Genomic DNA, 57,671 nt, shown 5'->3' with positions numbered 1-57,671 from the left:
TTAATCGGTGCCGTAGAATTTGTGAAGGCGGCATATTGTGTCATTCGTTTTCCTTCTTTTCGAGTGAATCCGCCAAATACTCTTCATTTTTAACAAAACAATGTTTAAAATAAACAGGAGGAAATTTTATATGATCGTTAGAGAAGGTTCATTAATTATTCAGAATGTAATTTGTGTAAATGAGGTTATTCCGCACGAAGATTGGTTTAAACCAATCTTGGGATTACGACATAATTTGGTGAATGATGATATCTATTATACGAGCCCGGTAATTTTTAAAATGAAAGATCAAGAGGACGATCCAAATTACGGTACATATACGTATTATATTGGGCTAAATTCGGAAGTCGATGTACCAAAAGATGCTTTTTTTGAACAATTAGAAGTATTAGAGATAGGACCGGCTATTTATGTTCGTTGTTCAGAAACAGAGGAATTGGAAGAAGCATACGCTTTATTAGAAAACTATGCAAAAGAAAAGGATTGGAAACTGGATCCTTCTTATTATCATGTGACATTTGATTTGTTTGATGATGTTATTATTGATATTTATGCGAAAGTGGAAGCAGGTGACAATACACCATGGTAATAGAGGGTGAACGCATTATGTATCGGAATGTTGTTTGGCATTCGTATGAAATTCATTATACGGATTTCGAACGGGCATTAGATGACTTCAACGATAAACTTGTTCATGCAGGACTGTCGATTAATGGACCGTTATTTTATGCATTGCATAATGCTCCTTTAGAAGAGATAATGAATATAGACTTCTATATTCCAGTTGAGCAGACCTATGTTCCTAGAGATACTCGTTTATTATTCCAGTCCTATTTTTATATTGATGGAATGTTGATGACGAGAGTAAAAGGGGATTTTCAGAAAAACACAGAATTTGGATACGAGAAAATTTTGACGTATGCCATCGAAAACGAGTTGCAAATATGTTCACCGATGTATCATATCCTTCGTGGAGATGAAGATATACAGTGGGTAGAGTTGAAACTGAAAGTGTTTGCTGAAGATGAAGAGGAATTAACGGATCAAGAAGTAAGTTTATTAGAAAAATATACACATAGATTAACTGATTAAGATAGCAAAGGATGGGGAAAATGGCGACAGAATCTAATGGAGATTTAACTCTCCAAGTGTTAAATATTGATAAACAAGCGGGAATCACGGTGGATAACAATGAGTTTTATCAAGCTGTTTCAGAAGTGATTAAAGCGAATCCACAGATGGGTGCGCCAAATGACTTTAGTTTATATCCGTATAGTATTTTGGAGAACAATGAAGGTGAACCAGCTGTTTTATGTTTTGTAATTAACCGACTCGAAAAGCCGATTCAACAGATTATTTTTGACTTGACTTTAGGAACAAAAGATGGGGAATACATATTTAATGATGTTGCAGTTGATTTGCCGAAAGAGTATATAGGTATTTTAGAGAGAGATAGTGTCGTACCTATTTTATTAAATATTGAGGAAAAAGATGTTGATCTCTTTTATGAATTGGACGATGAAAACGTACTTCTTAAAATGGAGAACTTCACCATCGATTTTGTTGAAAAATAAATTTTGTTAAGAAAGAGGTTGGGACATAAGTTAGAAAGAGTTATTGAAACACGAATGATTAAAATTATAATAGTCGCTACAGAAATATACTTCGCTTTCACCCCTGGTATAAGAGCGACATCTATTCAAGCCGCACTATCGTTTGCTTTCATAGTGTCTCCTTAACCGCTGCTCGCTGATAAGCCTCCTGCCCCGGCAAGGGGTATACAGACGTTGCCCGCAAAGGGCGGTTTTAGTCTGTAATCTTTCGATATTTATCGCCTTTCAGTGTCTTATCGAGGCTTTTCTTCTGGCAGGAGTCTCCGTATATTTCTTTCGCTAACTTGGAGTAAGGTTCGTGTTTTATATCTACTATTTTGTTTTGTCTCAATCTCGTTATCGTTCCTTTTAGCTTTTTAGCACTTATTTTACAACTATCACTCCATATATTTTTCCACAAGTTCATAGCATCTGTCTTCAGTTAGATCATTTTCTACTTTTACGTATTCTAATTGTTCCATCGTTCCGTCTTTATATTTAAGAGAAGCTTCTTTAGCTGATTCATTCCGATAGTCGATCCACTCACGTTGTTCGTTTCTTAGTTGCTCCATTTCTCCTTCAGGGAGTTGTTTTTTTAAAACGTTATACACTTCATTTAACAGACCATCCCATTTTTCAAATACATTACCTTCGATTTCTTTTAAAGCAAATGTTGACTCATCAATAGGATTGCTTCGCATTTGTTCTACTTCTGTCTTTGTTTTGTTTAACAGGTAAAGGTAGTCTTTCTTTAACCCCGTTGTTTTGGTTGAAGTATCCTCTTCTGTTGATTGCTTAGTATTTATTTTTTCATTGTTTTCTGATTCTAACTGACCTGAGCTTTTATCGTCCATGGTTGAATCATTCTCGTGGGTGCTTGAATCTTCTTTTTGGTGTTGAGTTAATTCTTCATTTTGTCCTTGCTTATCTGATGTGACCTTTGACTCGTTTGGTGAATTCCCGCAGGCCGAAAGCACAACTAAGAAAAAAATGAAAATACCATGTATAAATGTTTGATTATTTTTCATACAACACTACCTTTCTACTTGTAAGCTAATAAAAGATGCTTCATTTTCTATAGTTTTTGTTGGAATATAGGTAGACTTTATTCAACTCAATTAAAAATATAATGGAACAAAATGAAAGAGCGATTCTCATTCTTCACCTTAACATAGGCAGCAAAATATTTTCAACCGACTTCTTACGTTTTTTATTGATAAAAGCATCTGTGACTGCATAACTATTTCTTAAGGCTCATGTATTAAAAGGAAAGTAATGGTATTCTGAGTATTAGTGAGAAGGGAGGGGAAAGATTGAAGGCGAGAGTGAAAAGAAGTACTGGTATGATGGGTGGATTAGCAAAAGTTTCTCTGTTCGTAGATGATAAGGAAGCTACAAAATTGAGTAATGATGAAGAATTTATGATCGTATCCAATAAAGAAAGTGTACGCGTGAAAGCGAAACAATGGTTTTTAGGTAGTAAAGAGGTCGAGGTTAAAGAAAATGAAGCAATCGAGATCAGGATAAATTCATTTCTTACACTCTTTTATCTCGTTGCATTTATACTTCTTTTTTTATCGGGAATGAGTGTAACTCGTGAACCGAAGTTAATTTTTTCCGTATCGGCATTAGTTGTTATTTTAATCATAATATTTATTTCCACCCGGTCATGGTTTGTTATGTTAAAAACATCGGGAACTAATTCGGATAGGACATAGTCTAACATTATGTCCTATCTTTGTTTATTTGATCTGATATTGCTTTTTTAGCTAGTTGATCAGCATGATAATTTTGTTTACTCGGAATCCATTTGATAAAAAAATAAGGAAATGTATTCGTCATTTTAATTATGTTTTCTAATAAAGGTTTGAACTGTCTGTTTTTACAATGATTCTTTTCGATCGCATCAACGACCGTCTGTGAATCGGAATGAAAAGATAAAATTTCACTAGGGAATTTTACAGTGCAAATTTCTAATGCTTTTAATACGGCATGGAATTCTGCTTCATGGTTAGACATGACCCCAAGAGGATAGGCGTATTTATATTGTTTTCCGTTTGCTTTTATATAAACGCCAGCACCACTAATACCTGGGTTCCCACGAGAGGCTCCGTCAGTATATACTTCAATCAAACGTAAAATCTCCTTTGCAACACTGATCATTTACTACTACCATAGTATAAATTTTGTTTTTTACCAAATACTAAGAATTAAAAAGAGGTGTTTGGTATTTTATGGAACAGTTAAAGGCATTCGGAATCAAATTTATTGGAGTAGGGATTATTACATTTGGAATTTTTGGGATATTTTCAAATGCTACGATCACTCGTTTATTAATCATGACATTGGTTATTTCAGGAATTATTTTCATCGGGGATCTTTTTATTTTACCAAGAATGAATCAATTAGTTGCAATTATTGGGGACCTAGCTCTTTATTTTGCTCTTTATTGGGTGTTAGGAAATTTTGTCGTAGGTAATGTAACCCCTGTACTATTACCTGCATTTGCTGCAGCTTATTTAGCGACAGCAGGTGAAGCAGTTTTTCATATTTATATGATGGACAGGATACATGAGCCTGATCGCGGAGCACCTACTCCGACTAGGTTTCAGACGGAATTTGCCGAAGAATCCGATCCTGAGATAAAAACAAAGAGGGAAACGATAGATAACGATCGTTAACTTCAAGGAGAAGAGCATTGCAATTTCTAATGCTCTTTTTTTAATATGAACTATATTTTATTGAGTAGTTCGCCGGAAAGGTGTAAAATGATATTCTGCTATTTTGGAGAACAGGGATGCATTATTAGGGACCATATTAGATGATTTATTCGTTCCTAAAACTGTTTTAGTAAAGATAAGTTTATTGAAAAATAGTTTAGCGATGTATATCTTCGAAGCATTTTTAATCTGCATGACATTGTTTGTCTTATATAATAAGATCAGCAGAAGAAGTATAATAAAAATAGGTGCTAAAGAAAGGAGTAAACGATATGTCATCGTTTAATTATGAAATTATTGAAACAATTGCTGTTTTGTCGGAAGGTTCGAAGGGATGGACTAAAGAATTAAATTTAATCAGTTGGAACGGACGTGAACCAAAATATGATATTAGAGATTGGTCCGAAGATCATCAGAAGATGGGAAAAGGAATTACATTAAGCACAGAAGAAGTGGAAAAGTTAAAAGAAGCATTGCAATCACTAACATAAGAAGATATGTGTTGAGGAGACATCTAGTAATAACGACTAAGTTTGTTTCCATCGTTGTTCACCTTCTTTTGACTAAACATATAATATATCTGTTAACTAAGTTTTCGTTATGTGTAATGAAATATTTTTATAAAAAGGTATAATAAAGGATAGATGTGAAGGAGGACTTTTAATGGAATACAAATATGAACTTAGTAGCTTAGTAACCATTCCTAAAGATATTGAAAAAATTAAAAACGGTAAAAAGACCGCTCAACGCAGAAGTAATCGATTTGGAAATATCGGTGATACATGGGAAGTTGATGGGGAAATATTTATGCTTGAAAATGTGTATCAACAGAGGCTAGGGGATGTCACAGAACAAAACGCCAAAGAAGAAGGCTTTAATAGTTTAGAAGAATATAAAGAGGCAATAACTTCAATTCATGAAGGTGCTGTTTGGACTCCAAATCTTAAAGTATGGGTTCACGAATTTAAAAAAGCTTCTTAATAACTTGCTCATTGTGATAAACAATGTAAATAGGAAAGTATGATACGTTAAAAGTGTATCATACTTTCATTACTAATTTCTTACCCATTTAAAATAGTTCCACCGTTAACGTGAATGATTTGGCCGGATACATAACTCGAGTCGTCACTTGCTAAATAGACATAAGCCGGAGCTACTTCACTTGGTTGTCCCGGTCTTTTCATAGGGGTGTTCGCTCCAAAATGTCCTACTTTTTCTTCTGAGAAGGAAGCAGGGATAAGAGGTGTCCAAATAGGCCCTGGGGCAACTCCATTAACACGTATACCATTAGTTACAATATTCTCAGATAATGACCTCGTAAATGCTGTGATCGCTCCTTTAGTCGAAGCGTAATCAATTAAATCAGCACTGCCTCCATATGCAGTAACCGAGGACGTATTAATAATTGTACTCCCTTTATTCATATGTGGAAGGGCAGCTTGTGTTAAATAAAACATACTGAAAATGTTCGTTTGAAATGTCTTTTCTAATTGTTCACTGGAGATATCAAGAAAGTCATTTTTAGGATGCTGTTCTCCAGCATTATTAACGAGAACATCGATTTTATTAAAATGAGCTAAAGTTTTAGTAACAACTGATTTACAAAATGCTTGATCCCCAAGATCACCAGATATTAATAAACATTCACCTTTCTCATCTTCGATTAGTTTTTTTGTTTCTTCCGCATCTTTGTCTTCATTTAAGTAAACAACGACAACTTTTGCTCCTTCTCTTGCAAAGTGCAGACTTACGGCTCGACCAATCCCACTATCACCACCAGTAACAATTGCAACCTTATCTTTTAATTTGTCACTTCCTTTATAGTCTTGACAAATATATACAGGACGAGGCTCCATTTCATGTTCAAATCCGGGTTGACGGTCTTGTGTTTGGGCCGGCGGAGTAATGCTGCCATTATTTTTATTTGTATCTGTCACTTTTTCCTCCTCCTCAATTCTCATTTCTAACAATGTACCCATTCGGAATCAAACTAAACATGACTTAGACTGAATAAAGAAGGGATTACCAACATCCGCACTTATATATATCAGTTGAATCAATAGATAATAATGCAAGTAAAAAAGCCCATGAACATGATTGTTGTTCATAAGGGCTTTAGATCACTCTTTTGGATAGGCATAAATAACATACCGATCAGGTGCACTTCCTACAAATGAAAAAGGATAGCAAGTTGATACAGTTAAATATTCATCTTTTCTGGACGGATCGATCACTGTGCGATCATCCGCATCTACGATTTCATGGTCTTCAATAACATAGATGAACGTCCCATGTTCCATTTTAATATGCAATTCATCACCATGCTCCAGTTCACCGAATTGTCTAAACACCGTATCACGGTGTCCGGATAATAAGATTTGTTTATTCTCTCCCGGGAAGCCAGTATCTTTATAATGACCGACTCCTTGAGCTAACTCTTCTTCATCCGTTCCTTCGATAATTGGAATTTCTCTATCGAGACGAGGAATATAAAATAACCCGACTGTATCCCCAGTTTGAATTTTTTCATAGTACTTACTTAAGTCTTTTCCTGCTGTTTGTATGACTTCTTCAGAAATGATAGTTTTAGCTTCTTTTAAGCGTTTTCCTTCATTTATATATGAATCTAATAATTGATAGCCTCCATATAAAAGGAATGAGGCACCAACAATAATAAAAAGCCAAGAGAGAAATCGAAACACAATCGTCACCTCGTCTATATCATTACCATTATTTTACTCAGTTTTAGTTTGGAAAGCAATGATATTTATATCTGACAAGGTTAAAACTAAAACTATCTCTATTTAATGGGCTTTTTGGGTATAAAAGTCGAATGAATCCATCGCTAATGTTATTCCTTGTGAGAATGCTGCTCCACCTTTTAATGCGGCACAAATACCGATCACTTCCATTATTTCTTTTTCTGTTGCACCGTGTTCTGCAGCCCCTTTTGTATGATAAATAATACAATATTCGTCTTGTGTACTTATACTAATCGCCAATGCAACTAATTGTTTGTGTTTTGCATTAATTGTACCTTCTTTAAAACATGAGTTTGTAAATGCGAAGTATTCTTTCATGACCTCAGGCATTCTCTGTTCGGCACGGCTACTCCCTTGTTTAAAGTCCATTATCGTTTGGTCAAAATAATTAGCTGGTTCCACATCATTTAAATCCATCTTTATTCCTCCAATACTATTACATATTCTTAATTTAGTATTAAAAAGAATGAAAAAAACATACATAGAATTATATGGAAGGTGCAAAGATAAAAAATAGCTATGTTTAACATATTTTATTTTAGGAACAATAACAATGATTATTTGTAAGGAGTGGAAAAAATGAACCAACATGAAATTAGAGAAAATATTGAAAAGGTACTTCATGAAAGTCAGATTGGCACAATGGCGACTGTCAAAAACAATAAGCCATACTCAAGGTATATGACGTTTATGCATGACGATTTAACGTTATACACTGTAACAAGTAAGGAGACAGACAAAGCTGAGGAATTAGAAAAAAATCCTTATACCCATATCTTACTTGGATACGAAGGAGAAGGGGTAGGGGATGATTATATTGAATATCAAGGAAAAGTATCCATTAATAATTCTCAAGACATGAAAAACAAGCTGTGGAATGATTCTATGAACCATTGGTTTGAAGGTCCAGAAGATCCTAATTATGTCGTATTAGAAGTTGAGCCGATGGAAATTCAATTAATGAATAAAAAAGATTTCACTCCAAAAGAGTTGGAAATCTAATATGAATTTTTGTAGTTGTAATAATCCAAGAACTTGAAACGAAATCTTTTTGGGAGGTTGGGACAAAACGAAATAGTAGATAGGAAACACGAACAATATCTCAAGTTAGCGAAAGAAATATACGGAGACTCCTGCCAGAAGAAAAGCCTCGATAAGACACTAAAAAGGCGATAAATATCGAAAGATTACAGACTAAAACCGCCCTTTGCGGGCAACGTCTGTATACCCCTTGCCGGGGCAGGAGGCTTATCAGCGAGCAGCGGTTAAGGAGACACTATGAAAGCAAACGATAGTGCGGCTTGAATAGATGTCGCTCTTATACCAGGGGTGAAAGCGAAGTATATTTCTGTAGCGACTATTATTAACGTAATTATTCGTGTTTCAATAATTCTTTCTAGCTTATGTCCCAGCCCCAATCCTTCATTTGAAAACTTAATCTTATTTTATTTCTCAAATGAATCTCACCTAGATTATACTGTGTTGTTTATTTGGGGCAGAAGCATCTATTGATCTGTACATGGTACAATTGGCTCTGCCTCTTCATTTATATATATCCATGTCTAAATGCTCTATCGTTTACTTCGGATACATTTCTATATGTATATGGAAACGACACTCGTTTCATTCCCATCAAAATCCTTTATCTGCCGTTTTTAATTATGGACATTCAAATTACAAGATTCTTAATATTGTGGAGTTGTTTTCTACCTTTTTACCAAGAAAAGTCGGTATTTATACTATTATTCGACTAGTAAATGAGGCGAAAAACAACAGAAAAGTTTTAATTTTAAATGACGTTTAGAGTAAGATAATTTAGGTTATACCTTTCTCAAAGGAAAAGTAAAATGAATTAATGTGTACCTAGAGGGTATCCAAAATGAATGGATAAGTGATGATTAGATATTCTTGAAAGTATGTTTGGTAATACATTCGTGGATATCCAAGTAGAATAGTGCGTGAATTAACATTCTTATTTGCTATTATAACTTATCTTTGTATTATTGGAGGCCTTTAAATTGATAGATAGAAAGAAAACTGTGGTCATACTATTAATTTTTGTTATTTTTATTGGATGTACGAACAATTCAAGTGGTGAAGATAAATCACAGCAGGAAACAGAAATAAGCGAAAAACTGGCAAAAGTTGAAATCACAATACCGAAAGAGTTTTTACAGGACGAAAATTATAAAGAAATGATTCTAGTGGCAAAAGATGATGGGGTAAAAGAAATAACCAAAAATAAAGACCATTCTATTACAATTACCATGTCGGAAGAACAACATAAAGTAATTTTAAATGATTTGGAAATAGAGATGAAAAATACAATTGAAGAAATAGAAGATAACGATGATTTTCCATCTATCCAAAAAATTATACCAAATGAATCATTCACAGAATATATATTGGAAGTCGATCGAGAATTGTATGAAGATAATTTTGATGGATTCTCAGTTATGGGTCTCGGAATGTCTGGGCTGTTCTATCAGTTATTCAATGGGAAAAAAATTAAAAATAGTGTAATAATTATCTATGTAAAGGACGGATCAACTGGAGAGATTTTTGATAAAATTCCTTACCCTGAAATGTTAGAACATAGAAAATAGTAATTATTTAATTTAATAACTAGCTTAAAATGAGGTTTTCATCCTATATATTTTTTCCTAAGATCCCTGTATACTAACAAATGGATCAATGTATAGGAGTTGGACAGATGCGAAGATGGTTACTTTTTTGTTTTACTATTATTTTATTACTAGGAGCATGTCAATCTAAAGATACATTTACAGGGAGAGAAGGGGAAGAGATGACTTGGGTTCATGAAGAGTCAAACATGAATCTAGTAGAAGAAAATGGCCCTGTAATGGTAAAAATAAGCAATCTCCGTGTTGGAAATTTAAAACCGGCTGATGAAGATAAGGCTGCTTTTGATAACAAAGAGAAAGTAACGCTCGTTATGATCGATTTGAAATTAAAGAATACTGTTGATGAGGATGTTGTATTATCTATTAACGAAGCGTTTCTAACTACGAATACAGGAGAAGCTATCGAGGCAGATAAATTGATTTCTGAATTAGTTGGAGATCCTTTTTTTGGAAAAGGAGAGAAAGAGGGTAATATTATTTTTGTTTTAGATACTCCTGCAGAAGAAATTAATGAGTTAGATCTTGTGTTACCAGGTTCAGAAATGCTTGAGAGTAACGAAATTTTTGACGAAATAGAGTTGAATTTTCTGTTTAATTAGCACTTTTACTTTTCTTTCGTTATTTGTTATGAGAAAATATACGTATAAATAAATTTAATCTTAAATGTGAAGTGAATCACAAAGTATGAGAAAGTCTAAAGGAGAAAGTAAATTGAAGATAGGAATAGATAAAATTGGATTTTATACACCACATCTATATGTAGATATGAATAATTTAGCAGTAGCGCGAGGGGTCGAACCAGAAAAATTCACTATTGGAATTGGACAAGATGAGATGGCGATTGCACCATTGACACAAGACCCAGTTACGTTAGCTGCAAATGCAGCATTACAAATTTTAGATGAAAATGATAGAGAAAAGATAGATTTTGTCATGTTTGGTACGGAATCTGGAATCGATCATTCAAAATCAGCGGCAATATATGTTCATGAATTACTTGGGCTTTCCCCACATGCACGTTCCATTGAAATGAAGCAGGCATGTTATGGCGGAACAGCAGCAATTCAATTAGCAAAAGGGCATATTGCATTAAATCCAGAAAGTAAAGTACTTGTTCTTGCTTCTGATATTGCTCGATATGGGTTACAAACATCTGGTGAAGTGACCCAAGGAGCGGGTGCAGTAGCTGTGCTTATTAGCGCTGAACCTGGCGTCTTGGAACTTGAAAACATTAGTACATTTTTAACGAAAGATATAATGGATTTTTGGCGGCCAACATACTCGGATGTTGCTTTTGTAGATGGGAAGTTTTCGAACGAACAATATATGGCTTTTTTCTCTGAGGTTTGGGAGGAATATAAGAAAAAAACAGATTTAACTATTAGTGATTTCGAAGCGATTTGCTATCATTTACCTTATACAAAGATGGGGTTAAAAGCTTTACGCACGATTTTGGACGAAGGATCGGAAGAAGTACAGAAGCGGTTATCTGAAAATTTTCAAGCTAGTACATTGTATAGCCGTAAAGTAGGAAATATTTATACAGCATCTCTTTACTTAAGTTTGATTTCCTTACTTGAAGAGCAAGATCTAGAAGCGGGATCACGAATTGGATTATTTAGTTACGGTTCTGGTGCAGTTGGAGAATTTTTCTCAGGTATATTGCAGCCTAATTATCGTGAATTTTTATCGGTTGATACACATAAAGATAATTTTAATAGCCGAACAGAAGTTACAGTTACTGAATATGAATCTATTTTTCAAAAAACATTACCTATAGATGGATCAACAATGGAATTAGATACTTCTCAAGATCCGGCTCCTATTTGTCTTAGTGGTATAAAGGATCATGAACGCCAATATATAAATAAACACAAGTAGAAGAGGAAGAATCAGTGTAAAAGCTGATTCTTTTTTATCCATTTAAGGAGAGAGATAGAAATGGAATTTCCGATGGTTAGCCAATGGAACAAGGGCATGTTTATTTAATGATTCACAGATAAACCGTTATTTCTTCTCTTGCACGTGAAATAAAAAACTATCGAGATTTAGTTGACAGTATAAGATTCTGACTTACATATTTTTAGACAAGGGGAAAATATTAATGAAAAAGATCGTACAATTTATATTAACAGGAGTGCTTCTTCTCGGATTATTTGGTTGTAATTTGGAGTCACAATCGACTATAGATGAAAATCGATTATCAGAAGAAGTAACATTAATTGAAAATCTTCAACATATTGAACATTTTCGCAAAGGTGCTTTAGAACATATACTAGAGGGAGAGTTAAATCAAAAGGGCCAAGCAGTTGGATTTCATTATGATCAGTTGCCAACTAAAAAGGGAGAAATTGTCGAGGGTTCTAAGACAGAGCCAGATGAATTTGGTGTATTTGAAGCGAAAGTGATTGTGAGCGATGTTGAGAAAAAATCAAACGGGGGAAAATCGACCTTTTTTCCAGATGAATGGGATACTCAAGATGTAGTCGATGCAATTAATGAGGCATATGATGAGAGGGTATTTATCTCAGGGAATACATATGAAGGATTAACAACTGAAGGGGTAATTATCCGAATGTACTTGGACAGTAATGAAAAAATCATTTCTGCATTTCCGATTTATGAAGGAGGTTAAGTATGTATCAAATAAGAGAAGTAGAGTTAAGAAATGGGTCTCAGTACAAAAAACGACTGGTTATTGAATTTAATGATTCGAAGATGCAAATAGTCGGTGAATTTTTAATGGCTGATGCCCCAATAATTGGCGGACAAATTTTAAAAGATATTGACAATGTTTTAGAGGGCAAGCGAGATTTCATAGAATCAAGCGGAAATCGCACTCATTTGATAATTGGCCCTGAATATACAAAAATAGAAGATTTATTTGATTTTGTAGAGGAAGTTAGTAAGTATCCAACTTTTGACATAAAAACTAAAATGTTGCGTGAACTTATTATTATGTGGTTTGCGGAACTAAATAAAAAATGATGAGAGTGGGACAAAACAAAATAGTAGAGATGTTAAACACGAACAATCTTTCTGTAGCGACTATTATAAACGTAATCATTCGTGTCTCAAAAATTTTTTCTAGCTTTTGTCCCAACCTATTTATGATTTACCGTGATGCTCATGGAATACATACTGGAAAGCTCAATATACTCCAATGATAATATAAGCTAAGTTTCGATCCATACTTATTAGTTTACCTCGATCATTTAATCGATTTATCTTTCGGTGCTATCCAAAAGACAACAACTATAGCTGCAATAAGAACTAGAAACGGTGCAAAAAATATAATAAATGTAGCCATTTAGTTCACCTCTTATAAACAGATTTTCCGCGTACATACTCTTTATTAAACAAAAAGAGCCGAAGCAATAAGTATAATGATGGAAGCAATAAACCTAGTCCCAATACAAATGCTATGATTAAAGAAATTGCCATCGCTTCATTCGTAAAGCTGTCATAGATCGTTAAATATGGATATAGTAAATAAGGGTAATGGGATAATCCGTAACCGTAAAACGCAAATGCAAACTGGCCGACTAATAACCAAAAAGCAAAACCGTAATTTCTTTTCTTCCACAATAACCAGACAGTTCCTAAAAAGAGAATAAATGAAATAACAAACATCCAGCTTAATCTAAGAATGTGTTCAAAATGTTCGGGGTTGTGAAAATGTAACCAGTAAATAATCCCGCCGGCAGTAATGATGGTCGGGAATGCCCAAATGAGCGCATATTTTCTCATTAAATTTGTAGCAGCGACATCATTCGCTTTATGTGCATACCATGTTAGAAAAACAGCTGAAATATAAAGAACAGCTGTAATACTTAAAAGAACGATACTCCATGTCAATGGATTGATAAATAATGCAAAGTAATCTAATACCGGTTTGTTGTCAACAAGAAAAACGAATCCGCCTTCTGAAATAGTAAGGACAATAGAAAGAGAAGCTGGTAGTAACAAACCTGACAACCCATACATAAATGAATATCCCTTATGCCCTCTGGCTCCGTATGTTTCGAAAGCATAATAAGAACCTCTGATTGCCAGTAATAAAATAGCAATACTGACAGGAACGAGTAGGGTAGTTCCATAGTAATAAGCTGTTTTTGGAAAAAATCCGACAATTCCTACGAAAAAGAATACGAGAAAGACATTCGTTACTTCCCAAACAGGAGAGAGATAACGTTGGATAATATTTGTTAATCTATGTTTTTTATCTGTAATTAAATTGTACGCATTAAAAAATCCCGCTCCAAAATCAATGGATCCCACAATAATATATCCAAATAAGAAGGTCCATAAGACGCTGATTCCGAGAATTTCAATTGAAAAATTCATGTCTCCACCCCTTGATTTTCTGCTTCTCGTTCCTCTAATTCATGCTCAACAGGATTGCTCTTAAACATCCGTTGTAAGACAACTACTGATCCGATTCCTAAAATAAGATACAGACATGAAAAAAGAATGAGCATCAAATCAACCTGATTACTGGATGTTGCAGCTTCTACTGTCCGCATATAACCGCGAAGTATCCAAGGCTGTCTGCCAACTTCTGCAAACCACCAACCTGTTTCAATTGCTATAATTGAAAGTGGACCTCCAAAAACAATAAGCCAATTAAACCAATTCTGTTTTACGATTTTCCATTTTCTTTTTACTCCTATCCAATAAACAAGTGCCAATAAAGTCATCCACATACCTACAGCTACCATAATATTGAATAAATAATGAATATACAGGGGAGGAATTTCGTCTGCTGGAAATTGATCTAATCCAGTCACCTCTGCGTAAGGACTGTTATGTGCAAGAATACTTAACGCATAAGGAATTGAAATACCATACTTTGTTTCTTCCCCCTCTAAAATTCCGAACAATACTAGTGGGGCACGTTCTGCTGTTTCAAAATGCCACTCAGCTGCAGCGAGTTTTTCTGGCTGGTATTCCGCTAAATATTTTCCGGAAAAATCACCAATTAACGCGGTTGCAATGGAAAAAACTAATCCGATTTTCATTGTTAAATAAAGAGCTTTTTTATGATATATATGAGAAGAACCTCTAATTATCCTGAAAGCCGCGATGGATGCGAGAATAAATGCAGCGGTCATAAATGCAGATGACACTACATGGGCGACTTTTGTTGGCATCGCGGGGTTAAACATTGCGGAAATTGGATTCACATTCACTAATTCCCCATTTACAAGCTCAAATCCTTGCGGGGCGTTCATGAAAGCATTGACAATGGTTATGAATACTGCTGAAAATGCAGCCCCGAGAGCAACCGGCACTAGAAAAAGCATATGTTTTCGTTGATCCTTAAACCTGTCCCATGTATATAAATAGATTCCAAGAAAAATTGCTTCAAAAAAGAAAGCGAAAGTTTCCATAAACAGAGGCAATGCTATCACATTTCCAGCAAGTTCCATAAAGTTCGGCCATAGCAATGATAGTTGCAATCCAATTGCGGTTCCAGTTACAACACCGACAGCCACGGTAATTACAAACCCTCTAGCCCATCTTCTCGCTAATAATATATAATGTTCATCATTCTTCTTAATACCAACCCATTGGGCAATCATAATCATTAATGGGACACCGACTCCAATCGTTGCATAAATAATATGAAAGGAAAGTGTCAGTTCTGTTAAAACCCTGCTGTAAAATACAGCATCTTCATTAATCAAATGTTTAGCTCCTTTCAATTAAAAAATTCTGCTCAGTATAGAAATCAACATAATCATAGCGATAGAAAAACTAAGCCAAACTAATTTTTGCTCATGTTTTTTATACATAAAAACACCTCTTCTTATTTATTCCCATAAATATTAAATTCATGTTTCATATTGAACTAGATATGTAAAAAATAGGCGATTAATAGAGACAAGGGAGAAAGTCATGGTAAGATAGAAGGAGGAAAAATTATAATTTACATAAAAACATATATACAAAAACGTTTATTATATGCATGAAGGAGCTGGTAACAATTGAAGTTTTTTCATACAGCTGATTGGCATTTAGGGAAACTGGTTCAAGGTGTTTATATGACAGAGGACCAAGAATATGTATTAAAGCAATTTATAAATTTTATTAAAGAAGAAAAACCAGATGCTGTCATTATTGCTGGGGACTTATATGATCGAGCTGTACCCCCGACCGAAGCGGTGCAATTATTGAATCATGTATTGGATGAAATAGTATTGGAACTGAATACACCTGTACTAGCAATTGCAGGGAATCACGATAGTCCAAGCCGGCTTCATTTCGGAAGCAAAATTATGATAGAGAAAGGCTTTCATATTGCAGGTCAACTGGAGAGTGAGATCAATACGGTTATTTTAGAGGATGAGTATGGAGAGGTACATTTTCACCTAGTGCCATATTGTGATCCGAGTGTTGTCCGGAATATTCTCGAAGACGATTCCATTAAATCACATGATGATGCAACTAATAAATTGGTTGAAAAGATTCAATCTACTTTAGTTCCCCAAGCAAGGCACGTTTATGTGGGACATGCTTTCGTTACCCCATTTGGGGAAAAACAAGAGAATACAAGTGAATCTGAACGACCTTTATCTATCGGTGGTGCTGAACATGTAAATGCCCAGCATTTTGAGTGCTTCGATTACACAGCACTTGGTCATTTACATCAAGGACATTATGTACATAAGGAAAACATCCGCTATGCAGGTTCACCATTAAAATACTCTGTTTCCGAAGAACATCATAAAAAAGGGTTTTATATTGTTGAGATGGATGGAGAAGGAAAGACGACTGTTGAAAAAAGATTACTTTCACCTAGACGTGATCTGCGGACGGTTGAGTCCAATATAGAAGAGATGTTAACGTATCCGATTAATGAGGACTATGTGTTTGTAAAACTCACCGATGAAACTCCAGTATTATCAGCAATGGAAAAAGTCCGTTCCGTATTTCCAAACGCAATGCACGTAGAGCGAATGTATGATGGAAACATTCAAATGAAGACTGCAACAGAGGTAAAACCACGCAATGAATTAACAGACGTTGAATTATTTGCTGCATTTTATAAAGAAGTAACTGGATTAGAAACGAGCGAGGCAACAGAAGAGGTATTCAAAGAATTATTAGATGAATTACTTAAACTTGAAAATGAAACATTAGAAATAGCGAAAAAAGAAGCGGCGGCATCAAATTAATTAGGGAAAGGAGTGGATAAAAATTGAAACCATTACAACTTACGATGAAGGCTTTTGGTCCATATAAAGATACAGAAACAATCGATTTTCGCTCATTAGAAGATCATCGTCTATTTGTTATCTCAGGAGCAACCGGCGCTGGGAAAACAACTATTTTTGATGGTATATGCTTTGCTTTATATGGCACTGCCAGTGGAACAGATCGCGATAATACAGCGATGTTGCGGAGTCATTTTGCAGACGATGATACCCATACATCTGTGGAATTAATTTTTGAATTACATGGACGTATATATCGAGTCTTGCGACAGCTTGGCCATGTAAAAAAAGGAAATAAAACAAAGACCGGAGAACGGTATGAATTTTTTGAAGTCATCGATAATGAAACAGAAGTACCTTGTGTAGACCGCCAAATCGTTTCTGAAATTAATGATAAATTAGAAGCAATTATTGGTTTAACACAAGATCAGTTTAAACAAATTGTGATGTTACCTCAAGGAGAGTTTAGAAAGTTATTAACATCCGAAACAGAGAATAAGGAAGCAATTTTACGTAAATTATTCAGGACAGAACGTTATAAATTTATGAATCAACTTTTAAAAGATAAAAAAGATAATGTCGAGCAACAATTTAGACATGAGAAGCAAATGTTGGATCATCATATCCAACGTATTCATTCTTCATTGGAAAAACGAGAGGACTCTACATTATTCCAATTTTTGGAAAGTGAATTTTATAATATGGAACAAGTAGTCCAAGGATTAGACGAAGAAATCATCTACTATCTAGAGAAAATTCAGGTTGATGAAAAAAACTATGAGAATTCATTAAAATTATATGAGGAAAAACAGGGGTATTTGCATAAGGCAATCACGATTAATGAACGATTTTCGCTGTTAGATCAAAAAAATGAGGAATTAACACAGTTAAAAAGAGAAAAAGTAACGTTTCTCCGTATGGAACGTCAGGTAGATGCGGCTGAACGGGCAAATAAAATTGAGCCGTATGAAAAACAAGTTGCTGACCGTAGAAATGAGCGCACTGAACTGGAAAAGAAAGCGAAAATTGCTGCAACAGAATTAGAAAAAGCAAAGACCCATTTAGAACAGACACAAACTGCATACAAGACAGAAGAACAAAAAGAATCACGGCGTGAACAACTAAAAAATGAATTAACTAAATATAATGAGTTTTTACCTATTATTCAAGAAATAGATCAAGCTAGAAACCAATTAGAACAATTAACAAAGACTATTGATCAAACGACAGTTGAATCGAATAGGCTAACTCACGAATTGAAAGAAAAGGAAACAGCAGTAGAAGACATAAAGAAAGAGATAGTTCAAAAGGAAATGAAAGTTATAGACCGTGGGAAAAAGCAAGATGAACGATTTAAGTTACTGGATCAATATCGTATTCTTGATGAGTATTTAAAAACTTGGAAAACACAACGTCTATTGCAAGCGGAATTAGAAGAAAAGGAGAAATTTTATAAGTTAGCCGAAAGAAGATATAAAAAGCATGAAACGATTTGGTTCAAAAATCAGGCTACTGTTTTAGCTAGTCATTTGACAAACGGAGATGCATGTCCAGTCTGTGGAAGCACTCATCACCCTAGTAAAGCAACTTTGGATGAAGATCATATAACTAAAGAAGAACTTGATGAGATAAAAGCAGATTTGGATGGAAAACAACTTGCCTATCAAACTATATTAACTAAATCACAAAACAATTCAGATGAATTAAAACAAAAAGCGCAAGCGGTATCTGAAAATAATATCTCACTTGAACATGCGGAAAGTGAAATGGAAAATGTACTTGAAAAAGGAAAAAAATTAAAAGCAGAAATTTTGCAGATTGATCATATAGCGGAACAACTTACAAAAGATAAACAGAACCTTTCCAAGTTAGAAACAACTATAAAGGAATCAAGATTAGAAAAGGAAAAGGCAGAAGCGCATGTTTCTAAATTACGTACCGAATTTGCACAGCTAGATGCAACGTTTAAAGAGCGGTTACGAAATATCCCAGATGAAATGCAAGATTTAGCCGTATTACAAGTTAAACTTAATCAGACTGAAACAGAGAAAAACAAATTAGAAAAACGTTGGCAAGAAGTTCAAGAACAATTAAAACAAGCTGATAAAACATATACAGAAGCTAAATTACATGTAATCCACATTGGAAATCAGTTGGAAAACGTTCAATCCATTGTTACCAAAGTAGAAGATATGTTTAAAGAGTATTTAAACGAAGCGCAATTTGATAGTGAAGAAGCATACAAACAGGCAAAACTGCCAATAAATGAAATTGAGTTACTTAAAAAAGAGATTGAATTGTATAAACAGAAGACGGTAACTGTTACTAAGCAAGTAGAAGAGTTAACAGAGGAATTGAAAGAGAAAGAGCGAGCAGATGTTGAATCAATACAAGAACAATTAAAAGAATTGAAGGGTGCATACGAGGCTGCTTTGGAACAATTAAATCGTTCAAAGAAATATAATGAGACCGCAACTAATATAAAAGAAAGTATTTATAGTGTACGAGAAAAAACTGCAATTCTTGAAAAGAAACTAACAACAGTAACTGACTTATATGATGTATTACGTGGACAAAATGATAAGAAAATTTCATTCGAAAGATATTTGCAAATTGATTATTTAGATCAAATAACAAATGCGGCAAATGAACGATTCAGGACGTTAACAAATGGACAATTTTATTTAGTTCGCAGTGAAAGACAAGAAGCACGTGGAAGGCAGAGTGGACTAGCAATTGATGTATATGATGCATATACTGGTCAGACGAGAGATGTAAAATCATTATCAGGTGGGGAGAAGTTTATCGCATCATTATGCCTAGCACTTGGAATGTCAGATGTGATTCAAAGTTTTCAAGGAAGTGTTTCGATGAAAACGATGTTCATTGATGAAGGTTTCGGCTCATTAGATGAAGAATCTTTACATAAATCTATCGATGCCTTGGTCAGTTTACAAGAGACAGGACGTATGATCGGAGTTATCTCACATGTAGAAGAATTAAAAACGGTTTTTCCAGCAATGCTCGAAGTAAATAAAAATAAAGAAGGATACAGTAAAACTAGATTTGTTTTGAAGTAAGAGGATCGAAATTTCTATTATAAAAAAGCGGGGACTAACACTTTATCAAAAAAAAGACGAACAATGATAGCTTCGAAATATACTACGTTTTCCAAGATTACGCTAAGATTTCTGTTGCTCCTCGTATCTGAGTTGCTACAGAAATCTTGGGACTCGTGGGACTGCCTTTTAACCAACTAGTAGTCTACGTATATTTCCTAAGCTTATCTAATATATTGTTCGTCCTTTTAGTTGCTAGGTCTAGTTATGTCCCAGCTTCTTTATGAAAATTATTTATTTTTCCACACTTTTTCATTGATCAATGTGGGTGGTTTGTTGCCATTTAAACCAGCAAGTAAATTTTTACAAGCTAGCTTCGACATAGCAAGTTCAGTCTCATAAGTAGAAGAGCCGATATGTGGTAGTGTTACAACATTTGGCATATCAAGCAATGGATTGTCTGGCTGTATAGGTTCCACCTCAAATACATCCAAACCTGCCGCGGCAATTTCATTACTTCGTAAAGCAGAAATTAAATCTTTTTCAACAATAGTTTGGCCTCGTGAACCGTTAATGAAAATAGCCGTTTCCTTCATCAATGAAAATTCTCGTGCACCAATCATTCCCCTTGTTTCTTTTGTTAACGGAGTAATAAGCAATACGTAATCTGATTCAGCTAATAAATTCTCTAAATTTTTATATGTAGCATTGTACTTTTCTTCAACTTCTTGTTTTTTTGTACGACTATGATATAAGATATCCATATGAAAACCATGGTGTGCTCGATGGGCGATCGCTTGCCCAATCCTTCCCATTCCTATGATACCCAATGTTTTATGATGTACATCTACTCCATAAAACTCAGCGGTCAAATCACCTTTCCACTTTCTTTCTTTTACATATTGATCTAACTCAGGAATACGTCTAGCTGTAGCTAGAAGAAGTCCGAACATAGTGTCGGCAACTGTATCTGTTAATATATCAGGTGTATTTGTTGCCATAATATTTCTTTTAGTCAACTCTTCTACGTCTAAATTATTGTATCCAACTGATACATTGCTGACAATTTTTAAATTTGGAGCTAAATCCAATAATTGTTTATCTACGTTTAAACCGAGGCCAATGATACCTTCTGCCTCTTTTAGTTTTTTAACAAACTCTTCATTCTCCGTAGAAATAATATTATAAAAGCAAGAGACATCCGCATGTTTCTTTAATTCATCTAATGCCTCTTGTTCTAAACGATTTGCAACGATTACTTTCTTTTTCATCGTCTTCCCTCACTTCCAATAGTTTAAAAAGAAAGGAGGCTGGGACGAAAGCATAGCTACATCCCTGTGACGTGCCCGCATTTAGCCGATGAGGAGTCAACGTATAGTTCCTCCGCTTAACTATCATACGGTTCGTCCTTTCAGTAGTTAGCTTTATTCATGTTCCAGCCTCTAGTCTTTTATCGTAATTATGCCAAAACTTCCCTGATTTTTTCGAGCGCCCAGTCAATTTCTTTCTTTTCAATTACTAACGGTGGGGCGAATCGGATGACATTATCATGTGTTTCTTTACATAATAAGCCTTTATCCTTTAATTTTTCACAATAAGGACGTGCAGATTCGGTCAATTCCATTCCAATAAATAAACCTTTTCCGCGTACTTCTTGAATAATTGGGTTCTCCATTTTTTGCAATTCAGTTTTAAAATACTCGCCAAGTTCCAGAGAGCGTTCTGCTAACTTTTCTTCTACTATAACGTCAAGTGCTGCGATAGATACAGCACAAGCGAGTGGATTTCCACCAAAAGTAGACCCGTGAGAACCTGGGTTAAAGACACCGAGAATATCTTTATTAGCAACGACACATGAAATAGGGAATACTCCGCCACCTAATGCTTTCCCAAGAATAATAATATCAGGGTCAACATTTTCCCAATCACAAGCTAAAAACTTACCACTTCGTCCTAGTCCAGCTTGGATTTCATCGGCGATAAATAACACATTATTTTCTTTACAAACATCGTATGCTTCTTTTAGAAATCCTTCAGGTGGAATATTCACTCCAGCTTCCCCTTGGATCGGCTCGAATAAAAATCCGGCTGTATTTTCCGTTATTGCTGCTTTTAACGCTTCTACATCACCAAAAGGGATTACTTTAAACCCTGGAAGCATAGGGCCAAATCCGCGTTTGTTGTCGGGATCAGAAGATAAAGAAACTGCGGCCATGGTCCGTCCATGGAAATTATCTACACATGCAATAATTTCAGCTTGATTTTCAGCAACACCTTTAACATCATATGCCCAACGTCTCGCTGTTTTGATCGCTGTTTCAACTGCCTCTGCACCTGTATTCATAGGGAGAGCCATTTCTTTGTTGGTCAGTTTACAAATTTTTTCATACCAAGGTCCGAGCTGGTCGTTATGGAAAGCACGTGAAGTAAGTGTTACTTTATCTGCTTGTTCTTTAAGGGCTGAAATTATTTTCGGGTGACGGTGTCCTTGATTTACGGCAGAATAAGCACTTAGTAAATCCATATACCGATTTCCCTCAGGATCTTCCACCCAAATGCCTTCCGCTTTATGTACAACGATGGGTAGCGGTAAATAATTGTTCGCCCCATATGTATCAGTTTGCTGAATAACTTGTTCACTTGTTTGTACCATAAGATCCCTCCGTAAAAATATTTATAAATTTATTCTAACAATTTATTCACAATTATGCCCTGTATCCATGTTTTCACAAGTGTTTTAAATGAATTTGCCTTATGTACATGGTATAATGCTTATCGTACAATATTTACGGTAAATATTCTAGTAGAATAAAATAAAAAGAGGGGAGAATCTGTTATGGCTCATTTACATATCACAGCATGGCTTATTGCTTTCATCTTGCTTTTTGTTGTTACATCTTTTTATAAACAAGGGAAAGCAAAACCAGGAAAAATTTTGCATATGATTTTACGACTTGATTATTTAATCATTTTGTTTACTGGTATTAGCTTGTTCTTACAGTATAGTAATATTTCTGGTGAACTTATCATTAAAGTACTTGCAGGATTATGGGCGATCGCTTCCATTGAAATGATTACTGTAAAAACAAATAAGGATAAACCGACAAAAGCTTGGTGGATTCAGTTTGTTATAGCCGCTGTAATCGCAATTGTTCTAGGATTCGGACGATTACCTTTAGGAGTCTTACCATAAGAATTTTGGGATTGTGCTAAAAGTTGTATGGGGAACCATGGAATGGTATAAGTGAATTCTCCATTCCACTTCTTAGACAATCCCTTTTTCATTAAATTTAACAAGTTGGAGTGCGTACAATGAAAAGATTTATTGCATTATTATTTATTATCCCGCTACTTCTTTATAATTTTTCTTCCTTTACATCTAGTGCAGAGGAGTCGACATCACTTACAGATGAAATTATTTACGATATTTTGATAGATCGATTTAACAATGGCTCGCAAGCTCCTAGTGATCAAGTCGATGTTGATGATCCACTAAGTTACAATGGGGGAGATGTAAAAGGGATAACCATGAAACTAGATTCATTAGTAGAACATGGTTTTACCGCGATCTCATTATCACCTATTATGGATAATGCTCCAAAAGGATATCATGGATATTGGATTGAAGACTTTTATAAAATAGAAGAAGAATTTGGAACAATAGAAGACTTAAATGAATTAATTGAAGAGGCACATAAAAGAGATATAAAAGTAATTTTAGAGTTTGTGACGAATTATGCTGCTACATCTAGTCCATTAGTCGCTGATCATCAAGAATGGTTTACGGATAATAAAGTTGAACCTATTGAAGCGACAAAATGGTTAGATAATGTAGTTGCATTTGATCAAAGCAATCCAGAAGTACAAGACTATTTACTCGATGTTGCTTCATATTGGATGAATGAAACAGACATTGATGGATTTAAATTACATGCTGCAGATCAATCATCACCTGAATTTTTAGAAACTTTAACAACGCAAATTAAAAAAATGAATCCGAATTTTTATATTTTAGCAACCACATTACAAGAAGACGAAGATATTAATCATTTATATGAGAATAAAAATATTGACACGATAGCTGATGTCACAATGTATGAAGCGATGAATGAAGTATTAATAAAGCCTGATGAATCAATATCGAAGTTGTTCGATATCCGGGGAGAGGCGAGTAACCGAGATTTATTATACGTCGACAATATTAATACTCCGAGGTTTTCAAATAATTTTGCAGAGCAAGGACGAAACGCCATAACAACGTGGAAACTTGCCTTAGGCTATTTGTACTTCACTCCAGGAGTTCCGATTATTTATCAAGGTTCTGAAGTGCCAATGTACGGGCCTGGTTATCCGGAGAATCAGTACATCGTTGATTTCACAAGTGCTAATCCTGATCTTGAGAAAGTTTTTGAGCAAATGTCGGCAGTCCGTGAACAATTTCCGGCTTTAACGAAAGGTGATATGGAGCAGGTTGTTGATGAAGAGGGCTTTACTCTCTTTAAACGGACTTTGGATAATCAATCAGTTTATGTGGCTATAAATAATGATAGTCACTCAAGAACGGTGAAAATCTCAGATGTCGATCCCAATATGCAGTTAAAAGGATTGTTGCAAGATGATACGATAAGAGCAAATGAAAATGGAGAATTTTTGATTGGTATGGAAAGAGAGTCTACAGAAGTCTTCATTATTCAGCCGAACACAGGATTTAATTGGGGCTTGATTGCTTTTATCGCAGGTGTATTTATTGTATTTATAGGTTCGATTATCGTACTTTCAGTCAAACAGAGACGACGTCAAGCAGCAAAATAGAAACAAAATAAAAATCCATGAGTGTTTATTTAAAACAACATTCATGGGTTTTTATTTGTAGTGGATACTATTTTTTTCTGTCTAGTAAATAAACTACACCATATGAATAAAATTCCAAAGGTTAATAATCCAGATGCAATAGTTAATAAGTGGTTTTGAAAGAGGATTGGTTTATCTAGAATTAACTGTGATAGACCAGATAAAAATAAGATAATCTCATTGATACCAAAACCTATTAGAAAGATTAGTATACCTACATTAACGAATAGTTTTGTATCATCAATAAGTGTTTCCATTTGATAAAGTGCGAAAATAAACAATGTAATAAATCCTAATAATACTAAGTGCAGATAACCAATGACAAGATTTCTTGTTTCGTAAATGAGATTGGCTAATGGACTATATAATAAAAAAAGTTCAAGTATACTTTTGCAGAAAAAGAGAATGAAAACAATTTTAAGTAATGAATGGTTTCTGTTACTAAAATGGAACTGAATAGTGATTTTGTTTTTAAAGAAGGTATAGCAAAGGAGCATTACGCTAATTAATTGACCAAATGCTCCGATCATCCCTAAAATGATACCTATTTTACCAAAGTCATACCATAAAATTGATAGAAAATATCCCGGAAAAAGAGAAATAGTATAGGTCCAAAAACTATAAATTACTATATTTTTTTGAATTTGTATGCCTTTTTTTGAAAGAGCGTAAATAAACATTCCTATCAACATAAGAGTTAGCCAACCATTATATTGAAAGTGTAAATAAAAATAAATCGCCATATCAAATAAATCAGATTTTTGTAACTGTTGTGAAGCGATTACACCGAGTGACCAAGGGCCTAAAGATGATATAAATAATGTTAGAAAAGCACCTTTCATAAATAACCTACTAGCGAAAGGTATACTAGGTTTCTTTTTTAAAAAGCGAAGAATAAAAATTATTGCCCAATATTCAATCAGTATATGAACCGTTGATAAAATAATGGAATAAAGTGCATAACCTTCCACAAGAAAAGCAATAAACATGATAAATGTCAGTATTCCAGTTGATAGTATGAGCAGTTTTGCTTCCTGTTGCATATTATCCAGTTCATCCCATGAAAGTTTGAAAAATATAATGAGCATGGCAAGAAAAGTCCAGCCTAATATGGCTGCATGAGAATGACCATGTAAAAGATGATCATATGGAATGATATGAACAGAATTTGATACAGTATAAAGACGCATCCACACACCAGTTGAGGCAGTTAATAGTAAAAAGAACAAAGAAATATGTAGCATGTGTTTTGGCATGATGTCACCTCATTAACGAGATCTATCCCTAGTGTGGATTTATAGGTTAGAAGAATCAAGTCAATCGGTAAAAAGTCGATAATTTATAACAAATAAATGACAAAAAAGGCATAAATAAAAAAGACGGCCTATTCAAGCCGCCTTATTTGGTTATTTATATCTAATTAAAATCCGTGTTGCTTAAAGACATCTAACACTTTTTCAATTAATGTATCCCAGTCAGCATCAAAATGCTTGTTTACAGTGATAAAATTTTGGTAACCAAAAACATTATCTACGTCTTCCAGTTTCATTAAATCATTTAATATTTCATGTTCACTAGTATCACCCGACATGACAGATATACTTGCTGTACCTTCAAAAATCATTTTATCTGTTGTAAATTTGATTGCATTAGGGTTAGGTGTTGTTTCAGGTCTTACTCCCATGATATTCCCTCCTGTAACTTCATACTTATTTTTAATGTACCATATTTTAATTGAAAAGACCATCCTATTAAAGGATGGTCTAAATTCTGCTGCCTTTGTAATTCGGTATCATTCTTATAAATGAATTCGTAATTACTTTTTGCAACTAGTTGAGAGACAGGACAGGGGCTTAGAGCTTGAATTATTAATGCAATTGTATTTTCTCATCTAATTGTTGTTCGAATTGATCAAGTTGTGCTTTTTCTTCAGGAGAAGCATTTTGATAAGCGGACTTGATTACTTTTCTCACTGCTTCCTTATCACTAGCGTTTGGGTTATGCCCACCCTGTTGGCTTTGAGTGGAGTTCATCAGATTCGTCATCATCTCTTTTGCTTGCTCAAAAAGACTTTTTTCCAATTTAAAATCCTCCTATGGTACTCTTTTTAATTTCTTCACGTTTTCGTTCAACGTCTTGTCTTAACGTTTGTTTTGCGTGAACAGGCGGATCATAAAAAACATTTGTTTGTTTAGATTCTTGTTTCTTTTCCTTATTCATTCGAGTTCCCTCCTGCAAGGTTAACAATTAAATGAGATATAAAATGGCAAAAGTGAACGCCGTCTTGACGTTCACTAATAGTATGGGAAATAAATTAATTTATATGGTAGGTAAAATTTGTATCATTACGATTTTACTGGATGTGGAATCTCAAAATAATTAGCTAAAAAACTCGCAACGCCATGTTGTTCATTTGTTTCTGTAATAAAATTGGCAACGCTTTTTAATTCATCAATTGCGTTTTCCATAGCCACTCCAACTCCAGCATAATCAATCAGATCTAAATCATTTGGACCATCACCAAAGGCTATAATACGTTCTTTTGGTATCCCGTATTCTTCCGCGATTTTTTTCACTGCTTCTGCTTTATTCATTCGTTTATTCATTACTTCGATAATATGATAAGGTGCACCCCAATTCCAATGATCAACCACTTCGGCATGGAGATCATTTAAGTGGTCGGTTAACGTTTGTACTTCGTTTTTGTTTGGGTATAACATCATTAAAGTAGGGTTTTCTGTTAATTTTTCGATTAGGCGACCGATAATAAAAGCTTCTTTCTGTTTATTTGGACCATAAAAATTAACAATATTTTCATCGAATTGGTCCAAGTAAATATGATCATATACGGTTGCAAGTACATTGTTAGAATTTAATTCATAGCAAGCTTTTACGATCTCAATTGCAGTTTTATGTTCGAGTGGTGTATGGTACTTACCCCAACTTTTATTGCGTGGATGATGTAAATAAGCTCCGTTCGAATTAATTAATGGTGTTACTAGTTCAAGTTCGTTGTAATAAAGAATACTCATTTGATTTGATCGTCCTGTGGCAATGACTACAATATGACCCTCATCCATTAACCGTTTAATCATTAATTTAGATGGGGCAGCGATTTTTTTATCGTCTGTTAATAATGTTCCGTCTAAGTCAATTGCAATTAAATGTTTATGTTTCAAACAAATCACCTCGTTATGAGTAGTGTAGCAAAATAAATGGAAATACTCTAGCTACTTTAAATGAATTAGGGAATAATCTAAAGATATTTGAATTTCTTGCTTTACAAATGAATAACTGTTCATTACTATAGAATTACAATCGAGAAAGGAAATGACTATGATACATATTAAGAAAGAAACGATTCATACAATCCCAGTTTTACATGTATTTCAACCTGAGGATGAATATAAATCATGTCCGACAGTCATCTACTATCATGGATATAATGGTGAAAAAGAAAGCAGCTTAAGCCTTGCATATAAAATTGCACAAAATGGATTTAGAGTCATATTACCAGATAGTTACTTACATGGGGAAAGGAAAGAAAATATTTCACAGGCAGAAAAAGATTTAGCTTTTTGGGAGATAGTTATTCAAAATATTAAGGATATCGAAAAAATTAATTTATACCTTCTGGAGAATGAGTTAATTGTTGATGGTCGTATCGGTATCGGCGGAACGAGCATGGGAGGTATTACTACATTTGGTGCGCTTTGTCATTATGATTGGATTAAAGCAGGTGCAGTGTTAATGGGAACTCCTAAAATGACAGCTTTAGCTTCTATCCTTATTGACCATGTGAATAAGAATAGTAATAGTAAAATTACTAAGGCTCAAGCAAATGAAGCAATAGCTTCGTTACAACAATATGATATTTCATTGCAACCAGAATTATTAAATTATCGTCCGTTGTTGATGTGGCATGGGACTGAAGATAATGTAGTCCCTTTTGAACTTACTAAATCATTTTATGAAGAGATAAAATCACATTATGATGGTCAGTTAACTTTTTTACCTGAACAAGGCCGCGGACATCATATTAGTAATTTATCCATTAGAGAAACTGCAAACTGGTTTAAAAACTATTTATAATTGTCGTAACTTATGGGTCATTCATTTCAAAAAAGTAATTAAATATGGTTAAATATAAGGTAGAGTTGAAAACAAGGAGGTAGTAAAATGGATGAAGCTCTAAAAGAGAATATTATGGGCGCATTAGAAAACGTAATCGACCCTGAATTAGGTATTGATATCGTTAATATGGGTTTAGTTTATGACGTTGACTTAAATGATGAAGGTTTATGTACGGTTACTATGACATTAACATCAATGGGTTGTCCATTAGCTGGACATATTGAAGCAGATGTTAGGCGTGTACTTGCAGATATTCCTGAAATTAAAGATATTGAAGTAAGTATTGTATGGGATCCACCTTGGGGCAAAGATAAAATGTCTCGTTATGCAAAAATTGCACTTGGAATCCCAGACTAATTAAGCTAGACGATGCATGATACTTCAGATATAATGTGCGTAGATAAAGTAGTCAACAAGTAAATCCGAGATGAGTTATCGAGGATAATGTTGGTTATAAGTATGTGCTGCTATGAGAAGGTTGATTCATTTTTGGATCAACCTTTTTGACTAATTGGAATCTCAATCACTTATTTTATTAGGCAGGTGATTACGATTAAAAATTATTGGATAACTGATCAACCAGTAGATGTTAGTGAATGTATAAAAAAAGTGACACGATCTGAAGCAGGAGCTATTAGTACATTTATTGGTATTGCTCGAGAATTTACGTACGGAAAACGTACACTTTTCTTAGAATATGATGCGTACGTTCCTATGGCAGTAAAGCAACTTGCAAGGATCGGAGAGGAAATAAAAGCAGAGTGGCCTAATGCAGATGTTGCAATCGCTCATCGGATTGGACGATTAGATATATCTGATGTTGCTGTAGCGATAGCTGTATCTACTCCACATAGAGACGCTGCATTTAAGGCATCTCGATATGCAATTGAACGTATTAAAGAAATTGTACCGATTTGGAAAAAAGAACATTGGGAAGATGGGACAAAATGGATAGGTGATCAAAAAGAAAATGTGTCGTACGAAAAAAAGATACCTATTAAGGAGGAAATGTCTTGATTGAATTGTTATTTTTCGCTCAGTTACAAGAAATTGTTGGGAGTAGTAAATTAACAATTGATGCAAATAATATTTCAGTACATGAAATAAAAGAGAAATACTTATCCAAATACGATGTGAAAGAACTTCTTAATCAGGCTATGATCGCTGTAAATGAAGAATATGCAAAAGAAGATGCAATCGTATCAAATGGAGATGTTGTTGCATTTATTCCGCCAGTTAGTGGTGGATAATTTTAAAAATGAAAATGCTAAAAATGTTTAACTACTGAACGATAAAATAAATGACATTTATTTTATCGTTCAGATTTTTTGTGTTAAAGAAGTTATTGCTAAGTAAACGTAAACTGTTCAGTAGTGAAAATTTGTAAACCTTGTAACTGCATCGTTGATTTCCGCCTTTGGGCAGTTCGCTTTCACCATAGGCATAAGCGCAACATCTGTTCAAGCTGCACTATCGTTTGCTTTTACAGTGTCTCCTTTACCGTGGGCACGGCTTCAGCCTCCTCGGAAGCAAAGACCACTTCCTGTGGGGTCTTCAGACTCGTGCTGTTCCCACTGGAGTCGACTGCCCTCCGGCTTCAATCACCATTGTGATAGTAGTATCAAAACGTGCAGAGCTGTTAACAAGCACACACAGCGAAGGAAATATGTGAAGACTTCTGCGGGAGGAAAGGCCTCAGTGAGACCCCACAGGGCTTTAGCCCGAGGAGGCTCAACAGCCGCCCGCGAAAAGCGTAGCATATTACCGTAGCGGTAAGGTAATTACTTTCCAAAATTACTGCACAGTTTTTATCACTATGTTTCAACTTTCAGCATTCTGGGCGGAAGCTTGGTTGATAAAAATTATAAAAGTTGATAAACGATTACGGCGGTACCAACAATAAAACAATAGATACTAAAAATGATTAGTTTCCCTTTTATCATCACATTCATAAACCATTTTAATGCAAAGTAAGTTGCAAGAAGAGAGGCTAAAAATGCAAGTAGATAAGGGATTATATTCGGTATAAAATGTTCGTCCTGTATGATTTCACTTAGTGATAAAACATTTATTCCGACACTTACAGGGATAAATAATAAGAAAGAGAAACGCAGAGCCGTCTCCCGTTTCATTCCTAGTAACATTGCAGCGACAACCGTTGCACCTGATCGGCTGATTCCCGGAATTAACGCAGTTGCTTGGGCTAGTCCAACTATCATAGCGTCTTTTATTGTCAAATCTCTATCTGATTTTTCCCCTTGTAAATTCCGAATCATCCATATAAAAAAACCCGTAATTAAAAGCGCTATACCTGCAAACAATGGTTTCGTTAATTTTTCACTTATATATTGTTCAACTAATAAACCAATGATGCCAGTAATGAAAGTAGCGACTAATATATAAAACGTGAACTGAAAACTGTTTTTATACTGATTTTCTCGACGAAAGATATACCGAAGACTTTCTGTTAATAATGAAAAAATATCCTTTCGATAAATGATAATAATTGAAATAAGAGAACCGAGGTGAGTAATAATTTCAAAGGATAACCCAGGAGTAATTATACCGAATATATCTTTTAAAATTACTAAATGGCCACTTGAAGAAATTGGAAGAGGTTCAGTAATACCTTGAATTATACCTAGAAGGAGAAATTTGATCAGATAAATCACTTCTGCTGCATGGATCATGATAAAACCACCTTTTAAATAATTTATATTGCTTTTGAATGAAATATCTTTATGTGTATATGATTGCTTGTTACAGGTGAGGAACCTCCTGCCCAGTAGTTGAATAGTCTAGAGGTGAGGAGGGAATATACATGAATCAAAATATTTCTTATGAAGATATATATGAAATGTGTAAACAGCATATGCATTCGTATGTATTAGTTGAAACTACTGATGGGGTTAAGACTGACGGAATTATTACAGGGCTTGATGAAGAAAATGTATATTTAGCCGTGCCGATGAGTCAGAACAGTCCAGCTGCACCAGGGGATCCAAATGTTAATCCGAATCAATTTGGACGCTATCCCTTTCCTGGATATGGGCCAGGATTTGGATTCTATCCACCAAGAAGATTTAGGCGGTTAGTTATCCCACTAACTTTTTTGGCGGCATTAAGCTTATTACCTTGGTACTAAAACAAAAACACCCTCACTATTTTTATGAATAAATAGTGAGGGTGTTATTTTTATAAAATATAAGATACATACTAACGTTCAGACACGCGAAGTACACCGTCTAATAAAATAATTGCGATAAAAGTACTCGCTGAAAAAACGATTGATTGGGTTACATTAAATGGCTCGCCGCCCATACTGGATAAGACGTAAGCTAGCGCCACGCCGATTAAAAGTGCCCAAATTAATGTCATAATAATTCTCATTCGTTCCACCTCATTTTCCTCTGGCAAATAATTTCTACGTATAATGTCCTCATTTATTTTACCAAATATGACAGGTAAATAAAAGTTTTTATCTATATTTGTAAAAGCTCGTTTCTTCATCTAACAAGAATGTTCATCATTTTGTAAATAATATATTCCGTTCACTGCTATATTTTTCGCATCATTTCATATTTTTTTCTTGCAACTTGACGTAAAATAGCTTAAAGTTTATACCAAGTCATAACATTTGCTATTAATTTAATTTAAAGGGGATGGCAAGATGGGTGTAGGCATTATTGGAACAGGACATTATGCACCTGATAATATTGTAACAAATAAAGATTTAGAAAAAATAGTTGATACAACTGATGAATGGATTCGCTCACGAACTGGGATAGAAGAAAGAAGAATTGCTAAAGACGATGAAGATTCATCGGATATGGCATATAAAGCAGCGAAAAGAGCTTTAGAAGATGCAAGTATTAAAGCGGAAGATTTGGACATGATTTTAGTGGCTACAGTAACTCCAGATACACCGTTTCCATCTGTCGCTTGTATGATTCAAGAGAAACTTGGTGCAACAAATGCGGCGGCAATGGATGTAGCAGCAGCTTGTGCTGGTTTTATGTATGGAATGATAACAGCACAACAATTTATTGAAACGAAGGCTTACAAACATATCCTTGTTGTCGGAGTAGATAAACTTTCAAAAATTACAGACTGGACAGATCGAAATACATGTGTATTATTAGGAGATGGAGCAGGCGCAGTTGTGTTGGGAGAAGTGTCTGAAGGAAAAGGAATTCTGTCATTTGAATTAGGTGCCGATGGTTCTGGTGGGGAAGAACTTTACCAAAGTAAAGAAGATCACCTCGTTATGAACGGGCGTGAAGTATTTAAATTTGCTGTTAGACAAATGCCGCAATCGTGTATGAACGTCATTGAAAAGGTAGGTTTGCAAAAAGAAGATGTTGATTACTTAGTGCCGCATCAAGCAAATATTCGAATTATGGAAGCGGCGAGGAACAGATTGGATATACCAGAAGAAAGAATGGCGAAAACCATCCAGCATTATGGTAATAATTCATCTGCATCCATTCCAATTGCGTTATCGGAGTCTCTGCAGAACGGTAAGATTAATGACGGGGATGTTGTTGTCCTTGTCGGATTTGGTGGAGGACTTACCTGGGGTGCTGTTGCCCTAAGATGGGGTAAGTAAATAAATCAAGATTATTGTTATAAAATATGATAAATTTATGGTAGTAATGTTTTTGTTGAGTAAGGAGGCAGTTTAATGGAAAAAAGAAGAGTTGTAGTAACAGGAATCGGTACCGTAACACCGTTAGGTAACGATGCAAAAACGTTGTGGGAAAATATTGTAGCAAATCAATCCGGAATTGATTTTATTACACGTGTAAATAAAGATGATTTTCCAGTACATGTTGCAGCTGAGGTTAAAGATTTTGATGCAAAAGCATATATGGATAAAAAAGAAGCGCGTAAAATGGACTTGTTTACTCAGTATGCAGTCGCTGCTTCGAAAATGGCAGTCGAAGATGCAAAATTAGTAATTGATGAATCCAATGCGGACCGAGTAGGAGTTTGGATCGGCTGTGGTATCGGAGGAATGGACACGTATGAAGAACAGTTAAGACGATTTATCGATAAAGGATATCGTCGTGTTAGCCCGTTTTTCGTGCCTATGCTTATTCCAGATATGGCAGCTGGTCAAGTATCTATTCAGATTGGGGCAAAAGGGATTAATTCATGTACAGTAACGGCTTGTGCTTCAGGCGCTAACTCTATCGGTGATGCGTTTAAAGCTGTTCAGCGAGGAGATGTCGATTATATCGTTACTGGTGGAACTGAGTCACCAATTACAAATATGGCGTTTGCTGGTTTTTCAGCTATGAAGGCATTAAGTTTTAATGACGACCCTAAAACAGCTAGTCGTCCATTCGATAAGAATCGAGATGGATTTGTCATGGGAGAAGGTGCTGGAATCTTAGTGCTTGAAACGCTTGAATCGGCCTTAGAACGTGGTGCAACAATTTATGCGGAAATTATTGGATATGGTGCTACTGGAGATGCCTACCATATTACTGCTCCAGCAGAAGGTGGAGAGGGTGCAGCACGCGCAATGAAACAAGCTTTAACTGATGCAAATATTTCTCCAGAAGCGGTTGATTATATAAATGCTCATGGTACAAGTACTGACATGAATGATAAATATGAAACACAAGCGATTAAAAATGTCTTTGGTGATCATGCGAAAAAACTCGCTGTTTCTTCAACTAAATCGATGACAGGTCATTTGTTAGGAGCAGCTGGTGGGGTGGAAAGTGTCATTTCTGTCAAAGCAATTCAAGACGGAGTTATTCCAGCAACGATCAACTATGAAACGCCTGACCCGGACTGTGATCTAGATTATGTTCCAAACGAATCAAGAAAACAAGAAGTTAATGTTGTGATGAGCAATTCATTCGGCTTTGGCGGGCATAACGCATCTCTTGTATTTAAAAAATACAATAACTGATCTTATTAGTACTGCACCCCGAAAGTTAGAGTAAAAAACTAACTTTCGGGGTGTTTTTGGATGGCAAGTATAGAGATCAATTTAATCGAGAAGAACATTGCTTGAAATCCTCATTTGATAATTCAATGTAACATTCTTCATACTATTAAAATCAAAAAACGAGTAACTTGAACTCTTTCATCCTCTCACAACACATATTTTTCGTATGTAACGAATAAACATTCATTAAACAAATGATTGGACAAGTTGTGAGGTGAGGGGTGTGGGATATCTCCTTTTATTTTTAATTGGGTTCGGACTAGCTGTTTCCGGAGGAGTTACGATTATTGCCTATATGAATTTTTTACCAGCTGGTATTTCATGGATAGAATACATTATGTTTATAAAAGGAAGACTTGAATGTTATTTTCTCCCAGTTGGATTTGTAATGATGATGATTGCCATTCATCGATTCCCTAATAAACTATAACACCCTGATTCATTCGAATATTTTTTTGTCATGGTGGTCATAATGTTACATAAATAGTATTTTAAAGCGAGGGAATAACCATGTTGTATTTATATGATGTTTGGGTGAATTGGTTTGAGGGAGAAGAAGAAGGATATAATGTATGCCATTATCATGAATGGCGAAAATCTGATCAAATTGAAATACTAGAACAAGTCCCCGTCCTACATATAACAGAAAGCCTCTACCATTACATAGAAAACAGTTTATTTGATTTACCTTCTGAATTATTGAACTTAATTCACAAACGTGCTTATATGCGTAAAGGCCATACAAGGCAAATGTTAGACTATGCCTGTATCGTGACAGACGGAAGAGGTATTCTAGCCTTTGATACGATAGGTTATACGATTCCAGTTCGTAAGAGTAGGTTAATACCTAGACAGGAGCAACAAGTTTATGAGTTATGTAAAAAAGCTAAAAAGAGACACTTTTCTTTTGCACCAATTCATGAGAAAGACAAACAATCTCTGTTATCGATGGAAGAAGAATTTGTCTTTGGACTAACACGAAGAGAACGCCAATTAAAGAAACTGCTTATGATCGCAATGGAACACTTAAAAACTTCTGATAATATGAATGAAGTAATGTACTGGCTTTCTGAATGGGATCATGAACAATTGAAATATACGATGCATCAATCTAGTATTGATGAAGTTTGGCAAAAATTATATGAAGAAATTAAAATAGGGTGGAGCGATGCACATGAAAGATTATGTGCACAACTTGTAAAAGGTAATCCATTTTTAGAGAAATTTTGGGAATTAGAACAAGTAGAAAATAAAAATAAATCACATTAAAAAAGAAAATCAGAAAAATTTCTTTCTGATTTTCTTTTTCTTTAACGTATTAAACCCATTTTCTTTTTCGCTTTATTAAGAGTCTTACTTGCAACTTTATGAGCTTTCTCTGCTCCATTGGTTAAAATCTCATCAAGTTCTTTAGAATTAATTAATTCATCGTGCCTTTCTTTAATTGGCGCCAACGTGTCAACTACTGCCTGAGCAACTTCCTTTTTTAAATCTCCATATCTTTTGTCTTTAAAATGTTCTTCGACAGCTTCAATGGATTCACCTGTACAACTAGCAAAGATGGAAAGCAAATTAGATACGCCTGGTTTATTATCTTTATCGAATTTTACTACACCATCTGAGTCAGTGACAGCACTTTTAATTTTCTTTTCCATTTGTTTCGGTGTATCAAGCATTGAGATAAAACTACGTGTATTTTCATCTGATTTACTCATTTTCTTAGTTGGTTCTTGTAATGACATAATTCTTGCCCCGACATCTGGAATACGAATTTCCGGTAATACAAATGTATCCCCAAAACGATTGTTAAATCGATCTGCAATATCTCTCGTTAATTCCAAATGTTGTGTTTGATCGTCACCTACTGGAACGATGTTTGCTTGATATAATAAAATATCAGCTGCCATTAATGTCGGATAAGTAAATAAAGCAGAGGAAACAGCACTTCTACCTTCAGATTTATCTTTAAATTGTGTCATTCTTTCCAACTCACCCATATAGGTCATTGATTGTAACATCCAACCTAATTCTGTATGTGCTGGGACTTCAGATTGAACAAATAGAGTAGTCTTCTCCGGATCAATTCCGGAAGCTATATACAATGCAGCCAATGATTTAATATTGTTTTTTAACGTTTTTGGCTCTTGGGGTACTGTGATCGCATGTTGATCAACAATGCAAAAATAACAGTGATGTTCATGCTGTAGTTGGACAAATTGTTTAATTGCTCCTAAATAATTACCAAGGGTTAATGTCCCACTTGGCTGAATGCCGGAAAATATCGTTTTCAACCTTTATTCACTCCAATAATTTTCAGTTTAAAAAAGTCCATTATTTTCTTTGTGAAAAGAAATCAATGAACTGCGCGTCTCACTTCCTATATTCCTTATTAAATGATATACTACGAAATTGGTGAAAGCAAGTTTTAGTATAGACAAGGTTATTTAACGAGAAAAATGGTATAATAAAGTACTAAGCTTGAAAAATGAGCTGCATTAATAATAATACTGAGAAATATTTGAAACTAATGTTTATTTAAAATAAGTTTTGGGTACTCTACATGTATGTAGCTACAACTTGTAACAAATTTATGACATTTCATAAATTGGGTTAAATAATTTACAAAAAGCTCTACCTTTCGCTTGACAATTATAGTATAATTTATAATGAAAGTTTATTTAAAGTAATTCTTATTTAATAAATTAATCCTTTATCTACAAGGGTTATCTATGTAATTGGCGTATGGAAAAAGCGTCTGTTGCATATATTAATCAATTGAAAGTACGGTGAAATGTGAGGAACATCACATGTTTAGGAATGAATTACCGATACTTTGATTTCTGCACCGTAAGGACTACGGAGTGAGCCCTCCTGAGTGAACAGGATCGGGAATCTCGTGATGCAAGCATTATGAGAAGTTCAATAAAGATATATTCAGTAGAAATGAGGAGTGAAGTTACATGGTAACACTCTATACCTCGCCAAGTTGTACATCTTGCCGTAAAGCAAAGGCATGGTTAGAAGAACACAATATAGGTTATAAGGAACGAAACATTTTTTCAGAACCACTGTCATTGGACGAGATTAAAGAGATTTTACGTATGACAGAAGATGGAACTGATGAAATTATCTCTACAAGGTCGAAAGTATTTCAAAAGCTAGATGTCAATATTGAACAACTTCCATTGAAAGATTTGTTCGATTTGATCCAAAACAATCCAGGTCTATTACGCAGACCAATTATCCTTGACGAAAAAAGACTTCAAGTAGGGTATAATGAAGATGAAATTCGTCGCTTTCTACCAAGAACTGTACGTACATTCCAATTAAGAGAAGCGCAGAAAATGGTCAATTAATTTGGCTATACAAGATGCTTTTTAAAAATCGCAAACCAGTAATATTATCGGTTTGCGATTTTTCTATTTAAACTCAACTTCCACACCAACAAAGTCATTTGATATCTGGACAACCTTATTATGCTAAAACTGTTTTGTACAAAAAACGTAAACTGTTCAGTAGTGAAGATTTGTAAACCTAGTAAACTACAGCGTTGATTTCCGCCTTGGGGCAGTTCGCTTTCACCACAGGCATAAGAGCGACATTAGTTCAAGCTACGCTAACACTCGCTTTCACTGTGTCTCCTTTACCGTGGGCACGGCTTCAGCCTCCTCGGAAGCAAAGAACGCTTCCTACGGGGTCTTCAGACTCGTGCTTTTCCCACAAATGTTTTCGCTGGGACGAAAGCGGAGCTACAGTCCCAGGAGTCGACTGCTCTACGGATTCAATCAACCTTTGTAATAGAAGTATCAAACTGTGCAGAGCGGTTAATCAGCTTCATCCATATATAAGTTACTGCACAGTATCAGTTAATTGAAAATACAACTAAGGATGTGAATCTTTAAACTTCCTAATACTCCCAAGGTTTATTTATCTACTTCACACAACGAAGGTTGAGTATTTAAACAAATCGATCCTAAATGTTTATTATAATTAATTGAAATATCTTCTATAGAAAAAGTGGTAGTGAAATATTGATTAAATTGAGGTAAAATAGTATATTAATATTCATACACAAAATGGGCATTAATATTTTCAAAATAATTAAAATAACATACAATAAGTTTAAGGGAATAAATATGTACTGTTGGAGTAATCTCTTCCACCTAATTCTTTTAAGGTGCTTAAGCTTTTAGTTATTCTAATAGAAGGGAGAGGTATTGAATGGAAATAGAAAGAATAAATGAAAACACGGTAAAATTTTATATCTCATATGTAGATATCGAAGATCGTGGATTTGAACGAGAAGAAATATGGTACAATCGGGAACGCAGTGAACAACTGTTTTGGCAAATGATGGATGAAGTAAATTACAAAGAAGACTTCTCTGTAGAGGGCCCTTTGTGGATACAAGTTCAAGCATTAGAAAAAGGTTTAGAAATCATTGTAACAAAAGCACAAATTTCTAAAGGTGGAACACCGATTGATTCCATAGAAGACATCGATGATACGATTGATATAACAATAAATGAAAAAGCAAAAAGTATATTAGATGAGAAGTTTGGTCACAAAGAAGATGAAGATGAGGAAGAACTTGAAGATACAAGCTTATGGATGACAGCAAAATTTAATGATTTAGAGGATGTCATTCAGCTTAGTCATTATTTTCAGGGTGAATATGATCCAGAGTTGGTAACATCTTTGTATTACTATGAAAATAACTATTTTTTATATGTAGAAATTTCTTCAGAACAGTTTGAATATCAAGAAGATATTGTGAGCCAAATATTAGAGTATAGTACAGAATCAGATGTAACGTATCATATATTGGAGGAATACGGTAAGGTGATTATAGATCATAACGTATTCAATCAAATGAAACAGCATTTCAATGTATAAATTAATTAAAGTAGATGATGAATTAAAAGGCATTCGATAATGAATGTCTTTTTATTTTTTATTTTTGCAGGATTTTAGTATACTTTGTCGAAATATAGTAAGTAAGCCTCAAATATATATAAGGATGTGTTCGAATCTGTGTTAAAAGCAATAACTGAAAAAGGAAAGTATGTCACACTTGCTATACTTCCAAAAAGACAGATAGAACTATTACGAAAAAGAGTAAAGTTTTATTGTCCAGAATGTAATGAACAAGTGATTGTTAGAGCAGGACCTAAGGTAATTCCACATTTTGCGCATAAAAACTCTTCTAACTGTTCGATTCGATCAGGGGGAGAAGGAACCTATCATCAGTACGGTAAATTATTATTATATGAATGGTTTCAAAAACAAAACATCCCCACACAATTAGAAGCCTTTATTCCTCAAATTAATCAACGTCCTGATCTTTTAATTAAGACCAAACAACTTACCTTCGCCGTTGAATTTCAATGCGCAACAATCTCAGCTAAGGACATTCAACATAGAAATACAGGATATGAACGATTAAATATCTTACCGATCTGGATATTAGGAGGAAATCAATTTAATCGCATATCAACGAATCATATGGCACTGAATGATTTTACTTTACAATTCATTCATCAATTTTCCTCAAAACTTCCTACAACTATATTTTATTTTTGTCCACAGAGAAAAAACTTTTCCATTATTCATGACCTCATATTGACAAGTACAAATCGGGCACTAGTGAATTTTACATTTAAAAAAATGAATGAAACATCTTTCCCAAAACTTTTTACTCCGTCCTATTTTTCTGAAAAAAGACTATTTAGCTTATGGAGGCCTGAGAAAAGAAAGTTTCGTCTCAAAAATACAAATGTTTATGGGAGAGAATACATTTGGAAAAAATGGTTGTATGAAAAAAGGTTGCATGTTCAACACCTACCTTCGATTGTTCATCTTCCGATCCGCTCTCAATATAGCATGTCTGTACCCACTTGGAATTGGCAAAGCCGTTTCATAATTGATTTCTTACATTCTTTAAAAGTTGGCGATAGTTTTTCGTTAAAGCAAGCTGCACAATATCTTCGACCATTCCAATCAGATAATACTAATAACCGATTCATTGTTCCTAAAGTTTCTCCGATTGTAGAATATTTGACATATCTTCATGATTTAAAAATAATTCAAATTATGTCATCTAATCTGTATAAGAAATGTAAGCCAATCACTTTTTACAACCATATAGAACAATCTTTGGAAGGAGACGATGAACTTTTAAACTCTTTCATGTATAATCACAATTAAGAACGGGAATGAATTTTACATAATTCACTATAATAAGGATTAGATGATATTTTAAGGAGGACTGTTAAAATGACTGAAATGACGAAAGAAATTCCAAAGCGGGAAGAGGTTCCTGTTGAATTAACGTGGGATTTATCAACAATTTTTGAATCGGATGAAAAATGGGAGGAAGAGTTTAAGGCATTAAATCAGGATATTCCTAAAATTAAACAGTATCAAGATAAATTAGGGGATTCAGCTGACAATTTGTATAATATGTTTAAATTGCAAGATGAACTTTCTGAGCGTCTTGGAAAACTATATACATATTCGCATATGAAATACGACGAAGATACAACAAACTCTTTTTATCAAGCAATGAACCAAAAAGCTGAAAGTATTTTAACGCTTGCTTCAAGCACGATGAGTTTTATCGTTCCCGAAATTTTGAAAATTGATCATACAAAACTTGAATCATTTCAGAAAGATAAAAAGGAACTACAAGAATATAAATTAACGCTAGATGAAATCAGTCGACAAAAAGAACATATTTTAAGTGAGAAAGAGGAAGTACTTTTATCAGAAGCTTCCGAATCACTTCAGACACCGTCTCAAACGTTTGGAATGTTGAACAATGCAGATTTGAAATTTCCATTAATCACAGATGAAAATGGAGAAGAAGTTGAACTTACTCATGGTCGATATGTCCGATTTTTGGAATCGAAAAATCGAGATGTTAGAAAAGCTGCTTTTGAAGCAATGTATGAAACATTCGGGAGTTTTAAAAATACATTTGCATCGACATTGAATGGAAATGTTAAAAAAGATAATTTCTACGCAAAAGTTAGAAATTACCGTTCCGCAAGACATTCGGCGCTAGATTCGAACAATATTCCAGAAACAGTATATGACAATTTAGTTGACGCTGTTAATGAGCAATTGCCACTTCTTCACCGCTATACTGAACTTAGAAAAAAAGTGTTGAACTTGGATGAATTACATATGTATGATTTATACGTTCCTTTAGTTGAAGGCGTTGATATGAAAATATCGTATGAGAAAGCACAAGACTATGTATTAAAAAGTTTAGCGCCACTTGGTGAAGAGTATACGGATATTATAAAAGAAGGATACAAGAGCCGATGGATAGATGTGATAGAAAATAAAGGAAAAAGAAGTGGAGCCTATTCATCAGGTTCGTACGGTACAAATCCTTTTATATTATTAAATTGGCAAAATAAAGTTAATGATGTATTCACTTTAACCCATGAATTAGGTCATTCATTGCATAGTTATTATACGAGGAAGAATCAGCCTTATCGCTATGGAAATTACTCTATTTTTGTCGCAGAAGTTGCTTCTACATGTAATGAGGCATTATTAAATGAATATTTACTGAATCATTTAGAGGATGAAAAAGAACGGTTATATATTTTAAATCATTTCCTTGAAGGATTCCGTGGCACAGTATTCCGTCAAACGATGTTTGCTGAATTTGAACATGATATCCATGTCCGAGCTCAAAATGGCGAGCCATTGACCGCTGATACGTTTACAGAAATCTATTATGATTTAAATAAAAAGTACTTCGGTGAACATGTAACTGTAGATGAAGCAATTGGACTCGAATGGGCACGAATACCGCATTTTTATTACAATTATTATGTATATCAATATGCAACCGGCTATTCTGCAGCAACTTCTTTAGCAAATCAAATATTGAGTGAGAAAGATGTAGCAGTAGAGAGATATAAAGACTTCTTAAAAGCAGGAAGTAGTGATTTTCCGATTGAAGTTCTTAAAAAAGCAGGAGTTGATATGACTTCTAAAAAGCCAATCTTACAAGCATTAGATGTATTTAAAGAAAAATTAGACGAATTTGAAGAGTTATTAACTAAATAGTAATCGTACAGCTCTCTAGGGGGCTGTATTTTTTTGTTTAAGAAACTAATTTTTCATAAACATATCTAATTAGAATCATCATAAAAAGTTTTAAATTTCTAAATTTTTGTGTGAATAGTTTAAAATTGCGATTGAAAGACATATTTTAAGAGGTTAATAATTATTAGATAATTTTTAACAATTGAAATACTTAATTTAAATGTTACAATATTGGTAATAAATTCTATTACTTAAAAAGGGGGAAATACATTGAGCGGTATTTTAGTTGCAATTATTGGAATAGTGGTTTTAGCGTTAGGATACCGGTACTATTCAAAATTTATTGCAGAAAAAATCTTTAAACTTGATCCGAATTATGTAACGCCTGCACATAAGTACAAAGATGGGGTTGATTTTGTTCCAACGAATAAATTTGTATTATGGGGTCATCATTTTACCTCTGTTGCTGGAGCAGCTCCAATTTTAGGACCAGCTATTGCAGTATATTGGGGATGGATCCCTGCATTTTTATGGGTTATTTTAGGTACTGTTTTCGCTGCTGGAGTTCATGACTTCGGAACATTAGTATTGTCTGTTCGACATAAAGGTCAATCAGTTGGGACTCTTGCGGACAGATTAATTGGTCAACGAGCCAAGATCTTATTTTTGTTTATTATTCTTATTTTAGTGCTAATGGTAAATGCTGTTTTTGCCTGGGTAATTGCAAATCTATTTATCACCTTTCCAGCAAGTGTATTTCCGGTATTTATCCAAATTCCACTCGCGGTATGGATTGGATATGCAGTTTATAAAAGACAGAAAAAAATGCTTGTACCATCTTTAATTGCCCTTGCAGTTATGTATGCGGCGGCTATTTTTGCTAGTAAATTTCAATTTTTACAAATTGATTTAATCCGTTACATGGGAGGGGAGGATGGAACTGGGTTATTTGGTCTGTCCACCGTTGGAACAGCTTTCTTTATTTGGATTATGATATTAATGGTCTATGTATACATAGCGTCTACATTACCGGTTTGGAAGTTACTACAGCCACGTGATTTCATTAACTCACATCAACTTGTCGTGGGACTTGGTATTTTATATTTAGGACTGCTATTTACAAATCCTACTATTACTGCGCCCGCAACAAATGCAGTAACGGATAAATCGTGGTTCCCGCTCCTCTTTATTACTATCGCTTGTGGAGCAATCTCAGGCTTCCACGGACTTGTATCTTCAGGAACATCGTCAAAGCAATTGAATAAAGAAACGGATGCACGCTTTGTCGGTTATTTAGGGGCAGTTGGTGAGGGAATTTTAGCATTAATCTCTATATTAGCTGTTGTTACCTTTTTCGCATCAAAAGAAGATTTTTTAGCTACCTATAGTAGTTTTACTGACGCAAATGGTGCGGGTTTAGGTGTGTTTGTTCAAGGGGCAGCAACACTTGCTGAAGGGTTATTTATCCCAACTGATGTTGCAACAACTATTGTATCCATCATCGTAGTTAGTTTTGCTGCAACAACACTTGATTCTGCCGTCCGATTAATGCGCTATATTATTGCGGAACTTGGAATGGAATATAAAGTTCCAGCATTGGAGAAAAAACATGTAGCAACATCTGTTGCTGTATTATCGAGTGCTGCACTAGTATTATTACCGGAAGGGCCTAATGGATTTGGCTCAGGTGGATATTTACTATGGCCATTATTCGGTACTGCGAACCAGTTACTTGCTGCAATTAGTTTACTTTTAATTGCAGTATGGTTAAAACGGCTTGGTAGAAACTATGCTGTTGTCTTAATTCCAATGTTCTTCGTGCTTGGGATGACGCTTATAGCACTGTTCCAGCAAGTAGCACTTGAATGGGCTTGGTATGGTTCTAATCCAGACACATTGTTATTTGTCTTCGGTGCTATAATATTTGTCTTTGCAATTTGGATAGTATTAACATCCTTTGGAGCATTGTCTAAAGGAAAAGATACTCCAATTGACCATGATAAGACATTACCTTAAGATAAAGATATATAAGAAGTTAGGCCATAAATAAAACCGGCAACCGAAATGACGAACAGTTCCATCCACAAAGTTTGTGATCAACGCCCGACAATCGGACGTTCTACTGATCGCCCTTGGGAACAGTAAATTTTCCGAGGGGACAAACGATCATGATGCCCAACGAGTTCGAAGACCCTTAAAGCGACTAAGAAGCGAGAAGATACAGAAGCTTTAGGCTGTTCCCGTGGTAAAGGAGGCACAGTGAAAGCAAGTATAGCGTTGCTTTCACTGATGTCACTCTTATGCCTGTGGTGAGAGAGTATATTTACAAAACTGTTATCAAACTAGCATTGTTCGTCTTTTCATTAATAAAAATACGTTTTTTCCAGCCTTTTTCATTAAGGAGGGGGACTTCTATTATGTTAGACAAAATAAAAAAACTCATCCAATATTATGAAGATGTAATTAGTCTGCCTCATAAATCGGAAATTGCTCGTGAACTTCGAGATGAAGATGATTTGTTTTTTCTACTACTATATTCCGAAATGATTGGGATACCTAATCCGGTGTTTTATTATACGCTAGAACTATATCCATACATGCTTGAAGAATTTCATGAATGGCATTTACGAATGGGGATGGAAAAATCTCCATTAACAGGTTTTCGTTGTTGTTAGATTTGCACAGTTAGAGGTGAATATAGGTGGAAATTATCAATAAGAAAATTATCTTTGTCGGGGGAAAAGGTGGGGTAGGTAAGTCTACTTCGTCAGCTGCAATTGCGCTTCAAGCAGCTAATAATGGTCATAAAACTTTATTGATTTCAACAGATCCGGCACATAATATTGGTCACATATTTGAAAAAAAAGTAGGCGGAAGTACAACGAAAATTTCTGACAATTTGTATGCAATTGAAATTGATCCAGAAAAAGAAACTGACCAGTATATTAAAAATGTTAAAGGTAATATACAAGGTATCGTTCAACCTACAATGATGGAAGAAGTTCACCGCCAATTAGATACGGCAAAAGCATCCCCAGGTGCAGATGAAGCAGCACTTTTTGATAAACTGATCTCGATCATTATCGAAGAAAGTGATGATTTTGATAAATTAGTATTTGATACCGCTCCAACTGGCCACACAATTCGTCTTTTGTCATTACCCGAATTAATGGGGATATGGATTCAAGGTCTGCTTGAAAAACGGCATAAAACAAAAGAGAACTACTCGAACTTGCTTAATGATGGTGAACCAGTTGAAGACCCCATTTTTGACGTGCTTCAGGAACGACAAAAACGATTTGCTAAAGCAAGAGAAATTATGTTAAACGCCCAGCAGACGGGTTTTATTTTTGTATTAAATCCGGAACAACTTCCAATTGTTGAGACGAAAAATGCCATAGAAATGTTGGATAAATATCATCTTCATGTAAGTACTCTTATTGTAAACCGTATTTTACCTGACAATGATGAGGGAGACTTTTTCAAGCAACGAAAAAAATATGAAAAAAAATATTTAGATAAAATATATCAAGAGTTTAATGATAAACATTTAATTTTTGTCCCGTTCTTCACACATGATATAATAAACATTCAACAATTAGAAGAATTTTCTAAGTATTTAGTAGAGTAATAGAAAGGGTTGATTTTTTATGAAAGCGTTCGTCTTGGAGCAAGGTAAGTTAAAAATAAAGGATATGCCTGAACCAACTCCAAAAAAGGGAGAAGTTGTTGTAGCACTTAAAGTTGCCGGGCTTAATAGACGAGATTTATACATACCGAATCGGATGGGAATAAAAGAAAAAGCATTAATTCTAGGTTCAGACGGAGCGGGTGTTATTGAAGCAATAGGAACGGGTGTTGATCAATTTTCTGTCGGAGATGAGGTGATCATTAATCCAGCATTAAGATGGTATGAAAACAGTGATGCTCCTCCAGAAGATTTTGATATTTTAGGTATGCCGGATCATGGAACATTAGCTGAGAAGATTACCATTTCTGCTGAGCAAGTAGAGCCAAAACCTAGTTATTTATCGTGGGAAGAGGCAGGCGTGTTAGCGCTAGCTGCATTAACTGGATTTAGGGCATTGGTTACAAAAGGAAATATACAAAAAGGGCAAACTGTTTTCGTCCCTGGGGCAGGCAGTGGTGTAGCAACATATATCATTCAATTTGCTAAAGCAATGGGAGCACGAGTTGTCGTTACTTCCCGTAGTGAGGAAAAGAGACAAGAAGCTCAAAAAATTGGTGCAGATCGTGCAATTGACACGAACAGTGATTGGGAAAAAGAACTTGAAAATGAGACAATTGATCTCGTTATTGATAGTGTTGGAAGAGCGACGTTTAATCGTTCTCTTCAAGTATTAAAACAAGGTGGTAAAATTGTCACTTTCGGTTCGACAACAGAAGATACAATAGATTTTAATTTACGAGAATTTTTTTATGGACAGTATCAATTATTCGGTTCTACTATGGGGAGTCGTGAAGAACTAAGAGAACTGCTTGCTTTTATGGGAGATCATGAAATCCATCCGGTTGTAGGACATATTTATAATCTAAAGAACGTTAATGAGGCATTTGAACTACTTGAAATAAATAAGCAATTTGGAAAAATTGCAATTGAAATTGGTTAATAAAAGGGGCCCCTTTAGTTTTGGGGCCTCTTCGACTTTTGGGGATTTTCTTGTTTCCAAGGAGGGTCACTATGTTCATGTAAAAAGTTATTGATCTTATAAATAGAATAAGGAATGACAAATGATAAAATCGTGCATATCATACGCCATCTATCCGTTAAACTATTTATAAATAAGTCCCATAACATTGCCTGATCCCCCCCTTAATCTGTTTTGTCACTAGTTCCAATTGAATAGATATCCGTTTTCACATTGACTTCAAATGTAGCTTTCCTATAATAGTACTCTCCTTTTTCCCAATCGTTTCTTACTTTTTTCCATACATCATAATGTTTCGTCTCTAAAATTTGCCATATTCCAAATACGTCGGCACCTAACTCATCCTGCCCCTTTTTTATCGTATGGTCGATCGAACTTTTAACCTTTTCAGAAACTGCTTTTTGAATGGCTTTCAGTTCCGAAGGGTTTGAAACATCTATTTTACCGAAAGATTCTTTAATTATTCCATCTATATTAATATCAACAGTTATTTTTATTTCATCTATATTACTAGGATCAACTGAAATTTTATTTTTAGAATTGTTTACTTCTAATGTGAATATATGATCTTTATATGTAAAGTCAATTACTTTTTCAATTGCTGCTGTTTTCATTAACTCGAACCCTTGCATTTCATCCTCATTAAATGTTCCAACCATTTTGTCTTGTAGACCATGAAATATAGCCCCTGCTTTATGTTCAATATTTTCATCTACACTAAGTAAAGGTAGTATATAACTAACTTGCCGTAAATGATATTCTTCAATATCTCCAACTCTTCTTGGTTTTAAAAAGCCTACCTGTTTACTGCTATGTTCTAGTAATTGATCAATATGAATTGCTGGCAATTTGTCCTCCTGTGGCTGAAAATCAAGCAACTTTTTTGCATCACCTTTTGAAACGATGACTTTAATTCCTCGTCGCATATTCACATCTCGAATATACGTATCAAGTAGGTTTGAAAAGACATGTTCGATTTTTGCAACATCCTCTGAGATAATAAGAAGAGCAAGATGCTCATAAAAGGGAGTTTTACTAGATAAGGCAGATATTTCTTCATCAATTCTATAAACACTTCTTCCTTTAGAGGTAAAATTTAAAAATGCTTTTTGATTTCCTCCACCACCATGAGTAGGAGAAGTAATCCCAGCTGGAATAACCATCTGGTTTGTAACTTTAAATTCGGGTTTTTTATCATCTGTCCCATCTTCCAAATCGATGGCACTACCAATAATAAATCCGCGATCTTCAATATTAATTACGTCCCAACACCCACTAAGCATAATCGACAAGAAGCAAATGAAAAAAATTAAATTATTTCTCACCTTGATTTTTCACACCTCTCCACTTGGCAATTACAAATAATCCAATAATGATTAGTGAAGTAAAAAAAATGTGGAATATGTTTATAAAATTTCCTGCAACTTCTACTTGATTGATCTGTTGTGGAAACATAGATAGATAATAAACAATTGGTGAAAGAATGAAAACAACGATTCTTTTTTTAACTTTTTTATAAATAGAGGTTAAGAGTAATACAGCAATATCTAAAGTGATAGTTGTAGTATTAAAAATTGCCATAATCCAGATGGTGAAAACAAGTGCATCAATTCGTTCTAATACAGCCCCCGGGATGTCTACCCGTTTTGCTAATTCGATCGTTGGGAACGTTAAATTCCCGGTTACTGCATTTCCAAATACAGCGATACAAGCAAAAAATATCATTATATAAAAGATAATCGGTATACTCATTCCAAAAACAATTTTTCTTGTTATTTTTGTCGGATTATTGATGAACGTAAAGTAGAAAAGAACAAGATAAAATCCTCCATATGCTCCAAATGTATTTTTAATTCCATGAAGATACTCAGAAATATCCGATTTGAACAATGGCAATAAATTGTTTACTTCAAACCATTTAATGTTAAAAAAAACAACGAAGATAAAGGCTAATAAAATAATTGGAAGAAATAGAACATTTAATCGAAAAATCCCTGCTCTTGAACCTGAGACAGCATAGATGACAACAAGCAAGAATGCAAGTGCTAACACTTCCATCGGTGTTTGATCAAAAAGGTATTGCTGCGAAATAAAGCTTACCGAACGTAATGAATATGCAGTCGTAAAAATTGCTAGCAAAATTAAAATAATTGATATTGTGATTGCAACTGGTCTACTAATGAGAAAGGAAGTGTAAGTTAAAAATGATTTCCCTGGAAAAAGTGCGGCTAATTTGAGACCCAAAATAGTAAGGAGAGTAAAGATAATCCCGGCGAGCAATATGGATACCCAGCCATCACTAAACGATGTGACCTTAGCGACATCACTTGGTAAAGATAAAATGGCTACACCAATAAGCACTGAAGGAAAGGCAAACATAAATTCTCTTTGACTTAATTGTTCATCACTGTATTTAAAGGGATTCATTATTTCTCTTCTCCTTGATTATCTAAAGAAATGTCATCTTCCGTGTTCAAATAGACGGGTCTTTTTTTAATTGTTTGGGTAGGGCTTCGAAATATCACATCCTTCCAATCATCCTTGAAGAAGGGTGCAAACGGAGTGGAATATGGTACACCGAAACTTTTTAAATTTACAAAATGAATATTAATCATAATGTAGACTAGAATGATGCCTAATAACCCAAACATGCTTGCTGCAATCATAATGCCAAATCGAATGATACGAAATGCAATCGCAACACTGTATGCAGGAACTGCGAAGTTGGCTATCGCTGTAAGAGCAATAACAATAACCATAATCGGACTAACTACACCTGCTTGTACGGCTGCTTCACCAATAACGAGCCCACCTACAATGCCAATGGTTTGTCCAATCGTTTGTGGAAGTCTGGCTCCTGCTTCTTGGAGAAGTTCCATCGTGATCACCATCAGGAATGCTTCGACTACAGGAGGAAATGGAACCCCTTCACGGGTACCTGCAATCGAAAAAGCGAGCTGAGAAGGGATCATACCTGGTTGTAAGCCAATAATTGCAATATACAATGCGGGAAGAAAGATTGATAAGAATGCACCTAAGTAGCGCAATAATCGTAACAAACTTCCAATTGTCCAACGCTCATAATAGTCTTCTGGTGATTGAAGAACATTCGAAAAAGTAATAGGTGCAATTAGTGCAAATGGTGTACCTTCAACTAATATGCCAACCTTTCCTTGCATAATCGCCGCAACGATTTTATCTGGACGTTCTGTATTTAATATTTGCGGGAAAGGAGATAAAGAGCTATCTTCAATCCATGATTCTATATAACCGGACTCTTGAATGATATCCATATCAATCGTCATTAAGCGTCGATCTACTTCCTTAACTAAATCAGGATTTACGATTCCAGCAACATATGCAACGACAAGATTTTTTTTACTTCGTCTACCTGCCTTATATGTTTTAAAGCGTAAATTGGGGTCTTTCACGTTCCTTCTAATTATCGCTAAATTTGTCTGAAGATTTTCAACAAAACCTGCTCTAGGCCCACGGATCAATGTTTCCGCTACAGGTTCTTCAATAGCCCGAGTTTCTCCACCGATCGTATTAATCATCAATGCTTCTTCCATACCATCTACAAAAAGAATAGTAAAACCAGATAATAACGAAAAGGTAATATCATCGAATGTAGTTCCTTTTTGAACATCATTTACAGCTATTTGTTTATTAAATATGTATTGAAATAGTTCATTTTCTTTATCGGGCAAGTTTTGAGCACCTTCAAGGTTTCCCAAAATACTATCCTGAGTAGATTGAGAATCGACAATCCCTTCCAAAAATGCAGTTGCACATTTTATATTTGCGTCACCTAGTTGTATTTGCCTTATCTTTAAATCATCCGGCTTATCAAGCAGATTATTTAAGTTATCGATATTTGTTTGTAACGTTTTACTTATTTTTAATGAAAAGGTTTCCTGATAATTGTATTCGCTATTATTTTCTTTCTTACGGATCGTAATTCTTTCTCTATTCCTGTTAAAAGATCGAAACACCATTTTATCTCGCCCATTTCGTTTTGTTAGTCGTCTTCTTTTTCCCATAACTATTTATATTTATTCATGAAGTTACTAGTTTTTCATTTGTATAAAAAAAGAAAAAAGCGGAAACATACTGTAAGAATAGTTAGGAGGTTGGTACAATGGCAAAAGTAGAAAGAAGACCAAATTTAACTAGTGGAGAAATTTCATTTTTATGGATGTCTTATCAGTATGAAACCATGTCTAAACAGGGAATAACTTTTTTTCTTCAACATGTGGAAGACGAGCAAATAAAAGAATTATTAGAACAAACATTATCTTTAACAACTAAGCGCATTGATCAGATGGAAGATATATTTATTGAGGAAGACTATTCACTTCCAGATGGATTTACAGAAAAAGATGTAAATTTAGATGCTCCCCGTTTGTTTTCAGATCAACTTTATCTCGAATACACATTACAAACATCTAAAATGGAGTTAATGGTATATAATTTAGCTTTTTTTGAGTCAGTTCAACCTAAGGTTCAGGATTATTTTCATGAAATACTTGCCGATATACATAAACTAGAAATAAAGTCAAAAAAATGTTCATTAGAAAAGGGACGATATTTAATCTCACCAAGTATACCAGTTCCTAAAACGGTAGAATATGTTCAGAGAGACAGTTTTTTAGCAGGCTGGTTTGGAGAAAAGAGACCATTGCTTGGAATAGAAATTTCCCAACTTATTTTCCACGCAAAAAGAAATGCATTGGGGCAGGCAGTAGTTACTGCGTTTAGTCAAGTTGCTAAATCAAAAGAAGTGAGACGTTATTTTGAAAGAGGTAGAGAAATATCTGGTAAACATTTTGAAGTATTTTCTAAAATTTTAACTGAGGAATATTTGCCAAACGCTGCTTCGTTGCTTACTTCAGAAGTAACCGATTCAACTGAGACTCCATTTTCTGATAGACTAATGATGAACTTTATAACGGTGCTTATATCTGCAGGAATTAGTGCGTATGGTGCTTCAATGTCTTTAAGTGCAAGACGTGATTTAGGTGTTATGTACAGTCGTTTAACTGCGGATATCCTCCAATTTTCTGATGACGGTGCTGAAATACTCATTAAAAATAGTTGGATGGAGCAACCGCCGATAGCTGCTAATCGAAAAGATCTAGCAAAATAGGGAAAAACTATGAACAATTATGTGAAAAATCAAGAATATAAATCAGAAGTAGTTTTTTGGAGTATTGCTCTACCAGGTTTTGGGCAATTATTGAATCGAAAATATGTGAAAGCTTTTATATTGATTTTTCTTGAACTTATTATTAACGTAAAAGGAAAAATTAATCTCGTGATTGTGCATAGTTTCCTAGGGGAAATGCATGAAGCGATTGACAAAGCAGATTATCTTTGGTTAATGTTCTATCCATGTATTTACGTTTTTGCAATATGGGATGCCTATCGAGATGCAGGGGGGGAGAAGTATCCTTTTATATACTTACCATTTGTGTTTGCGGCTTATTTTGGTACTATCGGAGTAATTTATTCTTCCAAATTTAAAATATTTGGATATTTAATAGGACCTATATTTTTACCGATTATTACAATGATTCTAGGTTTTGTAATCGGATTTTTTATCAGACGAGTTATCTATTCTACTATTAGAAAAAAGGGAAAAACATAAGACGTATTTATTTGTAAATACGGAAATGGTTTTCCCTTTTATATATAAAAAAGCCTACTAATTTTTGGCTTTTTGCACTAAGTTCACCTATATGAAAACAGTATAATACTTATTATTTTAAATATGGATCGACCAGTTCAATCGCTTGCTCTATTTTCGCTGCATTTACTTGATATAGCTGTTTTGAATGTTGATTTTCAGTTTCTAACGCATAAAGTTCCAGATCAGCCTGAACTTTTTTTAGAGTAGCCAAAAGAAGGGGTTTTTCTGTTGGACTTGGAATTGAAAGCATATCGTCATATAAATCAACTGTTAATTGGCCATCGCTATCTGCTTGACCTAAGAAAACGTTCTCGATGGTAACATTCAATTTTGCCAGTTCAGTCTCCAGCCAAGCCGGGTTTAAATTTAGATTTGCTAATGGTTCTAAAAGCATTTTTCCGTCCATAATGACTGTTTGAGGTTCTTTTTTTGGTGCTAGTTTTAAATTGAGATCTTTAGCGGTAAGGGGGCGGCTATCTGTTTTCGGCAAGACACTGAATTTTCCTGTTGGTTCAAGTAAAGCAAATTCCACATCAGCCACATGGAAAATGTCTTTTTCTCGCAAATGTACTAATAAGTCATCAGTTGAAAACAATTCTTTCTTTAAATTATCTTCCATAATTTTTCCGTCTTGTATGATGACTGTACTTTTACCTTGTACAAAATCTCTGACTGTTTTACTTTTTAACGCGATGTAGTCAATTGTGAAAGGAATAATAAACCAAACTAACATTGCCATGAGTCCATACCAAAAATTCACGTCTTGATGAACTGTTAATATCGCTCCGATTCCACCTAGGACAAAACCATTTATATAATCAAAAATACTTAATTGGGAGATATGTTTTTTTCCGAGTAGCTTCGTCAATAAAAATAAAGTAAAAACAAGAGTAATGGATCTTAGTAAAATATTCATCCAATCCGGTATATCAGGCATCAATAAACCTCCTCTATTTATATTGTGGTTCTTCACGAGCTAAAAATTGTATTTGCTTTTTTAGATCCTCTTTTACTTGAGAAAGGAGGTTTTGTGCATCATATAAAGCTTTTTTTGTCTCTTTATTGTTCGACTTAATTGCAAGTTGTTCTAAGCTTGCCTCTGCACTTTTTATTGAAAAATAACTACTTTTTACATTTGCTCCTACGGTCATTTATTCACATCCTATCCTTTCGGTTTAAAGAGGAGGGAAGCAATAACACCAAAAATGATTGCAGCTGAAATACCGGCACTCGTAACTTCAAATATACCTGTTATTACTCCAATTAGCCCATGATCCTCAGCTTCCGCCATGGCCCCATGTACGAGTGAATTTCCAAAACTCGTGATTGGAACGGTTGCCCCTGCACCCGCAAAATTTATTAGTGGTTCATACAATCCAAATCCGTCAAGTACAGCGCCAACAACAACTAGTGTTGTAAGAGTATGTGCGGGAGTTAATTTGAAAACGTCAAACATAATTTGCCCGATAACACAAATAAGTCCACCAACAACGAACGCCCAGAAAAAAATCATGTCTCACCACCTCTTGCTTCAATTGATACAGCATGAGCAATACAAGGAATTGGTTTTTTTTGTTGTATACTCAGCGGTGAATGAAGCGCTCCAGTAGCAACTAGTAAAATGCGCTTCAATTTTCCTTCTTTCATACGATTTAGAAAATGGCCATATGTCGCAACAGCAGAGCATGCGGTACCACTTCCACCTGCGTGAACTGGTTGGTCATCAGTATAAATAGTTAATCCGCAATCAACATATTTTGTTGGATCAACTTCAATTCCTTTTTCTTTTAATAAATCAAATGATGCTTCTCGGCCTATTTTTCCAAGATCACCAGTAATTATGAGATCATAAAAGGAAGGTTCAACATTCCGATCAGTCAAATGGCGAACAATAGTATCAACAGCAGCAGGTGCCATAGCGCCTCCCATATTGAATGCATCGGTAAGCCCCATATCAACAACTTTTCCAATAGTTGCAGTGGTAATGACAGGACCATCTCCTGAGGAACTAACTAATGCACAACCTGCTCCAGTTACAGTCCACTGTGCTGTTGGTGGTTTTTGACCACCATATTCAGTCGGATAACGAAATTGTCTTTCAGCCGCTGCATTATGACTAGCCGTTCCACTTAAAATATATTTCGCTCCTCCGGCATTAATAATTAATGCTGCGAGTGCTAAACTTTCAGTAGATGTTGCACACGCGCTAAAAAGACCAAAATAAGGTACATCAACAGTTTTAGCAGCAAAAGTAGAAGGTGTAATTTGATTAATCAGATCACCGCTAATAAAATAGTCTACTTGCCCTTTATCAATATTCGCTTTTTTTACGGCAAGTTGACATGATTGTTCCATCATGATTTGTTGTGCTTTTTCATAAGAGTCTTGTTTTAGCCACATATCTTCATGTAGGATATCAAAATCATTTGCAATTTTTCCTTGTGCTTCAAAAGGTCCACCTACAACACCTGTTGATAGGATGACAGGCAGATTATTAAATTTCCAACTACTATGACCCATTAACATACGATTACACCTCACACTTAGCTCTAAGTAAACATTGTTAGCACTGTTTTTATAAGCGCAACTATAAATGCCGAAAAAACTCCGTATACAATGACAGGACCGGCTAATTTAAGCATATTTCCGCCAACTCCAAGAATATATCCTTCTGGACGATGCTCGATTGCAGAAGAGATTACTGCATTGGCAAATCCGGTAACGGGCACTGCAGTCCCGGCTCCAGCAAATTGCCCTAAATGATCGTAGATTCCAAACCCTGTTAATAGCATGGTAATAATAATTAATGTTGCTACAGTAGGGTTTCCTGCTGTTTGTTCTGTAAAATCAAAAAAGTGTATATAAAAAGTAGTGATTAGCTGACCGATTAGGCAAATTAAACCTCCCACTAAGAACGCTTTAATACAATTTTTAAAAACAGGTCTTTTTATTTCCCGTTTTGCTTGTAAACGTTGATACTGTTGCGCCTCAGGTGGAAGTTGTTTCTTTTTTTTGTCTGCCATCATGCTCACTCATTTCCATTAAGTTTCTTCTTTTGATAAACTTTTGAGCTCTTTTATCTTTTTCCTTAATTCATCATTAGAAACTTTTTTGTTTCGAATATCTTCTTCCAGCTTTTCAAGTTCAAGAAGTATTTTTTGATCCGTGGATAATGTAACCTTTAGATCGGAGAAGTTTTCTTTGATCTTTTTTCGAAGTTCACTTTCCATATTATCCAAAGAAAATCGTTCATGATGGTCTATATCCACTCCAATAAGTAACTCGTTTTTATCATTTACCGCTCTAACACCTGAGATTTCAGCATATTGACTTAATAATTCCTTTGCACGGTTTGATGGATTTTGATCCATAATTTCTTTGGAAGAAAGCTTAACTAATTCAAGATCTCGATTCCCGGTAGGTTCAAAAGTAGGATCTTTTTGAATGTTATTTGCACAAGCGGTAAGTATAAAAATACTTATAATTATAATGATTCGCTTGAGGTACATATTTTCTCACCTCACTTATTATTTACTTAGTCGATTAATATTGTTTGTATTGGGGTTCTTCTTGTTCAATCTCTGTTAAACGCGGTTCGACAGATTGAAGAACTTGTTTTGTTTGTTCAGCAGCATTCAAATACATCTGCTTTGCTTGTTTATTTTCAGTTTGAAGAGCAAATTGTTCAAAACTTGCTTGTACACTTTTTAATCCAGCTATCGCTTGTCTAACTTGTGTTGCTACAGTCACAAGAAATTCCTCCTTTAAATTACAAAAGTAGTCATATATAGAATGAGATAAATGATTTGATTTATACGCATCCAAATTATCCAGTTTTTTCTATAAAGTAATAAATAGTCATTGACTTTTTACTACAAATAACCTATTTTAAACATAGACAGATAACCGGGTTGGGAGTGAATCGGATGAAGACTTTTAAATTAAAAGGATTAAAAATTATGGCTAATGAGGAAGATGGCGTAGAACGTAAACAGATTCCTCTTCACGATGGATTAGTAATTAATCGGGAAGATAAATTTGGGTGGCTTATCGAGGCTTATATTGATAAAATTTATTTAGCTTATTTTAATAAAGTAAAAAATGTAGAAGAATTAATGATTCAAGTTAAAATAACGAGGGAAGATAATGATCCAGCCTTTTTTATTACAAAAGTTATCGGCATTAATCAAATTAATGAAGACAGGATAAATGTGTTATTTCAAGGCGAGGTCGTTGATCATCGAAAAAGCAGGATTGAGGAAATGTTACAAATGATTATTGAAGAAGGATACCA

66 protein-coding genes (2 of these 66 only partly in view) are annotated in these 57,671 nt (G+C 34.7%); 38 read left to right on the top strand and 28 right to left on the bottom strand.

The window, feature by feature from the left end; genetic code table 11:
• The 4 genes from SPD48_RS04520 to SPD48_RS04505 all read left to right on the top strand — a co-directional run.
• Positions 1–4, top strand: the 3' end of a protein-coding gene (locus SPD48_RS04520; protein ID WP_336256870.1) for a hypothetical protein. Its footprint begins 584 nt before the window's first position; 4 of the gene's 588 nt are visible here — the last part of the coding sequence; its start codon lies beyond the left edge, outside the window; its stop codon occupies positions 2–4.
• 126 nt (positions 5–130) lie between these two features.
• Positions 131–589 (top strand): DUF5085 family protein, encoded by a 459-nt coding sequence (locus SPD48_RS04515; RefSeq protein WP_336256869.1) that lies wholly within the window; start codon positions 131–133, stop codon positions 587–589.
• A complete protein-coding gene (locus tag SPD48_RS04510; RefSeq protein WP_336256868.1) occupies positions 583–1,092 on the top strand; it encodes a DUF5085 family protein in 510 nt (169 codons plus the stop codon). Before SPD48_RS04515 ends, SPD48_RS04510 begins: the two co-directional genes overlap by 7 nt.
• Before the next feature lie 20 nt (positions 1,093–1,112).
• On the top strand, positions 1,113–1,574 hold the full coding sequence (locus SPD48_RS04505; protein WP_336256867.1) for a hypothetical protein: 462 nt from the start codon (positions 1,113–1,115) through the stop codon (positions 1,572–1,574).
• A 416-nt stretch (positions 1,575–1,990) separates the two neighbouring features.
• Here SPD48_RS04505 and SPD48_RS04500 read toward each other — a convergent pair whose 3' ends face one another.
• On the bottom strand, positions 1,991–2,620 hold the full coding sequence (locus SPD48_RS04500; protein ID WP_336256866.1) for a lysozyme inhibitor LprI family protein: 630 nt from the start codon (positions 2,618–2,620) through the stop codon (positions 1,991–1,993).
• 285 nt (positions 2,621–2,905) lie between these two features.
• Here SPD48_RS04500 and SPD48_RS04495 point away from each other — a divergent pair, with 285 nt between their 5' ends.
• Positions 2,906–3,310: a hypothetical protein gene (locus SPD48_RS04495; RefSeq protein WP_336256865.1), complete on the top strand. Its 405-nt coding sequence runs from the start codon at positions 2,906–2,908 to the stop codon at positions 3,308–3,310.
• Positions 3,311–3,317: 7 nt separating this feature from the next.
• Here SPD48_RS04495 and SPD48_RS04490 read toward each other — a convergent pair whose 3' ends face one another.
• Positions 3,318–3,725 carry a reverse transcriptase-like protein gene (locus SPD48_RS04490; RefSeq protein WP_336256864.1) on the bottom strand — a complete coding sequence of 136 codons (408 nt, stop codon included), beginning with the start codon at positions 3,723–3,725 and terminating at the stop codon, positions 3,318–3,320.
• Positions 3,726–3,826: 101 nt separating this feature from the next.
• Here SPD48_RS04490 and SPD48_RS04485 point away from each other — a divergent pair, with 101 nt between their 5' ends.
• The 3 genes from SPD48_RS04485 (at position 3,827) to SPD48_RS04475 (ending at position 5,293) form a co-directional block, all read left to right on the top strand.
• Entirely contained in the window at positions 3,827–4,273 is a 447-nt protein-coding gene (locus tag SPD48_RS04485; RefSeq protein WP_336256863.1) for a DUF2512 family protein, read from the top strand.
• A 311-nt stretch (positions 4,274–4,584) separates the two neighbouring features.
• Positions 4,585–4,803: a YdbC family protein gene (locus SPD48_RS04480; protein WP_336256862.1), complete on the top strand. Its 219-nt coding sequence runs from the start codon at positions 4,585–4,587 to the stop codon at positions 4,801–4,803.
• A gap of 172 nt (positions 4,804–4,975) precedes the next feature.
• Complete coding sequence (locus SPD48_RS04475) at positions 4,976–5,293, top strand: ASCH domain-containing protein (RefSeq protein WP_336256861.1); 318 nt, start codon at positions 4,976–4,978, stop codon at positions 5,291–5,293.
• 80 nt (positions 5,294–5,373) lie between these two features.
• Here the strand turns inward: SPD48_RS04475 and SPD48_RS04470 are convergent, their stop codons facing one another.
• From SPD48_RS04470 to SPD48_RS04460, 3 genes are all read right to left on the bottom strand, one after another.
• A complete protein-coding gene (locus SPD48_RS04470; protein WP_336256859.1) occupies positions 5,374–6,249 on the bottom strand; it encodes an SDR family oxidoreductase in 876 nt (291 codons plus the stop codon).
• Positions 6,250–6,432: 183 nt separating this feature from the next.
• Positions 6,433–7,014: a class D sortase gene (locus tag SPD48_RS04465; protein ID WP_336256858.1), complete on the bottom strand. Its 582-nt coding sequence runs from the start codon at positions 7,012–7,014 to the stop codon at positions 6,433–6,435.
• Positions 7,015–7,116: 102 nt separating this feature from the next.
• The gene (locus tag SPD48_RS04460) at positions 7,117–7,491 is read right to left on the bottom strand and encodes a carboxymuconolactone decarboxylase family protein (RefSeq protein ID WP_336256857.1); all 375 of its coding nucleotides are present in this window, start codon (positions 7,489–7,491) and stop codon (positions 7,117–7,119) included.
• Between the two features lie 162 nt (positions 7,492–7,653).
• On the opposite strand from SPD48_RS04460, the gene SPD48_RS04455 reads away from it, so the two are divergent.
• The 6 genes from SPD48_RS04455 (at position 7,654) to SPD48_RS04430 (ending at position 12,707) form a co-directional block, all read left to right on the top strand.
• The gene (locus SPD48_RS04455) at positions 7,654–8,076 is read left to right on the top strand and encodes a pyridoxamine 5'-phosphate oxidase family protein (RefSeq protein ID WP_336256856.1); all 423 of its coding nucleotides are present in this window, start codon (positions 7,654–7,656) and stop codon (positions 8,074–8,076) included.
• 1,016 nt (positions 8,077–9,092) lie between these two features.
• Positions 9,093–9,680, top strand: a complete 588-nt coding sequence (locus tag SPD48_RS04450; protein WP_336256855.1) for a hypothetical protein — start codon at positions 9,093–9,095, stop codon at positions 9,678–9,680.
• Positions 9,681–9,787: 107 nt separating this feature from the next.
• Positions 9,788–10,318, top strand: a complete 531-nt coding sequence (locus tag SPD48_RS04445; protein WP_336256854.1) for a hypothetical protein — start codon at positions 9,788–9,790, stop codon at positions 10,316–10,318.
• Between the two features lie 112 nt (positions 10,319–10,430).
• On the top strand, positions 10,431–11,600 hold the full coding sequence (locus SPD48_RS04440; protein ID WP_336256853.1) for a hydroxymethylglutaryl-CoA synthase: 1,170 nt from the start codon (positions 10,431–10,433) through the stop codon (positions 11,598–11,600).
• Between the two features lie 223 nt (positions 11,601–11,823).
• Entirely contained in the window at positions 11,824–12,354 is a 531-nt protein-coding gene (locus SPD48_RS04435) for an EndoU domain-containing protein (RefSeq protein WP_336256852.1), read from the top strand.
• Positions 12,355–12,356: 2 nt separating this feature from the next.
• On the top strand, positions 12,357–12,707 hold the full coding sequence (locus SPD48_RS04430; protein ID WP_336256851.1) for a hypothetical protein: 351 nt from the start codon (positions 12,357–12,359) through the stop codon (positions 12,705–12,707).
• 223 nt (positions 12,708–12,930) lie between these two features.
• Here the strand turns inward: SPD48_RS04430 and cydS are convergent, their stop codons facing one another.
• The 3 genes from cydS to SPD48_RS04420 are packed head-to-tail and all read right to left on the bottom strand — an operon-like array spanning position 12,931 to position 15,409.
• A complete protein-coding gene (gene cydS, locus SPD48_RS19905) occupies positions 12,931–13,029 on the bottom strand; it encodes a cytochrome bd oxidase small subunit CydS (protein ID WP_442962105.1) in 99 nt (32 codons plus the stop codon).
• Between the two features lie 5 nt (positions 13,030–13,034).
• Positions 13,035–14,066: a cytochrome d ubiquinol oxidase subunit II gene (locus tag SPD48_RS04425; RefSeq protein ID WP_336256850.1), complete on the bottom strand. Its 1,032-nt coding sequence runs from the start codon at positions 14,064–14,066 to the stop codon at positions 13,035–13,037.
• Positions 14,063–15,409 (bottom strand): cytochrome ubiquinol oxidase subunit I, encoded by a 1,347-nt coding sequence (locus SPD48_RS04420; RefSeq protein ID WP_336256849.1) that lies wholly within the window; start codon positions 15,407–15,409, stop codon positions 14,063–14,065. The genes SPD48_RS04425 and SPD48_RS04420 overlap by 4 nt, the downstream gene beginning before the upstream one ends.
• Before the next feature lie 300 nt (positions 15,410–15,709).
• On the opposite strand from SPD48_RS04420, the gene SPD48_RS04415 reads away from it, so the two are divergent.
• Entirely contained in the window at positions 15,710–16,900 is a 1,191-nt protein-coding gene (locus tag SPD48_RS04415) for an exonuclease SbcCD subunit D (RefSeq protein ID WP_336256848.1), read from the top strand.
• Positions 16,901–16,923: 23 nt separating this feature from the next.
• The gene (locus SPD48_RS04410) at positions 16,924–20,019 is read left to right on the top strand and encodes an SMC family ATPase (RefSeq protein WP_336256847.1); all 3,096 of its coding nucleotides are present in this window, start codon (positions 16,924–16,926) and stop codon (positions 20,017–20,019) included.
• Between the two features lie 269 nt (positions 20,020–20,288).
• Here the strand turns inward: SPD48_RS04410 and SPD48_RS04405 are convergent, their stop codons facing one another.
• Positions 20,289–21,269, bottom strand: a complete 981-nt coding sequence (locus SPD48_RS04405) for a 2-hydroxyacid dehydrogenase (protein ID WP_336256846.1) — start codon at positions 21,267–21,269, stop codon at positions 20,289–20,291.
• A 188-nt stretch (positions 21,270–21,457) separates the two neighbouring features.
• The gene (locus SPD48_RS04400) at positions 21,458–22,651 is read right to left on the bottom strand and encodes an ornithine--oxo-acid transaminase (RefSeq protein ID WP_336256845.1); all 1,194 of its coding nucleotides are present in this window, start codon (positions 22,649–22,651) and stop codon (positions 21,458–21,460) included.
• A gap of 183 nt (positions 22,652–22,834) precedes the next feature.
• On the opposite strand from SPD48_RS04400, the gene SPD48_RS04395 reads away from it, so the two are divergent.
• Both SPD48_RS04395 and SPD48_RS04390 read left to right on the top strand, forming a co-directional pair.
• Positions 22,835–23,191, top strand: a complete 357-nt coding sequence (locus SPD48_RS04395) for a YisL family protein (RefSeq protein ID WP_336256844.1) — start codon at positions 22,835–22,837, stop codon at positions 23,189–23,191.
• A 119-nt stretch (positions 23,192–23,310) separates the two neighbouring features.
• Entirely contained in the window at positions 23,311–24,810 is a 1,500-nt protein-coding gene (locus tag SPD48_RS04390; protein WP_336256843.1) for an alpha-amylase family glycosyl hydrolase, read from the top strand.
• A 41-nt stretch (positions 24,811–24,851) separates the two neighbouring features.
• On the opposite strand, the gene SPD48_RS04385 is transcribed toward SPD48_RS04390, so the two are convergent.
• From SPD48_RS04385 to SPD48_RS04365, 5 genes are all read right to left on the bottom strand, one after another.
• Positions 24,852–26,105: a hypothetical protein gene (locus tag SPD48_RS04385; protein WP_336256842.1), complete on the bottom strand. Its 1,254-nt coding sequence runs from the start codon at positions 26,103–26,105 to the stop codon at positions 24,852–24,854.
• 164 nt (positions 26,106–26,269) lie between these two features.
• Positions 26,270–26,533 (bottom strand): NifU N-terminal domain-containing protein, encoded by a 264-nt coding sequence (locus SPD48_RS04380; protein ID WP_336256841.1) that lies wholly within the window; start codon positions 26,531–26,533, stop codon positions 26,270–26,272.
• Between the two features lie 184 nt (positions 26,534–26,717).
• A complete protein-coding gene (locus tag SPD48_RS04375; protein ID WP_336256840.1) occupies positions 26,718–26,930 on the bottom strand; it encodes a DUF3813 domain-containing protein in 213 nt (70 codons plus the stop codon).
• A 1-nt stretch (position 26,931) separates the two neighbouring features.
• Positions 26,932–27,069: a hypothetical protein gene (locus SPD48_RS04370; protein ID WP_336256839.1), complete on the bottom strand. Its 138-nt coding sequence runs from the start codon at positions 27,067–27,069 to the stop codon at positions 26,932–26,934.
• 125 nt (positions 27,070–27,194) lie between these two features.
• Entirely contained in the window at positions 27,195–28,037 is an 843-nt protein-coding gene (locus SPD48_RS04365) for a Cof-type HAD-IIB family hydrolase (protein WP_442962104.1), read from the bottom strand.
• 148 nt (positions 28,038–28,185) lie between these two features.
• On the opposite strand from SPD48_RS04365, the gene SPD48_RS04360 reads away from it, so the two are divergent.
• The 4 genes from SPD48_RS04360 (at position 28,186) to moaD (ending at position 30,233) form a co-directional block, all read left to right on the top strand.
• Positions 28,186–28,941: an alpha/beta fold hydrolase gene (locus tag SPD48_RS04360; protein WP_336256837.1), complete on the top strand. Its 756-nt coding sequence runs from the start codon at positions 28,186–28,188 to the stop codon at positions 28,939–28,941.
• Positions 28,942–29,028: 87 nt separating this feature from the next.
• On the top strand, positions 29,029–29,340 hold the full coding sequence (locus SPD48_RS04355; RefSeq protein WP_336256836.1) for a metal-sulfur cluster assembly factor: 312 nt from the start codon (positions 29,029–29,031) through the stop codon (positions 29,338–29,340).
• Positions 29,341–29,517: 177 nt separating this feature from the next.
• Complete coding sequence (locus SPD48_RS04350) at positions 29,518–30,000, top strand: molybdenum cofactor biosynthesis protein MoaE (RefSeq protein WP_442962109.1); 483 nt, start codon at positions 29,518–29,520, stop codon at positions 29,998–30,000.
• Positions 29,997–30,233, top strand: coding sequence for a molybdopterin converting factor subunit 1 (moaD, locus tag SPD48_RS04345; protein ID WP_336256835.1), 237 nt, complete (start codon positions 29,997–29,999; stop codon positions 30,231–30,233). The genes SPD48_RS04350 and moaD overlap by 4 nt, the downstream gene beginning before the upstream one ends.
• 612 nt (positions 30,234–30,845) lie before the next feature.
• Here moaD and SPD48_RS04340 read toward each other — a convergent pair.
• Complete coding sequence (locus SPD48_RS04340) at positions 30,846–31,673, bottom strand: undecaprenyl-diphosphate phosphatase (protein WP_336256834.1); 828 nt, start codon at positions 31,671–31,673, stop codon at positions 30,846–30,848.
• A gap of 131 nt (positions 31,674–31,804) precedes the next feature.
• Between SPD48_RS04340 and SPD48_RS04335 the strand changes: the two genes are divergently transcribed.
• Positions 31,805–32,128 (top strand): hypothetical protein, encoded by a 324-nt coding sequence (locus SPD48_RS04335; protein ID WP_336256833.1) that lies wholly within the window; start codon positions 31,805–31,807, stop codon positions 32,126–32,128.
• A gap of 71 nt (positions 32,129–32,199) precedes the next feature.
• Here the strand turns inward: SPD48_RS04335 and SPD48_RS04330 are convergent, their stop codons facing one another.
• Positions 32,200–32,493 (bottom strand): YjzD family protein, encoded by a 294-nt coding sequence (locus tag SPD48_RS04330; protein WP_336256832.1) that lies wholly within the window; start codon positions 32,491–32,493, stop codon positions 32,200–32,202.
• A 160-nt stretch (positions 32,494–32,653) separates the two neighbouring features.
• On the opposite strand from SPD48_RS04330, the gene SPD48_RS04325 reads away from it, so the two are divergent.
• From SPD48_RS04325 to SPD48_RS04310, 4 genes are all read left to right on the top strand, one after another.
• Complete coding sequence (locus SPD48_RS04325) at positions 32,654–33,592, top strand: beta-ketoacyl-ACP synthase III (protein WP_336256831.1); 939 nt, start codon at positions 32,654–32,656, stop codon at positions 33,590–33,592.
• A gap of 75 nt (positions 33,593–33,667) precedes the next feature.
• The gene (fabF, locus tag SPD48_RS04320) at positions 33,668–34,909 is read left to right on the top strand and encodes a beta-ketoacyl-ACP synthase II (protein ID WP_336256829.1); all 1,242 of its coding nucleotides are present in this window, start codon (positions 33,668–33,670) and stop codon (positions 34,907–34,909) included.
• A 262-nt stretch (positions 34,910–35,171) separates the two neighbouring features.
• Positions 35,172–35,378, top strand: coding sequence for a hypothetical protein (locus SPD48_RS04315; protein WP_336256828.1), 207 nt, complete (start codon positions 35,172–35,174; stop codon positions 35,376–35,378).
• Between the two features lie 80 nt (positions 35,379–35,458).
• Positions 35,459–36,217, top strand: a complete 759-nt coding sequence (locus SPD48_RS04310) for a DUF3603 family protein (RefSeq protein ID WP_336256827.1) — start codon at positions 35,459–35,461, stop codon at positions 36,215–36,217.
• Positions 36,218–36,258: 41 nt separating this feature from the next.
• On the opposite strand, the gene trpS is transcribed toward SPD48_RS04310, so the two are convergent.
• Positions 36,259–37,239 (bottom strand): tryptophan--tRNA ligase, encoded by a 981-nt coding sequence (gene trpS / locus SPD48_RS04305; protein WP_336256826.1) that lies wholly within the window; start codon positions 37,237–37,239, stop codon positions 36,259–36,261.
• Positions 37,240–37,908: 669 nt separating this feature from the next.
• On the opposite strand from trpS, the gene spxA reads away from it, so the two are divergent.
• The 8 genes from spxA to SPD48_RS04265 all read left to right on the top strand — a co-directional run bounded on the left by spxA (position 37,909) and on the right by SPD48_RS04265 (position 47,646).
• A complete protein-coding gene (gene spxA, locus SPD48_RS04300; protein WP_336256825.1) occupies positions 37,909–38,304 on the top strand; it encodes a transcriptional regulator SpxA in 396 nt (131 codons plus the stop codon).
• A gap of 865 nt (positions 38,305–39,169) precedes the next feature.
• Positions 39,170–39,844 carry an adaptor protein MecA gene (mecA, locus tag SPD48_RS04295; protein WP_336256824.1) on the top strand — a complete coding sequence of 225 codons (675 nt, stop codon included), beginning with the start codon at positions 39,170–39,172 and terminating at the stop codon, positions 39,842–39,844.
• Between the two features lie 138 nt (positions 39,845–39,982).
• Positions 39,983–41,155 carry a competence protein CoiA gene (locus SPD48_RS04290; RefSeq protein WP_336256823.1) on the top strand — a complete coding sequence of 391 codons (1,173 nt, stop codon included), beginning with the start codon at positions 39,983–39,985 and terminating at the stop codon, positions 41,153–41,155.
• A gap of 69 nt (positions 41,156–41,224) precedes the next feature.
• Positions 41,225–43,036: an oligoendopeptidase F gene (pepF, locus tag SPD48_RS04285; protein ID WP_336256822.1), complete on the top strand. Its 1,812-nt coding sequence runs from the start codon at positions 41,225–41,227 to the stop codon at positions 43,034–43,036.
• Between the two features lie 249 nt (positions 43,037–43,285).
• Complete coding sequence (locus SPD48_RS04280; RefSeq protein WP_336256821.1) at positions 43,286–45,031, top strand: carbon starvation CstA family protein; 1,746 nt, start codon at positions 43,286–43,288, stop codon at positions 45,029–45,031.
• 401 nt (positions 45,032–45,432) lie between these two features.
• Positions 45,433–45,690 carry a cory-CC-star protein gene (locus SPD48_RS04275; RefSeq protein WP_336256820.1) on the top strand — a complete coding sequence of 86 codons (258 nt, stop codon included), beginning with the start codon at positions 45,433–45,435 and terminating at the stop codon, positions 45,688–45,690.
• A gap of 26 nt (positions 45,691–45,716) precedes the next feature.
• On the top strand, positions 45,717–46,646 hold the full coding sequence (locus tag SPD48_RS04270) for an ArsA family ATPase (protein WP_336256819.1): 930 nt from the start codon (positions 45,717–45,719) through the stop codon (positions 46,644–46,646).
• Between the two features lie 19 nt (positions 46,647–46,665).
• Positions 46,666–47,646 (top strand): zinc-binding dehydrogenase, encoded by a 981-nt coding sequence (locus SPD48_RS04265; protein ID WP_336256818.1) that lies wholly within the window; start codon positions 46,666–46,668, stop codon positions 47,644–47,646.
• A 203-nt stretch (positions 47,647–47,849) separates the two neighbouring features.
• Here the strand turns inward: SPD48_RS04265 and SPD48_RS04260 are convergent, their stop codons facing one another.
• Genes SPD48_RS04260 through SPD48_RS04250 form a run of 3 tightly spaced genes read right to left on the bottom strand, consistent with a single transcriptional unit; the run spans position 47,850 to position 51,683 of the window.
• On the bottom strand, positions 47,850–49,010 hold the full coding sequence (locus SPD48_RS04260; protein WP_336256816.1) for a Ger(x)C family spore germination protein: 1,161 nt from the start codon (positions 49,008–49,010) through the stop codon (positions 47,850–47,852).
• Positions 49,000–50,112 carry a GerAB/ArcD/ProY family transporter gene (locus SPD48_RS04255; RefSeq protein ID WP_336256815.1) on the bottom strand — a complete coding sequence of 371 codons (1,113 nt, stop codon included), beginning with the start codon at positions 50,110–50,112 and terminating at the stop codon, positions 49,000–49,002. The genes SPD48_RS04260 and SPD48_RS04255 overlap by 11 nt, the downstream gene beginning before the upstream one ends.
• Complete coding sequence (locus SPD48_RS04250; protein WP_336256814.1) at positions 50,112–51,683, bottom strand: spore germination protein; 1,572 nt, start codon at positions 51,681–51,683, stop codon at positions 50,112–50,114. Before SPD48_RS04250 ends, SPD48_RS04255 begins: the two co-directional genes overlap by 1 nt.
• A 143-nt stretch (positions 51,684–51,826) precedes the next feature.
• On the opposite strand from SPD48_RS04250, the gene SPD48_RS04245 reads away from it, so the two are divergent.
• A complete protein-coding gene (locus SPD48_RS04245) occupies positions 51,827–52,834 on the top strand; it encodes a DUF3231 family protein (protein ID WP_336256813.1) in 1,008 nt (335 codons plus the stop codon).
• A 9-nt stretch (positions 52,835–52,843) separates the two neighbouring features.
• Entirely contained in the window at positions 52,844–53,335 is a 492-nt protein-coding gene (locus SPD48_RS04240) for a hypothetical protein (RefSeq protein ID WP_336256812.1), read from the top strand.
• A gap of 112 nt (positions 53,336–53,447) precedes the next feature.
• On the opposite strand, the gene SPD48_RS04235 is transcribed toward SPD48_RS04240, so the two are convergent.
• Genes SPD48_RS04235 through SPD48_RS04205 form a run of 7 tightly spaced genes read right to left on the bottom strand, consistent with a single transcriptional unit; the run spans position 53,448 to position 57,127 of the window.
• The gene (locus SPD48_RS04235) at positions 53,448–54,305 is read right to left on the bottom strand and encodes a DUF421 domain-containing protein (protein ID WP_336257013.1); all 858 of its coding nucleotides are present in this window, start codon (positions 54,303–54,305) and stop codon (positions 53,448–53,450) included.
• Positions 54,306–54,327: 22 nt separating this feature from the next.
• Positions 54,328–54,528, bottom strand: a complete 201-nt coding sequence (locus tag SPD48_RS04230) for a DUF1657 domain-containing protein (RefSeq protein WP_336256811.1) — start codon at positions 54,526–54,528, stop codon at positions 54,328–54,330.
• An 11-nt stretch (positions 54,529–54,539) separates the two neighbouring features.
• Positions 54,540–54,890, bottom strand: coding sequence for a stage V sporulation protein AE (spoVAE, locus tag SPD48_RS04225; protein WP_336256810.1), 351 nt, complete (start codon positions 54,888–54,890; stop codon positions 54,540–54,542).
• Entirely contained in the window at positions 54,887–55,903 is a 1,017-nt protein-coding gene (spoVAD, locus tag SPD48_RS04220; RefSeq protein ID WP_336256809.1) for a stage V sporulation protein AD, read from the bottom strand. Before spoVAD ends, spoVAE begins: the two co-directional genes overlap by 4 nt.
• Before the next feature lie 23 nt (positions 55,904–55,926).
• The gene (spoVAC, locus tag SPD48_RS04215) at positions 55,927–56,400 is read right to left on the bottom strand and encodes a stage V sporulation protein AC (RefSeq protein WP_336256808.1); all 474 of its coding nucleotides are present in this window, start codon (positions 56,398–56,400) and stop codon (positions 55,927–55,929) included.
• 18 nt (positions 56,401–56,418) lie between these two features.
• Positions 56,419–56,886 carry a YhcN/YlaJ family sporulation lipoprotein gene (locus tag SPD48_RS04210; protein WP_336256807.1) on the bottom strand — a complete coding sequence of 156 codons (468 nt, stop codon included), beginning with the start codon at positions 56,884–56,886 and terminating at the stop codon, positions 56,419–56,421.
• A gap of 34 nt (positions 56,887–56,920) precedes the next feature.
• The gene (locus SPD48_RS04205; protein WP_336256806.1) at positions 56,921–57,127 is read right to left on the bottom strand and encodes a DUF1657 domain-containing protein; all 207 of its coding nucleotides are present in this window, start codon (positions 57,125–57,127) and stop codon (positions 56,921–56,923) included.
• Between the two features lie 176 nt (positions 57,128–57,303).
• On the opposite strand from SPD48_RS04205, the gene SPD48_RS04200 reads away from it, so the two are divergent.
• Positions 57,304–57,671 carry the 5' portion of a YwpF family protein gene (locus SPD48_RS04200; protein ID WP_336256805.1) on the top strand. The gene runs 40 nt beyond the window's last position, so 368 of the gene's 408 nt are visible here — the first part of the coding sequence; its start codon is at positions 57,304–57,306; its stop codon lies off the right edge, out of view.

It is taken from the genome of Pseudogracilibacillus sp. SE30717A, from assembly GCF_037071985.1.
In the GTDB taxonomy this organism is placed as follows: Bacteria; Bacillota; Bacilli; order Bacillales; family Amphibacillaceae; genus Pseudogracilibacillus.
Note: the sequence above shows the minus strand (reverse complement) of the source record. Positions and strands in the feature narration are given on the sequence as shown.

Bases quoted from the DNA above. Each gene is read 5' to 3' on its own strand.
- SPD48_RS04515 (WP_336256869.1), top strand. From the start codon at position 131: ATGATCGTTAGAGAAGGTTCATTAATTATTCAGAATGTAATTTGTGTA.
- SPD48_RS04510 (WP_336256868.1), top strand. From the start codon at position 583: ATGGTAATAGAGGGTGAACGCATTATGTATCGGAATGTTGTTTGGCAT.
- SPD48_RS04505 (WP_336256867.1), top strand. From the start codon at position 1,113: ATGGCGACAGAATCTAATGGAGATTTAACTCTCCAAGTGTTAAATATT.
- SPD48_RS04500 (WP_336256866.1), bottom strand. From the start codon at position 2,620: ATGAAAAATAATCAAACATTTATACATGGTATTTTCATTTTTTTCTTA.
- SPD48_RS04485 (WP_336256863.1), top strand. From the start codon at position 3,827: ATGGAACAGTTAAAGGCATTCGGAATCAAATTTATTGGAGTAGGGATT.
- SPD48_RS04480 (WP_336256862.1), top strand. From the start codon at position 4,585: ATGTCATCGTTTAATTATGAAATTATTGAAACAATTGCTGTTTTGTCG.
- SPD48_RS04475 (WP_336256861.1), top strand. From the start codon at position 4,976: ATGGAATACAAATATGAACTTAGTAGCTTAGTAACCATTCCTAAAGAT.
- SPD48_RS04460 (WP_336256857.1), bottom strand. From the start codon at position 7,491: ATGGATTTAAATGATGTGGAACCAGCTAATTATTTTGACCAAACGATA.
- SPD48_RS04455 (WP_336256856.1), top strand. From the start codon at position 7,654: ATGAACCAACATGAAATTAGAGAAAATATTGAAAAGGTACTTCATGAA.
- SPD48_RS04445 (WP_336256854.1), top strand. From the start codon at position 9,788: ATGCGAAGATGGTTACTTTTTTGTTTTACTATTATTTTATTACTAGGA.
- SPD48_RS04435 (WP_336256852.1), top strand. From the start codon at position 11,824: ATGAAAAAGATCGTACAATTTATATTAACAGGAGTGCTTCTTCTCGGA.
- SPD48_RS04430 (WP_336256851.1), top strand. From the start codon at position 12,357: ATGTATCAAATAAGAGAAGTAGAGTTAAGAAATGGGTCTCAGTACAAA.
- cydS (WP_442962105.1), bottom strand. From the start codon at position 13,029: ATGGCTACATTTATTATATTTTTTGCACCGTTTCTAGTTCTTATTGCA.
- SPD48_RS04425 (WP_336256850.1), bottom strand. From the start codon at position 14,066: ATGAATTTTTCAATTGAAATTCTCGGAATCAGCGTCTTATGGACCTTC.
- SPD48_RS04405 (WP_336256846.1), bottom strand. From the start codon at position 21,269: ATGAAAAAGAAAGTAATCGTTGCAAATCGTTTAGAACAAGAGGCATTA.
- SPD48_RS04400 (WP_336256845.1), bottom strand. From the start codon at position 22,651: ATGGTACAAACAAGTGAACAAGTTATTCAGCAAACTGATACATATGGG.
- SPD48_RS04395 (WP_336256844.1), top strand. From the start codon at position 22,835: ATGGCTCATTTACATATCACAGCATGGCTTATTGCTTTCATCTTGCTT.
- SPD48_RS04390 (WP_336256843.1), top strand. From the start codon at position 23,311: ATGAAAAGATTTATTGCATTATTATTTATTATCCCGCTACTTCTTTAT.
- SPD48_RS04385 (WP_336256842.1), bottom strand. From the start codon at position 26,105: ATGCCAAAACACATGCTACATATTTCTTTGTTCTTTTTACTATTAACT.
- SPD48_RS04380 (WP_336256841.1), bottom strand. From the start codon at position 26,533: ATGGGAGTAAGACCTGAAACAACACCTAACCCTAATGCAATCAAATTT.
- SPD48_RS04370 (WP_336256839.1), bottom strand. From the start codon at position 27,069: ATGAATAAGGAAAAGAAACAAGAATCTAAACAAACAAATGTTTTTTAT.
- SPD48_RS04360 (WP_336256837.1), top strand. From the start codon at position 28,186: ATGATACATATTAAGAAAGAAACGATTCATACAATCCCAGTTTTACAT.
- SPD48_RS04355 (WP_336256836.1), top strand. From the start codon at position 29,029: ATGGATGAAGCTCTAAAAGAGAATATTATGGGCGCATTAGAAAACGTA.
- SPD48_RS04340 (WP_336256834.1), bottom strand. From the start codon at position 31,673: ATGATCCATGCAGCAGAAGTGATTTATCTGATCAAATTTCTCCTTCTA.
- SPD48_RS04335 (WP_336256833.1), top strand. From the start codon at position 31,805: ATGAATCAAAATATTTCTTATGAAGATATATATGAAATGTGTAAACAG.
- SPD48_RS04330 (WP_336256832.1), bottom strand. From the start codon at position 32,493: ATGAAGAAACGAGCTTTTACAAATATAGATAAAAACTTTTATTTACCT.
- SPD48_RS04325 (WP_336256831.1), top strand. From the start codon at position 32,654: ATGGGTGTAGGCATTATTGGAACAGGACATTATGCACCTGATAATATT.
- fabF (WP_336256829.1), top strand. From the start codon at position 33,668: ATGGAAAAAAGAAGAGTTGTAGTAACAGGAATCGGTACCGTAACACCG.
- SPD48_RS04310 (WP_336256827.1), top strand. From the start codon at position 35,459: ATGTTGTATTTATATGATGTTTGGGTGAATTGGTTTGAGGGAGAAGAA.
- spxA (WP_336256825.1), top strand. From the start codon at position 37,909: ATGGTAACACTCTATACCTCGCCAAGTTGTACATCTTGCCGTAAAGCA.
- mecA (WP_336256824.1), top strand. From the start codon at position 39,170: ATGGAAATAGAAAGAATAAATGAAAACACGGTAAAATTTTATATCTCA.
- pepF (WP_336256822.1), top strand. From the start codon at position 41,225: ATGACTGAAATGACGAAAGAAATTCCAAAGCGGGAAGAGGTTCCTGTT.
- SPD48_RS04275 (WP_336256820.1), top strand. From the start codon at position 45,433: ATGTTAGACAAAATAAAAAAACTCATCCAATATTATGAAGATGTAATT.
- SPD48_RS04265 (WP_336256818.1), top strand. From the start codon at position 46,666: ATGAAAGCGTTCGTCTTGGAGCAAGGTAAGTTAAAAATAAAGGATATG.
- SPD48_RS04255 (WP_336256815.1), bottom strand. From the start codon at position 50,112: ATGAATCCCTTTAAATACAGTGATGAACAATTAAGTCAAAGAGAATTT.
- SPD48_RS04250 (WP_336256814.1), bottom strand. From the start codon at position 51,683: ATGGTGTTTCGATCTTTTAACAGGAATAGAGAAAGAATTACGATCCGT.
- SPD48_RS04245 (WP_336256813.1), top strand. From the start codon at position 51,827: ATGGCAAAAGTAGAAAGAAGACCAAATTTAACTAGTGGAGAAATTTCA.
- SPD48_RS04240 (WP_336256812.1), top strand. From the start codon at position 52,844: ATGAACAATTATGTGAAAAATCAAGAATATAAATCAGAAGTAGTTTTT.
- SPD48_RS04230 (WP_336256811.1), bottom strand. From the start codon at position 54,528: ATGACCGTAGGAGCAAATGTAAAAAGTAGTTATTTTTCAATAAAAAGT.
- spoVAE (WP_336256810.1), bottom strand. From the start codon at position 54,890: ATGATTTTTTTCTGGGCGTTCGTTGTTGGTGGACTTATTTGTGTTATC.
- spoVAD (WP_336256809.1), bottom strand. From the start codon at position 55,903: ATGTTAATGGGTCATAGTAGTTGGAAATTTAATAATCTGCCTGTCATC.
- spoVAC (WP_336256808.1), bottom strand. From the start codon at position 56,400: ATGGCAGACAAAAAAAAGAAACAACTTCCACCTGAGGCGCAACAGTAT.
- SPD48_RS04210 (WP_336256807.1), bottom strand. From the start codon at position 56,886: ATGTACCTCAAGCGAATCATTATAATTATAAGTATTTTTATACTTACC.